We start from the raw sequence: 57,671 nt of genomic DNA, 5'->3' as shown, positions 1-57,671 counted from the left end.
GTCGCGTTTTCAAAGTCTGAAACCATGAGTTGAGAACCGCCGTTGAAGCCGAACCAACCAAACCACAAGATGAATGTACCTAATGTGGCTAATGGCATGTTTGAACCAGGGATTGGGTAGATTTCACCATTTTTACCGTATTTACCTCGACGAGCACCGAGTAGCAATACGCCAGCAAGCGCAGCCGAAGCACCAGCCATATGTACGATACCTGAACCTGCGAAATCACTGAAGCCTGCTTCTGATAGGAAGCCACCACCCCATGTCCAGTAACCTTCCATTGGGTAAATAAACGCTGTTAGTACAACAGAGAAGATAAGGAATGACCAAAGCTTCATACGCTCAGCCACCGCGCCCGAAACGACCGACATAGCCGTTGCAACGAACACTACTTGGAAGAAGAAGTCAGATTCTAGTGAGTGGTCTGCTCCGTCACCTTGAGTACCAATTAAAGCACCAAATGAAGGTAACCAGCCACCTTCACCGTTATCTACGTACATAATGTTGTAGCCAACCACTAAGAAAGTCGTACAAGCAATGGCGTATAAACAGATGTTCTTAGTTAAAATTTCGGTGGTATTCTTTGAACGAACTAGGCCAGCTTCAAGCATTGCGAAGCCTGCTGCCATCCACATGACCAACGCACCTGAAATGAGGAAGAAAAAAGTGTCTAGTGCGTAACGTAGTTCCATTACTGTTGTCGAAAGTTCCATATTAAAGTCTCCAGTCCTTGTAATTCTTTAAAGTGCTTCAGCATCCATTTCACCAGTACGAATACGTACGGCTTGGCTTAAGTCATATACAAAAATTTTGCCATCGCCGATTTTTCCGGTGTGTGCCGCTTGGCTAATCGCTTCAACAACTCGATCAACATTTTCAGCTTGGGTAGCAATCTCTAGCTTCACTTTTGGTAGGAAATCCACTTGGTACTCCGCACCACGATACAATTCAGTGTGTCCCTTCTGACGACCAAAACCTTTCACTTCAGAAACTGTCATACCTTCAATACCCACATCAGAGAGCGCTTCACGTACATCGTCTAATTTGAATGGCTTAACAATGGCATTTATTAATTTCATATTCGTTCCTTAAATTCTTCACTTAATCCGTTAATTCTCTTATTACAATCCAAGTAGCGTGCCAGAAAGTTAAGTTGCTGATTTTAAATAAAATTAAGATTATAAACCCGTATAAACGAAAAAGGCCGCACCAATATGGTGCGGCCTTTTCACTATCTTAATGCGTAGCGCTATTGTTGCTCCAGTTTTGGGCAACCGAGCCTTCAAAGCTCTAAATGACTCAAGAATAAGGGTTAACTGGAGATTAGAAAGTTAGATCTTAATAGCCTAAAAAGTCCATCCAGCGTTCGATAAGTCGCTCGAAATCATCGATTCCACAACTTGCTTGGCTTTCACAGTTATAGAAGTCGAATTCACTGCCTTCTTCCATCTCTTGCTCATGCGCTAATACGTTTTCTTGGATCGTTACGTCATCTTCATTAATAGCAAGGCTGATCTCTTTGCCAAGCAGCGTCACTTCATTACTCAGATCCTGTCGAGATTGTTCAATCAACGCCATCACATGATCCAGTTTCTGCTTATCTTTCCCGATCTCTTCTTGAAGCCAGCGGCCAACAATCTCATGGCCCATGCTGCATTTCACATAGTATTCACCCATTAGAGTGTTTCTAGTAAATTCGAATTCCATAAGGCTCCAAAGCTCTAATAAAAAGAGGATTCAATAAAGAAGGTGTAGCAAAAATGAGGCGAGAGTATATAGCTAAGTCTACGAGAGATCGAGTGTGTTTAATGCTGCACTAAACCACCAATAAAAAATCAGCAAGAACAAATCACCAAGAACAAGCCACTAGCAACGCGCACAAACAAAAACGCCCTCTCACATAGAGAAGGCGTTGTATTAGCAGCGAGTACGTTACTGCAATGCAGTAGCTACTGACTGATTATCTATAAAGCGCTTATGCAGGCTCTTGGAAGATAACAGTGTCTGCTTTTTCCGTGTACTGACCCATTTTATGGAAGTTCAGGTAACGGTATGTATCAGCAGCGGTTGCATTAATCTTCTCAGCATACGCTAAGTACTCTTCTTTAGTTGGGATACGGCCAAGAATCGCACCAACAGCAGAAAGCTCAGCAGAAGCTAGGTAAACGTTCGCACCATTACCCAAACGGTTCGGGAAGTTACGCGTTGACGTCGACATAACCGTCGAAGCATCAGCAACACGAGCTTGGTTACCCATACATAATGAACAACCCGGAGTTTCAATACGAACTCCAGCACGACCGAAGATGCCGTAATAGCCTTCTTCTGTCAGTTGGTCTTTATCCATCTTCGTTGGCGGAGCAACCCATAGGCGAGTATTCAAAGAGCCGTTAAACTCTTCTAACATCTTACCTGCAGCACGGAAGTGACCAATGTTGGTCATACAAGAACCGATGAACACTTCTTGAATCTCTGTCCCTTGAACATCAGAAAGAAGACGAGCATCATCTGGATCGTTTGGCGCACATAGGATTGGTTGGTCAATATCAGCAAGATCAATCTCGATAACATGCGCGTATTCCGCATCTGAATCAGCAGATAGCAACTCAGGGTTCGCTACCCACTCTTCCATTGCCGTGATACGACGCTCAATCGTACGAACATCACCGTAGCCTTCAGCAATCATCCACTTAAGCATAACGATATTCGAGTTCAAGTACTCATCGATAGACTCTTGAGATAGCTTAACAGTACAACCTGCAGCAGAACGCTCAGCAGATGCATCAGAAAGCTCAAATGCTTGCTCTACAGATAGGTGCTCAACACCTTCAATTTCTAGTACACGACCAGAAAATTCGTTGATCTTACCTGCTTTCTCTACTGTCAGTAGACCTTGCTTGATACCGTAAAGAGGGATCGCATGTACTAGGTCACGTAGCGTGATACCTGGCTGCATTTCACCTTTGAAGCGAACCAAGATAGATTCAGGCATATCAAGAGGCATAACACCTGTTGCCGCAGCAAATGCGACCAAGCCAGAGCCCGCTGGGAATGAAATACCTAGAGGGAAACGAGTATGCGAATCACCACCTGTACCTACAGTGTCAGGAAGAAGCATACGGTTTAGCCATGAGTGAATAACACCATCACCCGGACGAAGTGAAACACCCGCACGGTTCATGATGAAATCAGGTAGCGTATGGTGAGTGTTTACATCAACTGGTTTAGGGTATGCAGATGTGTGACAGAAAGACTGCATTACAAGGTCTGCAGAGAAACCAAGACACGCTAGATCTTTAAGTTCATCACGAGTCATAGGACCCGTAGTATCTTGAGAACCCACTGTCGTCATTTTAGGTTCACAGTACTGACCAGCACGTACACCTTCAACACCACACGCTTTACCTACCATCTTCTGAGCTAATGTATAGCCTTTATCAGAAGCAGAAGGGTCGATTGGTTTAGCAAACAGCTCCGTTTCAGCTAAACCTAGAGCATCACGAGCACGGCCAGTTAAACCACGACCAATGATCAATGGAATACGACCACCAGCACGCACTTCATCTAGAAGCACCTTGCCTAGCTCAAAACTTGAGATATCTGCGCCGTCTTTGCGAACAACACCTTCATAAGGGAAGATATCAATGACATCGCCCATGTTCATGTCTTGTACGTTTAGTTCAATTGGCAGTGCACCAGAATCTTCCATTGTGTTATAGAAGATTGGCGCGATTTTACCACCTAGACAAACACCGCCCGTGCGCTTGTTTGGTACGAATGGGATATCTTCACCCATAAACCAAAGCACTGAGTTAGTTGCCGACTTACGTGAAGAACCTGTACCAACAACATCACCAACGTAAGCCAGTGGAATGCCGTCTTTTTGCATTTCTTCAATTTGATCAATTGGACCAACATTGCCCTGCTCATCAGGAATGATACCTTCACGTTCCATTTTCAGCATCGCTTTAGCGTGTACTGGAATATCAGGACGTGACCAAGCATCAGGCGCTGGAGATAGGTCATCGGTGTTTGTTTCACCTGTAACCTTGAATACTTTAACGGTAATTTTTTCCGCTACTTTATCTTTGGACGTAAACCATTCGGCATCAGCCCAAGATTGAAGAACTTGCTGGGCAGAAGCATTACCTGCTTTCGCTTTCTCTTCTACATCATAGAAAGCATCGAACATAAGCAGAGTATGAGACAGAGCTTTAACAGCGATAGGTGCAAGCTCAGCATCGTCCAGTAGAGATACTAGAGATTCGATATTGTAGCCACCTTGCATAGTGCCAAGCAGCTCTGCCGATTTTGCTTTGCTTACTAGTGGAGAGGCTACTTCACCTTTCGTAATAGCCGTTAAAAAGCCTGCTTTGACATAAGCGGCTTCATCAACGCCTGGTGGAATGCGGTTTTCTAGTAGGTCAAGAAGATACTCTTCTTCACCTTGAGGTGGGTTCTTTAGAAGTTCAACTAGGCCAGCGACTTGCTCAGCATCTAGTGGTCTTGGAACAACTCCCTCGGCAGCACGTTCTTCGACGTGTTTACGGTAGGCTTCAAGCACGACTTTTTTCCTCTCATTGCGGTTCACTTCTTACCTTCATAATTATTAGTAAAATAAAGAAGTGAACATCCTTGGAAACTTGGCTCTCCATTGCCATTTTTGTCATTCAATTTGTATTGATGAGCGGCGTCATAGAGGCCAAACTGTGGGCGGTAGAATAGCAAATTTAACGTTAAATTAAAATCTTATCATTTTGACCAACATAGCAAGTTAAGACGAAAGTCCTACGATTTTTGCCTATTTAGTCGGAAAAAGAGCTATCCCACGCATGTTTATTTGTAAGACGTTCCGATAATTAAGTAGACCGAGTCATAATTATCTTCGGTTCTACCATAAGCCAAAATAATCGGCCCTAATGGGGAGTCGACTCCCGCAAAGACCGAGCCAGCGGTGAACATTGGCGCTTCGTCAATGCTCAGATCATTGTTTGACCATACACCACCATGCTCAATGGATGCACCCACGTAGAATGGCGATTTAAAGAGGCCGAAGTCATTTTCAAACCACTTATAACGATAGATCAAACTCGTATAGGCTAAGTTCTGACCTATCATGCTGTTTCTTGGAATACCGGACAAGTTAAGGAAGCCACCGAGTTCTTTAGGGTCGATAGGAAACACCGAGTTTTTACTTTCTACAATGCCGTAATCCAACTTTGCGACTAAAGTATGCTTCTCAATACTTTGTGCCGCCATAAAATTAGCTGAAAACTCATAGACGGTATCGCTTTCTGTCGTCAACGCCGTATCAGAAATCGATGTATCTGAATCAAATTCATCATGGGTAATCAGGTATTCCAGGTCAACAAAGTAACCTTCCGTCGGCAAGCTAAAATTATCTAGGGTATCTAATCGATAACTCATAAAAGCACCGGAACGTTGATAAGAGCCACCACCAAGTGAAGGCAAAGATGCAACTTCAATCTCACCATCCGTATATCGAAGACCTACTTTCAACTCTTGCCATAGCGTTGGCTGATAACCTAATGCTAACTCGCTAATAAATTCTTTATACGTCATCGGCAAATAATCTTGAGTTACTTCAAGACCCGGCTCTTCGATATCGTCAATATTTGCAGGCAGGTTTCGTTTTTGATTGCTATAAACAAGCGATGCCGATGTAAACAACTTGTGACTTGAGAAAAAAGGAGAAAACAGCTCTGCCTCGATGAGCTTATCTGTACCCATTTCTACATTCGTTCTTAGCTCCGCACCGTGTGAATTAATATCAGTAAAGTTCGCAGACATCCCTATTGAATATTGGCTCTCGGTAGCAAAATCATCTTCAAGATAAAATCGAAAATTAAGGTAATTAGGCCCCCATGATTTTTCATTCACATCAACCTGCAGTTGATCTTCACCATCGACATTTTCAAACTCATAGGTAATCAATTCAAAACGATCTAATGCGTAGAGATCTTTAACCTGAGATTCAATTTCACTGGTTTTAAGGATTTTTCCAGAATCGAGGCGCAAACGATTTTCAATCAATTTATCGGAATAGTGGCTGTTATTGTTGATAACAACCTTATCAACCACGGTTTGATCACCGTGTTTCAGTTGTTTTCGAGCTTGTTGTTTGTGTTCAATATACTTCTGATAATCCGCATTAGAGAGTGATAGCTTAGAAAGCTCAGAGCTGTACTCGTGCGCTGCATCATAACCCGCTTGATAAGCGCCCGGCATTTTATCAAATTCAGTGGTGTCCATTTGCCCAACATCAGGGCGTAGGAACACATCGTCGTCCGTTAATGTCTCGGCTTGCTCTTGAGTGCTACGACGAACAAGGTAATTGGAAAGTTGATCAGCTGCAGATAGAAAGGTCGTGAAGTCTTCTTTGTCTTTGTAGTTCGAACTGATATCGACCGCAATAACGATATCGGCTCCCATCGCTCTAGCAACATCAACCGGCATGTTATTAGTGACACCACCATCGACCAGCATTCGCCCATCGACTTCATAAGGTGGCAAAGCGCCGGGTACAGACATACTCGCCATCATTGCATCAACAAGGTGACCATGGTCGATAACGACTTCTTCGAGTTTGATAATGTCTGTGGCAACCGAACGGTAAGGAATTGCAAGATGATCAAAGGAATCAAATGGAGATAAATTACCCGTAGTTTCACGCAAAATACGCAACATATTCTGACCTTGAACTACACCTTTCCTTGCTTTGATTTCGCCCCAACCTAAACCGAGATCGGTGTTCAGTTGGTAACGGTCTTCATACTCTTTGTCACGCACTCGGCGATCACTACGGTTAACACGATCACGGTAACCTCGATTCCAATCAACCGTATATATAAAGCTTTCAATCTCATCGGCACTCATCCCTGTCGCATAAAGCCCACCAACGTAAGAACCCATGCTAGTACCGGTGATGTAATCGACCGGAATTTGCATCTCTTCTAAAGCTTTAAGTACACCGATATGAGCTGCACCTTTGGCACCACCACCAGCAAGAACGACAGCTACGGTAGGTCTTTTATGAGCGTGTTCAGCTTGCTGAGATTGATCAACCAGTGTCACGGTAGATGCAAACAGCTGAAAACTGATCACTGTACCGACAATACCTAAGCCGCTCACTATCCAACGAGAAATCATTCTTTAAACTATCCTTGTCATTCTTTTCTGTTACGACTTTACCACTGAAAAAGCTTTTTTAGCCACTGTTTTGGTTGACTTTCACAGCCCTTTTTAATATTTCCACTCTCATCCCATACGGGTAATTTAACGGCACCATCGCAGTCTAACTCTAAAGCCCCTTCAGGCGTTCGAGTAAAGCTGGCTGTTACGATTCCAGTTGGCCAAGGCAACAGTAACTGCTCTGGCGTTCTATGCTTCAGATAATCGGCATAGACACGTAACGCCCCACTAGAGCCGGTTAATTTGGTCGGCTTATTATCATCACGCCCTAGCCAGATGGTTGTCACTTCACGCCCATCTACGCCAACAAACCAACTGTCTCGGCTATCATTACTGGTACCTGTCTTTCCGGCTAATCCTGCCCATGCAAATTGACCTTGTAAGAAACGTCCCGTACCTTCCGACACACCACGTTTCATTGCATAAGTTGTCAACCAAGCTGCTTGCTGGTCAACGCTTTGTGATACACGAGGAATCGACTGATACAGAACCTCCCCCTCATTATCGATAACCGAACGAAGCGCGGACAAAGGTGCGATACGGCCAGAGTTGGTAATGGTTTGGTACATCTGAGCGACCTGAAACGGTGTCAGTGAGAATGAACCCAAAAACATCGACGGTACCGGGCGAATCTCATTTTTATCAACCCCTAGCTTTCCTATCGTATCCGAAACGCTATCAATGCCTAACTGCATCCCTAAACGAACGGTGGGGACGTTATAAGACTTAGAAAGCGCCACATACAAGGGGACATCTCCGCGGAACTTGCGGTCAAAGTTTCTCGGGCTCCACACACTGCCTTTACTGCCTTTCAAACTCAGTGGTGTATCCATCAAAGTTGTCGCCAGTGTGTATTTCTGGGGTTGTTCTAATGCTGTTAAGTAAATCGCTGGTTTAACCAAAGAGCCAATAGGACGACTGGCATTCAAGGCTCGATTAAAGCCGTCGTAGCCAGTGCGTTTACCACCGACCATCGCACGAATTTCACCAGTATTTCTATCCACGGCAATCGCGGCCGCTTCGAGCTTGTTGCCTGCTGTTTTCGATAAATCAGGTACCTTGCGAGCAATCGACTTCTCTAGCTTATCTTGAGAAACAGGATCTAGAGAAGTAAAAACTCGAATGCCTTTCTGCGCTTCAAATCGGTCGCCTACATACTTCTTAAGCTCAATGTTTACTTGCTGGAAATAAGCTGGCTGACGGCTAGCTATTCGTGGGTTGTCTTGAATATCCAAATCACGACTCGCCGCTTCTTCGTATTGTCGCGAAGTTAATATGTCTTGCTGCATCAACAAGCGAAGAACCAGGTCTCGTCGGGTCTTAGCACGTTCAGGGTAACGAACGGGGTTGTAATACGAAGGTCCTTTGACCATACCGACAAGCAGTGCGAGCTGATCGATACGGAGTTCTTGAATCGGTTGACCGAAGTACAAGCGAGACGCTAAACCGAAGCCATGAATCGCTTGCCCACCATTTTGCCCAAGATATACCTCGTTTAAGTAAGCTTCTAAGATACGGTCTTTGCTGTAACGATGATCCAAGATAAGCGCAATATAGGCTTCACGAACCTTACGCCACAATGTACGTTCACTGGATAGGAACAGGTTCTTCGCCAATTGTTGAGTCAGCGTACTACCCCCTTGCACCGTTCGCCCGGCTTTAACGTTAACGACCATTGCACGAGCAATCGCTAATGGTGATACCCCATCGTGCTGATAGAAATTTCGGTCTTCGGTTGCCAATAAGGCATCAACCATCACTTCTGGGAACTGATTACGTTTTAAGAACAGACGCTGCTCATCGTTACTTTTCTCAAGCATACCAAGCATTTTAGGTTCAACACGCAGGTAACCCATATCGCCTTTCTTCTCTAACGACTGAATTCGAGTTAGCTCATTCCCGTTGAAATGCAGCATCACATGACGATCTGCTTCCGGCCCATCGACAAACTCAAACGGACGACGAATCATTTCAATCTTAGTGGATGAAGAAGAGTATTCGCCAGGGTGACGGGGAGCATTCACCTTGCGATAATTAAGTACATCCAGCTCATTCTTAACCTGTACCAAGCTCACCTGAGTTCCTGGAGAGAGATCCAGCACGCGTGCATAAACCACGGTTGGCAAATCAAACAGCTGACCTTCAAAACGCTGCTTGACCACAGAGTCGAGATAAATACCGACGAACAACAGCAATGCGGCAAGTGCCAAGCCTGCTTTCCAAGAAATGCCCCACAGGATCTTCAACCAACCTCTCTTGCCAGACGGCTTAGCCTTGGGTTTGGTCTTTTTCGTTGCTGCTCTTGGCTTTCTAGGCTTGGCTTTGCTCGCTGGTGACTTCTTTGCTGGCGCTTTTTTAGGTGGTGCCTTTTTTGGCGTTAACATTTTGGTCATCATCGATTCAACTGTCGTTTGGTTTTAGTGGTTGCTACATGGTTAGCAGGATCATCTGGCCAAGGATGTTTTGGGTAACGGCCTTTCATCTCTTTTTGTACTTCTTTGTATGCGCCAGCCCAAAAGCCAGCTAAATCTTGAGTAATTTGTAGTGGTCGCTGAGCTGGAGAAAGTAGCTCAAGCACCACTTTTTTACGCCCTTGCGCGATCAATGGCGAGTCTTGTTCACCAAAAACTTCCTGCATTCGTACTGAAATCACTGGCTCAGACTGATACTGGTAGCGAATTGCTTTTTTACTGCCCGTCGGCATTAAATAGTCCGTAGGTAACCATTGATCAATTTCTTGATTCAAAGGCCAGCCAAGATACGCCGACAAAGCTTGCTCAATCGATACATTCGACAGCCCTTTAGCAGACTTAATGCCATGTAAATACGGCGATAACCACTCATCAAGATGTCCAACTAAACTCGCTTCATCCATCGCTGGCCAATCATGTTCAGGCATCCAACGTTCTGCACAACGTACACGCTCAACGAGCTGTTTAGCCGAAGGCGTCCAATGTAAGCGATCCAGTCCGCATCGAGCGATATAATTGAGTAGCGCTTTGCTCGCCTGATTCACATCTGGTTCAGGTAAAGCTTTGGTGCTAATAATCAGTTTCCCCAGAGACACTCGCTGCTCGGCAACTAAACGGCCACGCTTTTCATCCCAATCGGCGTAATCTGAACGCACAAACAGTTTGGGGAATTCAGCTTCTAGCTGCGCAATATCAACCGCAGTGGCTAAGAAAATCTGACTGGCTCGCCCTGTGCTCCGCATCAAATCAATCACTACGATATAGTCATTGTTCGCCAATGGGTCATCATCACGAACCTCAGCACCGTGGCCGTTAGCAAGAAGGAAAGCACTGCTGGCTGCACCTCTCACTTGTGCAATTCGGTCTGGGAATGCAAAACAAAGCACTAATGGTAGCAATGATTCGTCAAGTTGTGACAAATCTAAGTGATGTTTGAGTTTGCTGGCGAGACTTTTCGCTCGCTGCATCACAACGCTATTTTTTGAATGTTTTCTTTGCTTCAGTCGATGCAACGAATGTTGAATATCCGTCACGTTACGTTCTGGCTCTTCAAGCAAAGCGGCGGTAACAATCGCGACATTCAGTAGTTCTTGGCTACTTTGCTGCGCTTTAACCAACATACTAGCGATGCGAGGTTCAAGACCTAACCGCTGAGCCTGCTTGCCTAATGCCGTAAATTGTCCATTACCATCTAACAATTCCAAGTTTTGTAAGAGTTGCTTAGCTTGCTCTGTTGAAGCTTTCGGTGGGACGTCTAACCATTGCAATTCATCAGCACTTGCCGCACCCCATTGCGTCAATTCAGACACTAACGAAGATAAATCAGAATGAAGAATTTCAGGTTCAGGCACCGCTGGTTGTTGCATGAGTTGTGTTTCACTATACAAACGAACACACAGGCCCTCTTCAATTCGTCCTGCTCGCCCTGCCCTTTGTTCAGCAGAAGACTGCGAGATTTTCACTTGCTCAAGCTTAGTGATACCCGTTTTCAAATCAAACTTTGCTACTCGTTCTAACCCTGAATCGACGACTAATCGAATGCCTTCAATCGTCAAAGAGGTTTCCGCAATGTTGGTTGCCAACACCACTTTTCGACGCCCTTTCTCTGATGGCGCGATCGCTTTTTGTTGTTGAGGAAAGCTGAGTTGACCGTACAAAGGACATACATCAATATCACCGGCAATCTGCCCAAGTTGTGATTCCACTTGTTTTATCGCCGAGACACCCGGCAAAAAAGCCAAAAGTGAGCCTGACTGTTTCTCCATCAAAGAACGAATCACGCTTGCCATCTTAGGGGCTAAATATTCATTCGAGCCTAATGGTTGATAACGGAAGTCGACCGGGAAAGTTCGCCCTTGAGATTCAACATACTTGGCATCAGACAACAAAGATTGCAGCGCTTGTTGATCTAACGTCGCCGACATCACCACCACTTTTAGATCATCACGCAGTGCTTCTTGGATCTCGAGACTAAAAGCGAGGGCGGTATCTGCATGGATACTGCGCTCATGAAACTCATCAAAGATCACCATATCAACCCCAATCAATTCAGGGTCGGTTTGGATCATTCTCGTCATAATCCCTTCGGTTACGATTTCCAAGCGCGTCGCACTGCTGGTTTTAGATTCACCACGAACTCTAAAACCTATGCTCTCTCCCACTTTTTCTCCCAATTGGCTGGCTAAATAAGTTGCAATATTCCTTGCCGCCAAACGCCTCGGTTCAAGCATGATGATTTTGCCTTGAACGGCATTGGTTTTAACGAGCTGTAAGGGGAAGAATGTTGACTTACCCGCACCGGGAGCGGCCTTTAGAATAAGTTGAGTATGCGTTTTTATACCAGCGAGCAGATCTGGCATCACAGCTTCTATGGGCAGTTGTGGCAATGGGAGAACCTTGTGGTGTAATGTTGGCAACATTGTACATAAAAACCTACCTGTCTTAATAAGTAATATGCACTTCAATCCTCCATTAGAGCCAGCGACTCTTATTAAACGCTATAAACGCTTTCTCACTGACATCCAACTTCCAGACGGCAGCGAACGTACTATTCATTGCGCTAACACTGGAGCGATGACGGGATGTGCGACTCCTGGCAATACGGTGTGGTACTCAACCTCAGATAATGCAAAAAGAAAATATCCAAATAGCTGGGAGATCTCAGAAACAGACAAAGGTCACCGTATTTGTGTAAATACTGCGCGAGCAAACCAGTTGGCAGTGGAAGCAATTGAAAATAATACTATAGTTGAACTCTTAGGCTATAACGCGTTACGAACCGAAGTGAAATATGGCAGTGAGAATAGTCGAATTGATATTCTGCTTGAAGATAACGAAAAGCCGCCTTGTTATATCGAAGTAAAAAGCGTCACTTTGCTCGACGAACAACAAATGTCAACTAAACAACAAGCGTCAACCAGAGGACAAGGTTTTTTCCCTGATGCAGTCACAACTAGAGGCCAGAAACATCTGCGTGAACTCACAGAAATGGTCGAATCTGGAAATAGAGCCGTACTTTTATTCACTGTTTTGCATTCAGGTATTGAAAAAGTGTCTGCGGCACACCATATAGACGCCAAATATTCGTTATTACTAAAACAAGCACAAGACGCTGGGGTTGAAGTGCTTTGCTATAAAGCAGAGCTCAGCAGTACTCAAATACAACTAAAACAAGCCGTTGAATTTATCAATAGCTAAGCAAAAATGCTGAACTATTCACATTCATTGCAAGTTTGAACAAGAGTATTTGCCACCATTCGTTCTTTCTGCTATAGATACCCGCCTTAAAATTAGCTGCTTTGCAGTTGACTAGGTGTAAATAGGAGATGCTGTATGCCAGAATCTAAGAAAAAAGCGCTAGGCATCCTAGCCATCGCAGGTGTTGAACCGTACCAAGCAAAACCAGGTGAAGAATACATGTCACCTGAGCAAACGGAACATTTTACAAAAATTTTAGCAGCTTGGCGCAACCAGCTCAGGGAAGAAGTTGATCGTACTGTGCACCACATGCAGGACGAAGCAGCAAATTTCCCAGACCCAGTTGACCGTGCTTCTCAAGAAGAAGAATTCAGCCTAGAGTTACGTAACCGTGACCGTGAACGCCGTCTTATCAAGAAAATTGAGAAGACGCTAGACAAGATCGAAGAAGACGATTTCGGCTTCTGTGACTCTTGTGGTGTCGAGATTGGCATTCGTCGTCTTGAAGCTCGTCCAACTGCTGACCTTTGTATTGACTGTAAAACACTTGCAGAGATCAAAGAAAAACAGATGCAAGGTTAATTCTTGCGGATGTAAAGAAAGGGAGCTTTGGCTCCCTTTTTTGTTTGTTATCCAAGTTGGATATTTCAAGATTTTGATAGCAAATCAACAGCTTTAGCTTGTTTTTACGTATAAATACGATGACAAAACGAACCAAAGCAATAGATAAACGTCTTAAGAATCGGCTACTGCGGTACCATCAAGATTAGGTTTTTCACTTATGAATTATATCGGGCGCTTTGCACCATCACCGTCAGGTCCTCTTCATTTTGGATCACTTGTCGCAGCTCTTGGTAGCTACTTTCAAGCGAAATCTAACCAAGGACAATGGTTAGTTCGTATGGAAGACCTCGATCCACCAAGAGAAATGGCCGGCGCTGCAGACCTCATTCTTAAGACGCTTGAGGCTTACCATCTATTTTGGGATGGTAAAGTCGTCTATCAAAGTCAACGCCATGACCTGTACCAAGCTCAAATTGATCAATGGGTCGCTGACAAGCAAGCCTATTACTGTCAATGCACCCGCAAGCAGATAAAGTCTCTGGGTGGGTTTTATAATGGTCACTGCCGAAACGCTGGTTTGATTGATTCAGGTGAACAAGCGGTGCGCTTGCGCATGGATTTTCCAGTAGAGTCCTTTGACGATGTTCGTCACGGCACGATTCAAATCCCTAAAGCACTGGCTGAAGAAGATTTTATTATCAAACGCAGAGATGGATTGTTTGCCTATAACTTGGCCGTTGTCCTTGATGACATCGAGCAAGGAGTAACAGAAGTCGTAAGAGGCGCTGACCTGATAGAACCTACAGGTCGACAAATCAGTTTGTATAAGACACTCAAACAAAAAACCGTGAGTTACTTGCACTTACCATTGGCAACCGATGGCTTGGGGAATAAACTGTCAAAACAGAACCATGCCGCCGCGATAGATCTCGACAACCCAAAACCAACGCTGCTCGACGCTATGCGATTCTTAGGTTTTGATATCCCACATGCCCTCAATGAGGCTTCAATGGGTGAGATTTTGTTGTGGGGAAGTCAGCAATGGAACGTCAGCCAGTTACCTGATAGTTTACAGAAAGAGCACAGCGATTAGCTCAAAACTAACGGCAAATAGCAAAAACGACACATAAAAATGCCATAACCAGTAACAGTGGTTAAGCAGACTATGTTCTCAAATGGCTCGCGCTAAGCTATCATTAGCCGCAATTAAACTCTGCACTACCACTTTGGACTAAGAGAAAAACAAAGTTGGCGATACCTACTTTGTTCTAAACTAATGAATACAAACGACAATACCCCAAGCGAACAACGCGGATTCCACGAACTAGCTCTGAATATTTATACTCGTCAAGAGCACAATATTTCACGCAAGCAGATCAGCGACAATGCACTAAAAGTGCTATATCGCCTGAATGGTGCGGGTTTTGACGCATTTCTAGTCGGTGGTGGTGTTCGCGATATCTTATTAGGCTCACAGCCAAAAGATTTTGATATTGCGACCAACGCAACACCAGAACAAATCAAAAACCTCTTCAGAAACTGTCGCCTTATCGGTCGCCGTTTCCGCTTAGCACATATCATGTTTGGTCGTGACATCATTGAAGTGGCGACTTTCCGTGGCCACCACCAAGAGCCATCGAAAAACGTTTCTGCGCAATCTGATGAAGGCATGCTGCTACGCGATAACGTGTACGGCAATGTTGATGAAGATGCAGAGCGTCGTGACTTCACTATTAATGCGATGTACTACAACATTGCAGACTACAGCATTCACGATTACGCGGGTGGTGTGGAAGATTTAGAAGACAAGCTGATCCGCTTAATTGGCGATCCAGAAACTCGCTACCGTGAAGATCCGGTACGTATGCTTCGCGCAATGCGCTTCGCCGCTAAACTGGATTTCGATATTGAAGAAGACACGGCAGACCCTATCGAAGAGCTGGCACACCTGCTAAAAGATATCCCAGCAGCGCGCCTTTACGAAGAGTCTCTGAAATTACTTCAATCAGGTCACGGTTTAGAAACCTATCACCTAATGCGTGAATACAATCTGTTCCAACAGATGTTCCCTGCAATTGCAGAGCACTTCACTGAAGGTTACGACTCTCATACAGAGCAGATGCTTGACTTAGTACTCGACTCAACCGATCTTCGCATCGAAGATGGCAAGCGAGTAAACCCTGCATTTATGTTTGCAGCCATTCTTTGGTACCCAATGAACAAGCTTGCAGACAAGCTTGTCGCTGAACAAGGTATGGCGCATTACGATGCGATCATGGAAGCGAGCAACATCATTCTTGATCAGCAGGTTAAGTCTATTGCTATTCCTCGTCGTCACACAGCAACCGTTCGTGAAGTTTGGCAACTGCAATTGCGACTGCCTCGTCGTAACGGTAAACGTGCCGTTCGTCTTATGGAGCTGAATAAGTTCCGTGCAGGTTACGACTTCCTAGAAATGCGTGGCGAGATTGAGGGTGGCGAAACCAAAGAACTAGCAAAATGGTGGGAGCGTTATCAGACCGCGGGTCGCAACATGCGCCAAGCGATGGCTAACGACGTTGCTGCACCATCAAAGTCTGGCCATCGTCGCCGTAAGACTTACCGAAACAAAAAGAGTAAGCAGTCCGAATGATAACGGCTTATATTGCGGTCGGCAGTAACCTTGCCGACCCAGTTAGCCAAACAAATTTGGCTATCGAAACGCTAAAAAGCTTACCGCGATCAACGTTTGTTGCGACCTCTCAGCTATATAGTAGCACTCCAATGGGTCCGCAAAACCAACCTGACTACATCAATGCGGTAGTAGCAATCCAAACCGAATTAACGCCAATTGAACTACTTGATTGCACTCAAAAAATCGAGCTAGAACAAGGGCGCGTCCGTAAAGACGAGCGTTGGGGGCCAAGAACCTTGGATCTCGACATTGTGTTATACGGCAATGAGGTGATCGATTCAGAGCGCTTAATCGTTCCTCATTACGGAATGAAAGAACGAGAGTTTGTACTTTACCCGCTTGCTGAAATCGCACCAAGTTTACAACTCCCTGATGGGACTGAGCTGACAGAACTACTCAAAATAGTTGATAAGAACGGGCTCAATGTTTGGCAACAATAGCCAAGCGCATTAAGGAAAACCAATGAAAAAAGTAACCATTAACGACCTGATCAAATGCAAACGTGAAGGCCGTAAATTCGCGACTTCGACAGCTTATGATGCGAGCTTTGCTCAATTATTCGAAAGCCAAGAAATGCCAGTTCTGCTTGTCGGTGATTCACTGGGTATGGTTCTACAAGGCCATAATGATACATTACCAGTAACCGTTGAAGACATTGCTTACCATACTCGCTCAGTGCGTGCTGGTAGCCCAAACTGTCTTCTTATGGCTGACATGCCTTTCATGAGCTACGCAACGCCAGAGCAAGCCTGTGAGAACGCAGCAATCTTGATGCGTGCCGGTGCGAACATGGTAAAAATCGAAGGCGGAAGCTGGTTGGTTGATACTGTGAAGATGCTAACAGAACGTGCAGTACCAGTATGTGCTCACTTAGGCTTAACGCCTCAATCTGTGAATATTTTTGGTGGTTACAAAGTACAAGGTCGTGATGACGAGCAAGCCGACAAAATGGTTGCTGACGCTTTAGCACTGCAAAACGCAGGTGCTCAAATCGTTCTCCTTGAATGTGTGCCAGCTTCATTGGCAAAAAGAATTACAGAAGCTTGTGACGTACCGGTTATCGGCATCGGTGCAGGTAATGTTACCGACGGTCAGATCTTGGTTATGCATGACATGTTTGGTATTTCTGCGAACTACATGCCGAAATTCTCTAAGAATTTCCTAGCTGAAACAGGTGATATGCGTAAAGCCGTCGCTCTATACAAAGAAGAAGTAGAGAGCGCACGTTTCCCTGATGATGCTCATACAATCGCTTAGGAGTAACTATGCAAACTTTTGCTGAAATAGCGGCTCTTCGTGAGCAGATTAAACAGTTTAAGCGTGATGGACGTACGGTTGCTTTTGTCCCGACGATGGGAAACCTGCATGAAGGTCACCTGACTCTGGTCAAGAAAGCTCGTGAACTGGCTGATATTGTTGTGGTAAGCATCTTTGTTAACCCAATGCAGTTTGATCGTACCGATGACCTGAACAACTACCCTCGTACGTTAGAAGCTGATTTAAGTAAGTTAACAGCCGAAGGTGTTGAGCTCGTGTTTACACCGACACCAGAAGTCATGTACCCAGATGGATTAGATAAACAGACGTTTGTTGAAGTTCCAGGCATATCTCACATGCTTGAAGGCGCGTCTCGTCCGGGTCACTTCCGTGGCGTATCAACGATTGTCACTAAACTGTTTAATATCGTTCAGCCAAATTTTGCATGCTTCGGCGAGAAAGATTTCCAACAACTTGCTGTTATTCGCCAGATGACAACAGATTTAGCGTTAGACATTGAAGTTGTAGGCGTAGCGACCGTTCGTGAAATGGACGGCTTGGCAATGAGCTCTCGCAATAGCAACCTGACGATTGACGAGCGTCAACGAGCTCCAGTTTTAGCGCGTACTATGCGTTGGATCAGCAGCGCTATTCGTGGTGGTCGTGATGATTACGCGTCAGTAATTGAAGATGCGACAGACCAGCTACGCGCAGCTGACTTGCAACCAGATGAGATCTTTATCTGTGATGCGAAAACGCTACAAGCAATCACTTCAGAAACGACTCAAGCTGTGATTCTGATGTCAGCTTTCCTAGGTAAGACGCGTCTTATCGATAACCAAGTTCTAGATCTGGTTACGGAAACTAAAGAAGAAGTGAAAGAAGAAACGGCGGAGTAATCAGCCTCTAGCTTGAACGCAAGACATAAAAAAGGTCGATATAATATCGACCTTTTTCTTTATCTGTCATTCCGAGCTTTATCCGCAGTACATTAACTACGTAAACCGATACCCTTTGTCACTAGGTAATGTGCGACGCCATACAGCGCTACGATAAACACACCCAATACACCAAACGACGTGGCAATACCGACATCAGACACACCTAAGAAGCCATATCTGAACGCGTTTACCATATAAACGATAGGGTTCAACTTCGATACCGTCTGCCAAACTTCAGGTAGCAGACTGATTGAGTAGAACACACCACCAAGATACGTCAACGGCGTTAAAATGAAGGTCGGGATAATAGAGATATCATCAAACGTACGTGCAAATACCGCGTTAATTAGACCGCCCAATGAAAATACAACTGAAGTCAGAAACACAGTCGCAATAATCACGCCCCAATGATCAACTTGCAGATCGACAAAGAAAAGCGATACGAATGTGACTATCGTACCCACTAACAAGCCACGCACCACACCTCCCATTACGAAACCAGCGATAATCACATAGTTAGGAACAGGTGCAACAAGTAGCTCTTCAATATTCTTTTGGAATTTGGCACTAAAGAACGACGAAGCAACATTGGAATATGAGTTGGTGATCACCGACATCATGATCAGCCCGGGAACAATATATTCCATGTAGCTAAAACCGTTCATTTCACCAATACGCGCACCAATAAGGTTGCCAAAAATGATGAAATACAGCGTCATGGTAATCGCAGGCGGTACCAACGTTTGCACCCAGATACGCGTGAAGCGATTGATCTCTTTGGTTAACAAACTGCAGAAAGCTGTCCAATATAGGCTGTACATATTATTTACTCCCCTCACGGACGATACTCACAAATAGCTCTTCTAAACGGTTTGCTTTGTTACGCATAGAGAGGACTTTCACTTGTTGCTCACTCAATTGAGCGAAGATGGTATTCAAACCTAAGTTCTTATCGATTTCGATTTCTAACGAGCCATTGACCATCACTTGGCTATTCACGCCTTCAAGTTTAGGTTCAGTCGCCCCTTCTTCAAGATCAAGAATAAAGGTCTCAGCACTCAACTTACCCAGCAGCGACTTCATTGTGGTGTTCTCAATCAACTCACCACGATTGATGATACCAATGTTGCGACACAGCATTTCTGCTTCTTCTAGGTAGTGCGTCGTCAAGATAATGGTAATGCCCTGTTTCTCATTGATCTCTTTTAGGAATTCCCACATAGAACGGCGCAATTCAATATCAACACCCGCCGTTGGTTCATCAAGGATCAGCAAATGAGGCTCATGCATCAGTGCACGCGCGATCATCAAACGGCGCTTCATACCACCAGATAAGTTACGTGCGCGTTCGCCACGCTTTTCCCACAAATCGAGCTGAGATAAGTATTTTTTCGCTCGCTCTTTCGCAAGAGCTTTTGGCACGCCGTAATAACCCGCCTGTTGCAGCACGATCTGCTCAACGGTTTCGAACGGGTTAAAGTTAAACTCTTGAGGCACTAGACCTAAGTTCTGTTTCGCCAACTCTAGATCGGTATCAATGTCGTAGCCGAACACTTTAACCTTGCCTGAAGTTTTGTTAACCAGCGAAGAGATAACACCAATGGTGGTTGATTTGCCTGCGCCATTTGGACCAAGCAGTGCGTAAAAATCGCCTTTTTCTACTTGTAAACTAACGCCTTTAAGAGCCTCAAAGCCCCCAGCATAAGTTTTTCTTAATTGTTCAATTTCTAATGCATACATAGAGATAGACTGCCATTTGCTATAGATAAGATGTTGATGACCGAGCTTGAGGAAGAGAGTAATGCTTAAAACGAGCTAGCAGAAAACTAACCCAAACTTGTTTACTCGGCCATTTTGCAGACAAGTCTATCGTTGATTGACGATTAATACAAATATCGAGTGAGAGTTTCTTTCGAAAACGAACAAGAATATTAGCTACGTGAAGACCAATTCAGTGTTCAGTAAACATAAAAATGCCGTTAAGTTATTCACTTAACGGCATTAATCATCAATACTAGATATGGTGTCTACCACTAATTCATGTCAGTTTATTACTGAAAATTAGACTGACTCAAATTGATGTTCATCTCTATCAACGTAGCTTGTTGCTGCTGTCAGGGCCTCATATCTAAATCGATAGGTGTTGGATTCCGGCACAAGATCAAGCACGTGGAATTTCTCTAGCTGCTGACGAGTATTCTCATTCGGACACAGTAGGTACACTTCACATTCTGCATCCAACGCATCTTTAATCGCATTTTCTAGTGCTAGGCCAACAGTGACATCAATCATAGGTACATCTGTTAGATCTAGAATCATCGCTTCGTAATCAGAGATACTAGAGTGCTGACGTGAAATTGCCTTTGAAACACTGAATATCATCGGCCCAGAGAGGTAGAAGAACAACACCTTACCATTGGCACTATCCAGTAGCTGACGTTCGCTATCGGTTAGTGGGATATCATCTTCATCATCACCATCACTGATCGCCTTAACTTGTCTGGCTTGTTCTCGGCTCAATCTTTCAATTATCAGGATGTTCGAGATAAAAACACCCAGTCCGACAGCAATAATCAAATCAACAAATACCGTCAGAAACATCACGCCGTACATTACGCCCATGCCGGCATAACTTACTTTGTGTGCTCGCTGGATAAAGCTCCAATCAAGAATATTGAAACCAACATACATCGCAATGCCAGCTAATACCGCCATAGGGATCGGTTCGGTTAAGCCACCAGCAACCAATACCACCAATGCTAAAACTAAGGCTCGAATAACACCAGAAAGTGGAGAACGAGCACCCACCTGAATATTGGTTACGGTACCCATGGTTGCACCCGCACCGGGTAGAGCACCAAACAGACCAGAGATCATATTCGCGATGCCTTGGCCGCGAAGTTCTTTATCTGAATCATGCTCTTTACGAGTCAATGAATCTCCGATAACCGCAGTCAAAAGCGTATCAATACAACCAAGAGTGCCTAGCACTAAGGCATCAATAACCATGGTCGTAAACTGTTCAGCGCTAATAGTCGGTATGACAAGAGAGGGTAAGCCAGCAGGTATTTCACCGATACGGCGAATAGAATCGGTATCAAAAATAATGACTGATAAAAGGGTGACAGCAACCAAAGCAACCAGTTGAGCAGGCACATACTTACGATATTTAGCAGGAAAACCAAAAAGGATACCGAGTGTTAGTCCTCCTAAAAACAGCTCGCTTATTTTTAGATTGGCTAAAGTATCAGGCAATGCGGAAAGCGTGCCCATCACCCCACCTGATGGAGCAGCATGTCCTAACAATGGTGATAACTGCAAGATAATCAGAATAACACCGATACCTGACATAAATCCGGAGATCACGCTATATGGCATCAAAGTGACGTATTTTCCGAGCTTTAATGTACCGAGTAAGATCTGAAAAGCACCGGCCATCATTACCACGGTAAAGGTCATTGCCATTCCGGTTTCCGGATACTTGGCCACCATGCTCGTCATCACAGCTGTCATGATCACCGTCATCGGGCCGGTAGGCTCTGATATCAAGCTGTTTGAGCCACCAAATAATGCGGCAAATAGGCCAACCATAATAGCGCCCCAAAGGCCAGCTTCCGCGCCCGCACCAGAAGCAACACCAAATGCCAACGCTAAAGGCAGTGAGATGATGGCTGTGGTTACACCGCCAAACATGTCCCCTTTGAGACTGATATCTGCAAAACGACTTCCAAACAAAACACACCTTCCTGATGATGAACTGACAAACCTTATTACTTTAGCAAATGAGTTAATCAGACAGAAAGTGTTAATTCAATCACATTATTCATGACTTATAACCAGATGGTGGTTTCTGTGCTAAGTTAATGATTTTAACGACTAGAACACGTCAGATGAGTGCGTGTTGACGCAGTTTTTACGGGATTGAATTTGTAACATTGTGTATAGTTACAATTCTTAATTAAGGGATGTAAGACGCAAAATGCCAGAGATTAAACAGCTTTTTGAAAACAACTCTAAATGGTCTGAAGAAATTCGCTCTCAAAGACCTGAGTATTTTACAACGCTTGAAGAGGGTCAAAGCCCTGGCTTTCTATGGATAGGCTGTTCAGATAGCCGAGTGCCGGCCGAGCGTCTCACTGGTTTGTATTCTGGCGAACTGTTTGTTCATCGAAATGTGGCAAACCAAGTGGTTCATACCGATCTCAATTGCCTGTCCGTTGTGCAATACGCCGTTGACGTACTCAAAGTTAAACACATTATTGTATGCGGTCACTATGGCTGTGGTGGTGTTAATGCTGCGATTGATAATCCAAAACTTGGCCTTATCAACAACTGGCTACTCCATATTCGCGATAACTACCTTAAGTACCGTAAGCAAATTGAATCTCTACCTCGTGAACAATGGGGTGACAAGTTATGCGAAATTAACGTTGCAGAGCAAGTCTACAACCTTGGTAACTCAACCATCATGCAAACCGCATGGGAACGTGGACAAGATATTGAAATCCACGGTGTGGTTTATGGTATTGGGAATGGCAAGCTGCAAGACCTTGGCGTTCGTTGCTCAAGCAATGACACTTTAGAAAATAGCCATTTAGAAGCGCTTGAAAAAATCTTATCATCTCCAACTCTTTGTTAAAAATTGACTTCTAACCCGTTGATGTAAGAAAGAATAGATATAAGAAAGGCTCGCATTATGCGAGCCTTTTGTTTTCTTCACAGAGCCGTTATTACTCTTGAGGTACAACTTTACCGATGTACGGCAAGTGACGATATTTCTGTGCGTAATCGATACCAACACCGACTACGAACTCGTCAGGAATTTCAAAACCAATCCACTTCGTATCGACAATCACTTCACGGCGAGAAGGCTTATCTAGCAAAGTACAAATCTCGATAGATTTAGGGCCACGTAGGCTTAGAATCTCTTTCACTTTAGTCAGTGTGTTACCTGTATCGATAATATCTTCTACAAGTAGAACATCTTTACCTTGAATGTCGTCATCAAGGTCTTTCAAAATACGCACATCACGCGAACTTTCCATGCCGTTGCCGTAGCTAGATGCGGTCATGAAATCAACTTGGTGAGTTAAATCGATAGCACGAGCAAGATCCGCCATAAAGACAAAAGATCCACGTAATAAGCCAACTAGAACTAGATCTTCACTACCGTTGTAGTGTTCCGTGATCTGTTTACCTAGTTCATTCACTCGATCCTGAACTTCTTGCTCGGAGATCATGACTTCAACTGTATGCTTCATACTGCTCTCATTTTATTTGGTGATTGCGACAAGTGTAGACAGTTTGCCATTGGTGCCGCTCAATTTTGTGGGTAAGTCTAGCATTGCTCAAATACCCACACCACCTTCTGGCTCGAATTTACTCATACATTCTCAACGAAGTGTGCGCTGATGCCCTATCCAATATTCGCTTCCTTTCACATCAATCCTGATCACGCTTTATGGATCAAGTTTGATGTAACTGCCTATAAAACAAGCTCAAAGGATTGACCATTTGCATATGCACCATTACACTCATCTTGGCTTAAATAATAATAAAATCATTAATATAAAAAATTCGTTGGCAAGGAAAACAAAATGGACTCAATCTCTAAGAGACCTAGAACTAGGCTTTCACCCCTAAAAAGAAAACTGCAATTGATGGAGATCGCTCTTGAAGTCTTCTCTCGTCGAGGCATTGGCCGTGGCGGTCATGCTGACATCGCAGACATTGCTCAAGTATCGGTTGCAACGGTATTTAACTACTTCCCAACCCGAGAAGACCTGGTTGATGAAGTGCTTAATCACGTAGTTCGCCAATTCTCTAACTTCCTTTCAGACAATATCGACTTAGATATTCACGCAAAAGAGAACTTACATAATATTGCGACTGAAATGGTGACGTTAGTGGCTCACGATAGCCATTGGTTGAACGTATGGTTTGAATGGAGCGCTTCGACTCGTGATGAAGTGTGGCCTCTGTTTGTAACCACTAACCGCACTAACCAGATGTTAGTACAAAACATGTTTAGCAAAGCGATTGAACGCGGCGAAGTTTGCGACGATCACGATCCTAAACATCTAGCGAACCTATTCCACGGCATTTGCTACTCGTTGTTCATCCAAGCGAAACGTGTAGATACTCAAGAAGAACTTTCGACCTTGACGGACAGCTACTTGAACATGCTGTGCATCTATAAATAGCTTCAAGATTCGAGTAAATAATTTAAGGGTTGGCCTAATGGGTCGGCCCTTTTTTTGTGGAGTGTAGTCGCTCTTCGCATTCCGAAGCGCAGCGTACTCGTATCTCGAATGAAATGTTTCTGCTCTTTTCTTCAGGCATAAAAAAACCGCTGACGAATCAGCGGCTTTTAAAACATTAGCGAGTGGCTAAAGAAGAGTTACTTCTTCTTTTTCACTGCTTTCTTATTTGGAAGGTCAGTGATTGAGCCTTCGAATACTTCCGCAGCTAGACCAACAGACTCATGTAGAGTTGGGTGAGCGTGGATAGTCAGTGCGATATCTTCAGCATCACAACCCATTTCGATTGCTAGGCCGATTTCACCAAGAAGTTCACCACCGTTAGTACCAACAACAGCACCACCGATTACGCGATGAGTATCTTTATCGAAGATCATCTTAGTAACGCCGTCTGCACAGTCAGAAGCGATTGCACGACCAGAAGCAGCCCAAGGGAAAGATGCAACTTCGTAGTTGATGCCTTCAGCTTTCGCTTCTTTCTCAGTCTTACCTACCCAAGCGACTTCTGGCTCAGTGTACGCAATTGATGGGATTACTTTAGGGTCGAAGTAGTGCTTCTTACCAGAGATAACTTCAGCCGCTACGTGACCTTCATGCACACCTTTGTGAGCAAGCATTGGTTGACCAACAACGTCACCGATCGCGTGGATGTGAGGAACGTTAGTACGCATTTGCTTATCAACATTGATGAAACCGCGCTCATCAACTTCGATACCCGCTTTTTCAGCGTCGATAAGTGCACCGTTTGGAACACGACCGATAGCAACAAGAACAGCATCGTAACGCTCAGCTTCAGCTGGTGCTTTTTTGCCTTCCATTGAAACGTAGATACCGTCTTCTTTCGCTTCAACAGCAGTCACTTTGGTTTCAAGCATTAGCTTGAACTTGTTCTTGATACGTTTAGTGAAGACTTTAACGATGTCTTTATCCGCTGCAGGGATAACTTGATCGAACATCTCAACAACTTCAACTTTAGAACCTAGAGAGTGGTAAACCGTACCCATCTCAAGACCGATGATACCGCCGCCCATGATAAGCAGTTTTTCTGGTACTTCGTTTAGTTCTAGTGCATCCGTAGAATCCCAAATACGTGGGTCTTCATGTGGAATGAACGGAAGTTTGATTGGGCGAGAACCCGCTGCAATGATTGCATTATCAAAGTTAATTGTTGTCGTTTCTTCGCCAACAACTTCGATGCTGTTAGGACCAGTAAACTTACCGAAACCGTTAACAACAGTAACATTACGCATCTTAGCCATACCGCCAAGACCGCCAGTCAGTTGATCAACTACTTTGTCTTTCCAGATACGAACTTTGTTGATGTCCGTTTGTGGCTCGCCGAATACAACGCCGTGCTCTGCCATCGCTTTTGCTTCTTCAATTACTTTAGATACGTGAAGAAGTGCTTTTGATGGAATACAACCAACGTTTAGACATACACCACCAAGAGTGCTGTAACGTTCAACTAGTACTGTTTCTAGACCTAAATCCGCACAACGGAATGCCGCTGAGTAGCCAGCAGGACCTGAACCAAGTACAACAACTTGGGCTTTAATTTCTTTGCTCATTGTGACCTCTTGTAGTCATTATCCCTAACAGGCTGAGTAGATGTTCTTAAAATTATTGGGCTTTCAAACAGGAAACATTTTACAGAGATGTTAACAGTGTGAAAGTAGCTTTAAGTTAGCCTGTGAGCTAGACAACAATTCCCCCGCAGTTTATGAGAAATGCCGGAAACTGTTCTCTAAAAATAGTCTTTATATAAAGAATTAAGGTGACCCGAAAGTCACCTTAATAATTACTTTCTCAATTACAGTACTAGACGACGAATGTCAGATAGTGCGCTGTTTAGGAAAGTAATGAAGCGTGCACCTTCAGCACCATCGATCACGCGGTGATCGTATGATAGAGACAGTGGAAGCTGTAGACGTGGTTGGAACTCTTTACCATTCCAAACTGGCTTAATCTCAGACTTAGATACACCTAGGATACCTACTTCTGGAGCATTTACGATTGGAGTAAATGCAGTACCGCCAATACCACCAAGGCTAGAGATTGTGAAACAACCGCCTTGCATGTCTGCTGCTGTTAGCTTACCAGAACGTGCTTTCTTAGAAACAACCATTAGTTCTTCAGATAGTTCGTAAATACCTTTCTTGTTCACGTCTTTGAAGACAGGAACAACTAGGCCGTTTGGTGTATCAACAGCGATACCCACGTTTACGTACTTCTTAAGAATAATGCTTTCGCCATCGTCAGAAAGAGACGAGTTGAATGCAGGGAATGCTTCTAGCGCTTTAGCAACAGCTTTCATGATGAACACAAGTGGAGTGATCTTCATGCCAGTGTCTTTCTTCGCTTCGATTGCGTTCTGTTCTTTACGGAATGCTTCTAGCTCAGTGATGTCTGCGTTGTCCCACTGTGTAACGTGCGGGATCATTACCCAGTTACGGTGCAGGTTAGCGCCAGAGATCTTCTTAATCTTAGAAAGCTTCTGAACTTCAGTTTCGCCGAACTTGCTGAAGTCAACTTTTGGCCACGGTAGTAGACCAAGAGCAGAACCGTCGCCGCCTTTGCCAGATGCTGCAGCACCAGACTCTAGACGCTTAAGTGCATCTTTAACGTAAGACTGAACGTCTTCTTTAAGGATGCGGCTCTTACGACCAGTACCTTTAACCTTAGAAAGGTTAACGCCAAATTCGCGAGCAAGACGACGAACAACTGGAGAAGCGTGTGCGTAGTCACCGTTCTCTTGGAAGTCGCCAGTTGCTGGAGCTACTGCTTCTGCTTTAGGAGCAGGTGCTGCTGCCGAAGCTGCTGCTTGTGCTGGAGCTGAAGCCGCTACTGCTACTGGAGCTGCGCCTTCAACAACGAAAGTCATGATTGAAGAGCCTGTTGACACTTTGTCGCCAGCTGCAATCTTGATTTCTTTTACTGTACCAGCGAATGGTGCAGGCACTTCCATTGAAGCTTTGTCGCCTTCAACAGTAATTAGAGATTGCTCTTCTTCTACTGTATCGCCAACCGCTACCATGATTTCAGTAACTTCTACTTCGTCGCCACCGATATCTGGAACGTTCACTTCTTTCTCAGCAGATGCTGCTGGAGCTGCTGCAACTGGTGCCGCCACTGGAGCAGGAGCTGCTGCAACTGGAGCGCCAGAACCCGCTACTTCAAATACCATTACTAGAGAACCAGTAGAAACTGAGTCACCAGAAGCGATCTTGATTTCTTTAACGATACCTGCGAATGGTGCAGGAACTTCCATTGAAGCCTTGTCACCTTCAACAGTAAGAAGAGATTGCTCTTCTTCTACTGCGTCGCCGATAGCGACCATGATTTCAGTTACTTCAACTTCATCACCGCCGATATCAGGAACGTGAACTTCTTTAAGCTCAGCGGCCGCTGCAGGAGCAGCTGCAACTGGTGCCGCCGCTTCAACTGCTGGCGCAGCCGGTGCTGCTGCAGCACCTTCCGCTTCGAAGATCATGATAAGAGAACCAGTAGAAACAGAATCACCTTCTGAAATCTTGATTTCTTTAACGATACCCGCTTGAGACGCAGGAACTTCCATTGAAGCTTTGTCGCCTTCAACAGTGATCAGTGACTGCTCTTCTTCAACCTTGTCGCCAACGTTTACAAGAATCTCAGTTACTTCAACCTCGTCAGCACCGATGTCTGGTACATTAATTTCGATTGTCATTGTATTTACCTACCTTAATGCCAGTCTTATGCGTATTGCGGGTTAGTTTTTTCAGTGTCGATATCGAACTTAGCAATTGCTTCAGCAACAACAGACTTCTCGATATCACCACGTTTAGCCAGTTCAGTTAGAGCTGCAACTACGATGTAGCCAGCGTTAACTTCGAAGTGACGACGTAGGTTTGCACGGCTGTCAGAACGGCCGAAACCATCTGTACCAAGTACTTTGTAAGACTCAGTTGGCATGTATGCACGTACTTGCTCAGCGTAGTTCTTCATGTAGTCAGTCACTGCGATTGCAGGTTCTTTACCAAGAACAGTCGTGATGTACGGTACTTTCTCTTCAGCTTCTGGGTGAAGCATGTTGTCACGCTCTACCGCTTGGCCGTCACGAGTTAGTTCGTTGAACGACGTTACAGAGAATACGTCAGATGCTACGCCGTACTCTTCGCTTAGAATTTCAGCGGCTTTACGCGCTTCGTTCATGATAGTACCAGAGCTCATTAGTTGAACTTTGCCCTTAGCACCAGCGTGAGATTCAAGCTTGTAGATACCCTTACGAATGCCTTCTTCAGCGCCTTCTGGCATTGCTGGCATTGCGTAGTTCTCGTTCATTACTGTTAGGTAGTAGTATACGTTCTCTTGGTTCTCACCGTACATGCGACGGATGCCGTCTTGCATGATAACCGCTAGCTCGTAAGCAAACGTTGGGTCGTAAGAGATACAGTTAGGGATCGTGTTCGCTTGAATGTGCGAGTGACCATCTTCGTGCTGTAGACCTTCACCATTCAGTGTTGTACGACCTGCAGTAGCGCCTAGTAGGAAGCCACGAGCTTGTTGGTCGCCTGCTAACCAAGCCATGTCGCCAATACGTTGGAAACCGAACATTGAGTAGTAGATGTAGAACGGGATCATCGGTAGATCGTTTGTGCTGTATGAAGTTGCAGCTGCAACCCATGAAGCCATAGAACCTAGTTCGTTGATACCTTCTTGAAGAACTTGACCAGACGTTGCTTCTTTGTAGTAAGAAACGATGCCTTTATCTTCAGGTGTGTATTCTTGACCGTGTGGGTTGTAAATACCAACCTGACGGAATAGACCTTCCATACCGAATGTACGAGCTTCATCACAGATGATAGGAACAATGTTCTTACCAATGTTCTTGTCTTTAAGAAGGATGTTTAGCGTACGTACATAAGCCATAGTTGTAGAGATATCACGCTTCTGCTCACCTAGTAGAGGTGCGAATGCGTCTAGCTCAGGAACCTTGAACTCTTGAGTAAACTTAGGAAGACGTGCAGGCGTGTAACCGTGTAGAGCGTTACGACGAGCGTGCATGTATTCGTACTCAGGCGTGCCTTCTTCTAACTTCAGGTAAGGAAGTTCTGTGATTTTTTCATCAGAAAGAATGTCTTCTAGGCCTAGGCGATCACGTAGGTGTTGAACATGAGTCATGTCCATTTTCTTAACACCGTGCGCAATGTTCTTACCTTCAGCTGCATCACCCATGCCGTAACCTTTAACAGTCTTAGCTAGGATTACAGTTGGCTTACCGTTTGTTTCTTTTGCATTGTTGAATGCAGCAAACAGCTTAGAAGAATCGTGACCACCACGCTTAAGAGCGAAGATTTCGTCATCAGTCATGTCTGCAACTAATGCAGCTGTTTCTGGGTACTTACCAAAGAAATGCTCACGTACGTATGCGCCATCTTTAGATTTGAATGTCTGGTAGTCACCATCGATAGTTTCGTTCATCAGTTGAAGAAGCTTACCAGTCGTGTCTTTAGCCAGTAGTGAATCCCAGTTGCTACCCCAGATAACTTTAACAACGTTCCAACCTGCGCCTTTGAATAGGCCTTCAAGTTCTTGAATGATGCTGCCGTTACCCATTACAGGGCCGTCTAGACGCTGTAGGTTACAGTTGATTAGGAAACATAGGTTGTCTAGCTTCTCACGCGCAGCGAAAGAGATAGCACCACGTGATTCTGGCTCATCCATCTCACCGTCACCTAGGAACGCGTATACGCGTTGCGCTGAAGTTTCTTTCAGGCCACGGCCATCAAGGTACTTAAGGAAGCGCGCTTGGTAGATCGCAGAGATAGGACCAAGACCCATAGATACAGTAGGGAACTGCCAGAACTCAGGCATCAGTTTCGGGTGCGGGTAAGAAGGGATACCTTTACCATCAACTTCTTGACGGAAGTTATCTAGCTGTTCTTCAGTTAGACGACCTTCAACGAATGCACGAGAGTAGATACCTGGAGAGATGTGACCTTGGTAGTAAACTAGATCGCCACCGTCCGTCTCATTTGGAGCACGGAAGAAGTGGTTGAAACATACTTCGTAGAACGCTGCAGCTGACTGGTAAGAAGCCATGTGACCACCAAGGTCTAGGTCTTTCTTAGAAGCACGCAATACAATCATGATTGCGTTCCAGCGAATAATCGAACGAATACGACGCTCAAGAGTTACGTCACCAGGGTAAGCTGGCTCTTGTGCTGCTGGAATTGTGTTGATGTAGTTTGTGTTGATGCCTGTAGCCATATCAACACCATCTAAACGCGCTTTATCTAGAACTTGTTCTAGTAAAAACTGTGCACGTTCTACACCTTCTTCACGTACTACTGACTCAAGAGCTTCTAACCAATCTTGAGTTTCCAGAGCATCAACGTCATGCTTCATGTCAGACATGGCGATCTATCCTTTTTGTTAGTTGGATTCTACTAAACACGTAAAAAGCCGAAGTATTACGGCTATTTACCCTGTTGGATTCGACGTAAAGAACGTTCGCGGCGCGATTCTTCTTTAGTCAAATCCATCAATGTTTCTTCGATGTAAGCTAAATGAGAGTGTGACATTTCACGCGCCTGTTCTGGCTGTCCTGAAACGATCGCATCCACAATGTTAGCTCGATGTATACTCACTTTCTCCACAACGTCTTTACGACGATGCAACAGCTTTAAATTTTCTAAGACGTTTTGTTCGAGTAACGGAGCCAAGCTACGAACAATGTGCAATAACACCACATTGTGTGCTGCCTCTGTTAAAGCAATAAGAAAAGCCATCACCGCTGCAGATTCGGCTTCAATATCACCTTTATCTTGCGCACCGCGAATTTTTTCTTGGCATGCTTGAATTCGAGCAAAGTCTTCATCAGTGCCACGCAATGCCGCGAAGTAAGCCGAAATCCCTTCCATCGCATGACGCGATTCCAACAAGTCTAGTTGGGTTTCAGAATGGGAGGACAACAAATTAAGCAAAGGATCTGAAAAGCTTTTCCAGATATTTTCACTAACAAACGTACCTCCACCTTGACGGCGAGTAAGCAAGCGTTTTGCTTCTAAACGTTGTATCGCTTCTCGGATTGAAGGACGAGACACATCGAACTGTTTCGCCAGTTCGCGCTCAGGCGGCAGCTGCTGCCCTGGAGCCAGTGTTCCTTCCACTATCAACCTTTCTAACTCTTGTTCGATAACATCGGAGAGTTTTGGCTGACGAATCCTTTGATAAGCCATAGTTTGTTATTCTTCTTTTTCTTCTTCGCTGATAATTGGTAATACCAATTTTAAGTTGGGCAGAAATTAACATAATTAAAACGCCACTGTCCAGTGCAAAATTGACCTGCATCATAGAACACAGCATGAATTAACCATGATTTAACAAATGAAATTTAAAACAGCAACGAAATTGGTCTTACCATTTACAGGGGTAATACTTTTGGGGAGTATTCGTGCTAGAAAGTTTCAGGATAAAAATGGATTGTTTCAGAAAGATTAGTGCCACTTGTTTAAAAATCAAACCAAGCGCACATTTAGGATGGAAATTCTGTTCATAAGTTTTAATAAATTAGCGTTTGATAAGCTCGTCACACTCTCGATTTATTGATGCTCTCCTCTCCACCACTTTCTTTACATAGCAACAACAAAAATTCACAAATCATTATGCCAGGCATTGACTATTCAACGCCTAACAGCAGTAATGCTATCTAAAGTTGAGGCTTAGCCCTTGAGCTTTTCTTTAAATTTCTGCCAGTCGAAAACCAAGCCAGGATCGGTTTTGCGCAAAGGCGCAATATATTGGTGGCCTGTGATTCGTTCAGTGGTAATTTGAGGGAAGCTCGATACCAGTGTTTCCGTTAATTGGGTAAGCGCTTGATACTGCTGCTCGGTGTAAGCCACAAAGTCACTGCCTTCCAGTTCAATACCAATCGAATAGTCATTACACCTTTCACGGCCGGCAAAGCTGGACTGGCCAGCGTGCCAAGCTCTATCAAGGAACGAAACAAACTGCACAACCTCACCATCACGACGAATCAAGCAGTGTGCAGAAACACCCATTTGGTGAATCACCTGAAAAAATGGATGCTCTTCTGGGTCAAGTTTGCCCGTAAAAAACTGTTCGATGTAAGGCCCACCAAATTGCCCCGGAGGTAAACTAATGTTGTGAACCACCAGCAGAGAGATATCGTCGACGCTAGGTCTAACATCAAAATACGGGGAAGGAACATGCCGAGCGTTGTCATACCATCCGTTGAAGCTAATCGTCATCTTGGTCTCACTTTCTTTTCTGCTAGCACAATAAGATGTGACCTTACCCATAGAGCAGTCACGCTAGCCTCTTTAATTTGAAGTTAAGCAAGAGTATCATTCCATTCCCACTCCCTTTCAAGATTAGATTTGCGATGAAAAACACACATAACAGCCACCAACGCCTTGACTACTTAAAAGAGCAACTGCCTCTCGAGATCACTCGCTCAGTGGCTGAGACCATCAAAGAAGATCTAGGCGGAACGTTAGATCCAGCGGCTGATATTACGGCAAGTCTAATCCCAGCAGACGCAATCAACAGCGCTACCATCATTACCCGTGAACACGGTGTGTTCTGTGGTAAAGCTTGGGCTGATGAAGTGTTTAAGCAATTGGGCGGTGAAGTGACTATCGAGTGGAACGTAGAAGATGGCGACAAGGTTGAACCAAACCAAACGCTTTGTTCGTTAACAGGCCCTGCTCGAGCACTATTAACCGGTGAGCGTAATGCCATGAACTTCATTCAAACGCTATCGGGTTGTGCGACTACGACAGCCATCTACGCTGACAAAATCAAACACACAGAGTGCCGCCTGTTAGACACACGTAAAACAATTCCTGGCCTTCGCAGCGCACTAAAATACGCAGTCGCTTGTGGTGGCGGTTTCAATCACCGTATTGGCGTTTTCGATGCTTACCTAATCAAAGAAAACCACATCATCGCCTGTGGTGGGATTGAGAAAGCTATCTCGACGGCAAAAGAACTTAACCCGGGTAAACCTGTGGAAGTTGAAACGGAAAGCCTAGCAGAGCTAGAACAAGCGATCAGCGCTGGCGCAGACATCATCATGCTAGACAACTTCACTACCGACATGATGCGTGAAGCCGTGAAAATCAACGCTGGACGTACAGCTCTAGAAAATTCAGGCAATGTAACATTAGACACTATCACAGAATTCGCTGAAACGGGCGTTGATTACATCTCTGTTGGTGCACTAACTAAGCACTTAAAAGCGATGGATTTATCCATGAGATTTAAAGCGTAATTAACTGAATAGTAAATATATTTTCGTCAAAGGCATTGTTGATAACAGTGCCTTTTTTATTACCTAAACTATCAGTATTTCAATCACTTATTTAAGTTGGTCGCATAATTTTGCGCGCCATATGAAACATCACACTAATAAACACGAAACCACTCGCGGCCAAACCTGAACACCATTCCACTTCCCCATTCCGACTTCTATTCTTTCCATCAACCAGTGCTTGCGCTGAAACAAACTAAACAATGGAATAGAACAATGAATAACAAAAACAAAAGAACAAATCAGAAAGGTTTTACGTTAATTGAATTGATGATTGTGGTGGCTGTGATAGGTGTTCTAGCCACAATTGCAGTCCCCCAGTACCAAAATTACGTAAAAAAATCTGAAGCCGCATCAGGGCTTGCAACTCTACGTGCATTAGTAACAAATATAGACAATTTTCATGCTGAAAATGGTACTTTTCCAACAGATGTTGGGGATGTGGGCGGAGCTTCAGATATGAATAAATTAGGAACTATAGCTCTTACTGCCGCATCTGGTTCTACAAGTTCTCAAGCTAAGTTTACTTTTGGTGCCAATAGTACACTTGCATCTACCGAAACGATTATTCTAGAAAAAGATGGAACATCCGGGCTCTGGACTTGTACCGAAACGACTGATATCACAATCAAAAACTGTCCATAATGCTCACCAACCTCCCAACGATTCTCCGTCAGGCTAATTTACTTAGTCAGACTCAAGAACAAGCCGTTGCGGAACATGTACATGCTTCAGGTCTTTCTACGCCTGAAGCTTTACTCGTTCTAGACATCTTCACCGGCGAGAGTCTCGCAAATAACATTCAGGCCATCTTCGGCTTGCCGTTGGTACAACTTGGCAATACGGACTACGAAGCTTTATGCGAACAGTTAGGGCTTCGTGAGCTGATCACCAAGTATCGCGCCATTCCAATTTCAGTTTCTAGCTCAACTCTGACACTCGCTTCTGCCGATCCGACCGACTTACAGGCTGAAGATGACTTCCGCTTTGCGACAGGATTACAGATTGAATTGGTTGTCGCTAATTACTCTGAATTAGAAGGCGCAATACGAAAGCTGTATGGACGTTCTATTTCCGGACAAGATTCCAAGCGCAAAGAGATCACCCAAGATGAGCTCGCTAACCTTGTTGAGATATCTGATGACGAGATAACTTCGATTGAAGACCTCAGCCAAGATGACTCCCCTGTCAGTCGCTTTATCAATCAGATTCTAGTCGATGCTGCACGTAAAGGGGCATCAGACATCCACTTCGAACCTTATGAAGAAAACTACCGCGTACGCCTGCGTTGCGATGGCATTCTTGTTGAGATCCAACAGCCCGCTTCTCACTTAAGTCGTCGTCTATCGGCGCGCTTGAAGATTCTCGCCAAACTCGATATCGCCGAGCGCCGCTTACCTCAAGATGGTCGTATTAAATTACGTTTAAACGACGAACTGGCGATTGATATGCGCGTATCAACACTGCCAACATTATGGGGAGAAAAGATCGTTCTTCGCCTTCTAGACAGCAGTGCTGCCAATCTCGATATCGATAAGCTAGGTTACAGCGAGGATCAAAAAGCACTTTACCTTAATGCATTGAAACGCCCGCAAGGAATGATCTTAATGACCGGGCCAACTGGCAGCGGTAAAACGGTTTCTCTTTATACTGGCCTTCGCGTTCTTAACACTACAGAACGAAACATCTCAACAGCCGAAGATCCTGTTGAAATTAACCTGCGTGGCATCAATCAGGTACAATTGACGCCTAAGATCGGCTTTGGATTTGCTGAAGCGTTGCGATCATTTTTACGACAAGATCCTGATGTGGTGATGGTCGGAGAGATCCGTGATTTGGAAACCGCAGAGATCGCGATCAAAGCTTCACAAACTGGACACTTAGTTCTTTCAACATTGCACACTAATTCCGCCGCAGAAACCGTGACTCGCCTCTCTCATATGGGGATAGAACCTTTTAACCTCGCTTCATCATTAAGCCTGATTATCGCCCAACGACTGGCAAGACGACTGTGCAACCACTGTAAAGTAGCTGATGACTCACCTGATATATTTCTACGCCACTCTATTCCCAATAGCCAAATCATCTACAAAGCCAACTCACAAGGGTGTAATGAGTGTAATCAGGGATACTCTGGGCGAGTCGGTATTTATGAAGTCATGCCGTTTAGTGACCAGCTGAAAAGCCGCCTGATCGACAAACCGAACGCGTTAGCCATTGAAAACTTAGCGCGCCGAGAAGGCATGCGAACACTGCAAGAATCAGGACTAGATAAATTGCTGGAAGGCACCACCAGCTACCAAGAACTACAACGTGTTCTGTACCTATAATTCACGGAGCGAAAATGAGTGGTAAAAGCAAACAATCACAACTAAAAAACTACCATTGGAAGGGAATCAATAGTTCTGGCAAGAAAGTGTCTGGGCAGAGCTTAGCGCTCACCGAATTAGAAGTGCGAGAGAAGCTCAAAGAGCAGCACATTCAGATTAAGAAAATCAAAAAGAAAAGCATCTCAGCAATCACTCGTTTAACTCATCGAGTCAAAGCCCAAGACATCACTATTTTGACTCGACAATTAGCTACCATGTTGGCGACTGGTGTGCCCATCGTGCAAGCCATCAAGTTAGTGTCAGACAATCACCGCAAAGCAGAAATGAAATCGATTTTATCGCACATCTGCAAAGGCGTAGAAGCAGGGACTCCGATCTCAAAAGCCATGCGAACCGCAAGTCGTCACTTTGATGATCTGTATACCGACTTAGTTGCGACAGGCGAACTTTCCGGCAACCTTGCACAGGTCTTCGAACGTTTGGCTACCTACCGTGAAAAGAGTGAGCAACTAAAATCCAAAGTTATAAAGGCGCTCATCTATCCTGCAATGGTTGTTGCGGTCGCTCTTACCGTTTCCTACTTAATGCTGACCATGGTCATCCCGGAATTTGAATCGATGTTTTCAGGCTTCGGAGCAGACTTACCTTGGTTCACCCAGCAAGTGCTTTACCTTTCCCACTGGATGCAGGCTTATAGTTTCTATAGTGCCATCGGTATTGGTTTATTAATTCTGTCTTTCCAACAGCTGCGTCAGCGGTCCTACTCAATTCGGCTTTCAACCAGTCGCCTTGGCTTACGTTTTCCGATATTGGGTGCTGTCATCACCAAAGCATCGATTGCAAAATTCAGCCGAACACTTTCAACCAGTTTTAGTTCTGGGATTCCTATTTTAACCAGCCTAAAAACCACAGCAAAAACCGCAGGCAATCTGCATTATGAATCGGCGATCATTGAGGTTCACCGTGAAACTGCCGCTGGCATGCCGATGTACATTGCAATGCGTAATACCAACGCCTTTCCTGAGATGGTTTTGCAGATGGTGATGATTGGCGAAGAGTCAGGAAACCTAGATGATATGCTCAATAAAGTCGCTTCCATTTACGAGTTCGAAGTAGACAACACCGTCGATAACCTAGGTAAGATTCTAGAGCCACTGATCATCGTATTTTTAGGCACCGTAGTTGGTGGACTTGTTGTCGCGATGTACTTACCGATCTTTAATCTTATGAGTGTGTTAGGATAGTTAAAAGCAACTAAACACCCATGAGCAGCCAACCTCTGCTCACCTTGATTAAGTGGTAAAGGACACTATGGAAGTATTTCACTACTATCCTTGGCTATTCCCCGTATTAGCTTTTATTTTTAGCCTTCTTATCGGCAGCTTCCTCAACGTAGTCATACACCGTTTACCTATAATGATGGAACGAGAGTGGCAACAAGAGTGCTCGGAGTATTTCTCTCAATATAAAATTCCAGCACCAGAGGGAAAGTTCAATCTCAGTATCCCTCGTTCTACCTGCCCGAAATGTAAAACCCAATTAAGAATCATCGACAATATTCCAGTATTAAGTTGGTTGTTCTTAAAGGGCAAGTGCCATAGCTGTGCTAACCCAATCAGCGCTCGTTACCCATTGGTCGAACTGCTTACGGCGATACTTTGTACCGTAGTCGCGAGCCACTTTGGTTTCAGTTACTACGCCATTGCTTTGATTTTTTTCACGTTTGCATTGATTACCGCAACCTCTATCGATCTCGATACTATGCTGTTGCCTGATCAAATTACCTTGCCTTTAGTTTGGTCCGGTATCGCGTTAGCTCTGTTTAATATCAGCCCAGTATCTCTTCAAGATTCAGTGATTGGCGCAATGGCAGGCTACCTAGCACTTTGGTCGGTTTATTGGCTGTTCAAGCTGTTAACAGGCAAAGAAGGCATGGGTTACGGTGATTTCAAGTTATTAGCTGCGCTTGGCGCGTGGCTTGGCTGGCAGCACCTACCAATGATCATTCTTTTGTCGTCACTGGTCGGCTTAGTTTTCGGATTAATTCAACTTCGCTTAAAACAACAAGGTATAGATAAAGCCTTTCCATTTGGACCTTACCTTGCAATTGCGGGTTGGGTGAGTTTGATGTGGGGTAACGACATCATGGGCTGGTATTTCACTTCTGTACTAGGAATTTAACCATGGCAATCATTATCGGATTAAGCGGTGGTATCGCCAGTGGAAAAACCACAGTTGCTAATCTCTTCAATGAGCATTTTAATATTGATATTGTCGATGCTGATATCGTTGCACGCGAAGTCGTCGCAGTAGGCAGTGACGGCTTAAAGCAGATTACCGACCATTTTGGTGAGGCTATCTTACTTGAAGATGGAGCACTCAACCGAAGTAAGCTGCGTGAGTTAATCTTCTCGGATCCCACAGAGAAACAATGGCTCAATGACCTGCTGCACCCCATGATTCGTAACAAAATTGACAGTGACCTGTCTAAAGTCACATCACCTTATGCTTTATTAGTTGCACCGCTATTGGTTGAAAATCAAATGCAAGGCATGGCCGATCGCGTATTAATCGTTGATGTGCCAAAAGAAGTGCAAATAGAGCGTACGATGAGTCGTGATAATGTTTCTAAGGAACAAGTTACATCAATTTTAAAATCACAGGCTTCAAGAGAACAACGCTTAGCAGTTGCAGATGACGTGATTAAAAACCATACTAAAAACCAAGAACTTTTGCCTCAAATCACAGATTTACATCAAAAGTATCTGGCAATCAGTACTGTAGATCGGTCAAAATAGAACAATGTTGAATGAAGGTTTGCTCGATGATCACCCATAAATTTGAACATCCTCTAAATGAGAAAACGCGCATCTACTTAAGAGTTGAATCACTCTTGAGGCAGCTGCATTTGTCTTCTACATTTTCCGATGCTCAACAGTATCAACTCTTTTTCCGTTCCATCTTTGATCTGATTGAAATCTTCGAACAGATCCAACTAAAGAGCGAACTCGCAAAAGATATTGAGAAGCAGCGTGTAACCTACAAAAGCTGGTTAGATGTTGAAGGTGTCGATCAAGAGATGCTGACTTCACTACTCAACGATATTAGCAACATCTATCGTGAACTGATGCAGGCGGAGCGTTTTGGGCAATCACTTAAAGAAGACCGCTTCTTGAGTGCCATACGTCAGCGCTTTAATTTACCAGGTGGCTCATGCTGCTTTGATTTACCCGCACTGCATTATTGGTTGCATCTTCCTCTAGATAAGAAGGTGCGAGATGCCAAAGCTTGGATGGATAGCCTACAGCCTCTGTATGAAGCGCTAACACTATGGTTAAAACTCACCAGAGAAACTGGTCACTTTAAAGAGCAAATGGCTCGCGCTGGCTTCTTCCAGAGCGATGCTGATGAAGCGAATATCCTTCGCCTTTCTATTCCAATGCAATACGGTGCCTACCCGATGATTTCGGGGCATAAAAACCGTTTTGCAGTTAAGTTCATGAGCTTTGAGACTGGACAAGCCTGCACTCAGGACATCGAATTTGAATTGGCTGTCTGCAGCTAATTAATTTCCTTTTATAGTTTGGCTTGAGCCCTCACTCGAGCCTAAACTCTTTCTTACAATACCCTCTAATTAAGAATCACTATGTCGAAAAAAATCACCATCGTTAAATGCCCTCAATGTAATGCCGACGTTGAATGGGGCGAACAAAGCCCACACCGCCCGTTTTGCAGTAAGCAATGTCAGATGATTGATTTCGGTGAATGGGCAGACGAAGAGAACAGCATTGCTGGCGCACCAGACATGTCAGATAGCGATGGTTGGTCGGAAGATCCGCACTAAGCGAGTAGCGAGTAGCGAGTAAATTTTGAAGGGTTGGCGTTTTACGTCAATCCTTTTTTATTGCATATAGCATGGTACTTAGAGATTCCCTACTCCTTCCTTCGTCAGTCTAGGGAATGACAGCACTGGTTGATTCAAAACTCCCTCAGCGGTTCGACAGCCTATCAAGGCCTGTCATTCGTCACCCTCAAGAGTGAGGGACGAGCGAGATGGGGATCTCTGGCTTTCAAAAATCCAAATAGCAGGCACAAAAAAGCGGAGCCAAATGGCTCCGCTTTTATCGATAGAATGCAAAAAGAATTACTTCTTAGTAAGCTTCTCTTTAATACGAGCTGACTTACCAGAACGCTCACGTAGGTAGTACAACTTGGCACGACGTACTGCACCACGGCGTTTAACTTCGATGCTATCAACCATTGGAGAGTGAGTTTGGAACGCACGCTCTACGCCTTCACCGTTCGAAATCTTACGAACTGTGAATGCAGAGTGTAGACCACGGTTACGAATAGCGATTACAACGCCTTCGAAAGCTTGTAGACGCTCACGGTCACCTTCTTTTACCTTAACCTGAACTACAACAGTGTCACCTGGTGCGAATTTAGGAAGGTCTGATTTTAGTTGCTCTTCTTCAAGAGCCTTGATGATGTTGCTCATTTGTATAAATTCCTAGAATAAACTGATACTAAATTTAATAGGTTACTGCTTGCTTTTCGTTACAGAGCGATGCTCTTTAATGAATTCAGCCAGTAATTGTTCCTGTTCGTCAGTCAGAGCTAGGTTTTCCAGGAGTTCTGGTCTTCTTAGCCAAGTTCGGCCCAACGATTGTTTCAACCGCCAGAGACGAATATCCTTGTGGTTTCCAGATTTCAGTACGCTAGGTACATCTTTTCCATCTAACACTTCAGGACGCGTATAATGAGGGCAATCTAGCAAACCATTGGCAAAAGAATCCTCTTCTGCTGACGCGAAATCTCCAAGTACACCCGGAACAAACCGAGAAACTGAATCAATCAACGTCATGGCTGGTAGTTCACCACCCGTCATCACAAAATCACCAATTGACCATTCTTCGTCAACTTCAGATTGAATGATACGCTCATCTACCCCTTCGTAGCGCCCACAAATTAGAACGATGTTCTCATTTGTAGCCAGCTCTTCAACACCTTGCTGGTCGAGTTTACGACCTTGAGGTGAAAGATAGATAACTTTCGTCTTACCCGGTGCTGCTTGCTTGGCAGTTTTGATAGCATCGCGCAAAGGCTGAACCATCATTAACATGCCAGGACCACCACCGTAGGGTCTGTCATCAACAGTGCGATGTTTATCATGAGTGAAATCGCGAGGATTCCATGTCTCAATAGATAAAAGACCCTTCTTAACCGCTTGACCTGTTACTCCAAAATCAGTAACAGAACGGAACATTTCAGGAAACAGGCTAATTACGCCAACCCACATGTGTTCTCTCGCTCTGTAATTTGGAGTTAGAATCCAGGATCCCAGTCAACTTCGATCCGGCGAGCTTCGCGATCAACTTTCTTGATCACTTGCTCTTCAAGGTACGGTACTAACCGTTCCTTTTGGCCAAAAGCATCTTTAAGATTTGCTTTAATTACTAGAACATCATTCGAGCCAGTTTCTAATAGGTCAGTGACCTCACCAAGGTCGTAACCTTTAGTGGTAAAAACTTGCATACCGAACAATTCGCGCCAGTAGAATTCATCTTCTGACAATTCAGGTAACGAAGCAGGGTCAATAGCAATTTCAAAGTTAGTCATCAGTTGCGCGTCTTCACGAACATCTAATCCCGCTAGCTTACATACATAACCTTGGCCATGACGTTTCCAGCTCTCAACGTTGTACTCAACCCACTTGCCCTTTTGGTTTAAATACCAAGGGCTGTAATCAAATATGCTTTCAGCATTGTCTGTGTAGGAGAACACTTTAAGCCAGCCACGAATACCATAGGTAGACCCAAGTTTACCCATGACAATTCTATTGTTTTGCTCGCTCATCGTTTCTTTACCCTTCATCGACATAAGCTATTTCTCTTTAAAAAAGAATTAAGCCGCTTTTTGAGCGTCTTTAACTAGCTTAGCTACACGATCAGATAGAGATGCGCCTTGACCAACCCAGTGGTTAACACGATCTAGGTCTAGACGTAGACCTTCTTCTTGACCTTGAGCAGTAGGGTTAAAGAAACCTACTTTCTCGATGAAACGGCCAGTTACAGAGTTACGGCTATCCGCAACTACGATTTGATAAAATGGGCGCTTCTTTGCACCGTGACGTGCCAAACGAATGGTTACCATGTCGTCCTCTTTGCTTTCTTAATAAAATAATTAACCCCAAGTATACTAAATAGCTTGGGGTCTCGTGCCAAATTAAAGCCCCGGAATTTTACTCTTATTCCGGGGCAATGCAAGGGCTTTAGCTATTTTTTCACCAACATAGCAACCGTACACTTTCTGTGACACGGCTAACACTATGAAAAGTAACGTAGCTAAAGCTTACATTTGTAGATTATCGACCAAACGGGTTAAAACCACCACCCATTCCGCCCATACCTCCACCGCCGCCCATCATGCCTTGCATGTTGCGCATCATGCCTTTCATTCCACCTTTCTGCATTTTCTTCATCATCTTCTGCATTTGGGTGAACTGTTTAAGCATGCGGTTTACATCTTGTACCTGCGTACCAGAACCTGCAGCAATACGCTTTTTGCGTGAGCCTTTGATTAGATCTGGACGCTGGCGCTCTTTCATTGTCATAGAGTTGATGATTGCTTCCATTTGCTTGAACATCTTGTCATCAACTTTATCTTTAACGTTGTCTGGTAGCTGAGACATACCTGGAAGCTTATCCATCATGCCCATCATGCCGCCCATGTTTTTCATCTGACCAAGCTGCTCACGGAAGTCTTCAAGGTCAAAGCCTTTCTTCTCTTTGAACTTCTTCGCCAGTTTCTCTGCTTTCTCGGTATCAACGTTTTTCTGTAGATCTTCAATAAGAGACAGTACATCGCCCATACCTAGGATACGAGAAGCAACACGATCTGGGTGGAATGGTTCTAGTGCGTCAGTCTTTTCACCAACACCTAAGAATTTAATCGGTTTGCCTGTGATATGACGAACAGACAGTGCAGCACCACCTCGCGCATCACCATCAACTTTCGTCAAGATAACACCGGTTAGTGGTAGCGTATCACCAAAGGCTTTAGCCGTATTCGCAGCATCTTGACCTGTCATTGCATCAACAACGAACAGAGTCTCTACTGGTTTAATGGCAGTATGAAGCTCTTTGATTTCGCCCATCATCTCTTCATCGATAGCCAAACGACCGGCAGTATCGACAATTAGCACATCGTAGAATTTCTTCTTCGCGTGGTCGATTGCAGCGTTTGCAATATCGAGAGGCTTTTGATCAGCTGAAGACGGGAAGAAGTCGACGCCAACATCACTTGCTAACGTTTCAAGTTGTTTGATCGCCGCTGGACGGTAAACGTCGGCAGACACAACCAAAACTTTCTTCTTGTCACGTTCAGTCAGAAGCTTAGATAGCTTACCTACCGATGTGGTTTTACCCGCACCTTGTAGACCTGCCATTAAAATAACGGCTGGCGGCTGTGCTGCTAGGTCAAGAGCCTCGTTAGACTCACCCATCACCGCTTCAAGTTCAGCTTGAACGATCTTAATGAATTCTTGACCCGGTGTTAGAGATTTAGAAACCTCAACACCTACAGCGCCTTCTTTTACGCGCTTAACAAAATCGCGGACAACTGGCAGTGCAACGTCGGCTTCAAGTAGCGCCATACGTACTTCACGCAGCGTCTCTTTTATATTGTCTTCGGTCAGACGACCTTTACCGCTGATGTTCTTCAGCGTTTTGGATAGACGATCCGTTAAATTATCAAACATAGTTTTCTCTTCGCTCAAAACTGCGACTATTACTGTGAGTATACATTAGCGCGGATTAGAGTCATACCCGTTGTAGAGCGTTAATCATCCACGCTTGTGATGTGAGACATTATTCACTTGGAATTGAATGAGGTTCACCATAGCCCCAAAGAGCGATGCGAGGTATAATTCGTCAATTAGTAATCATTTAAATGGATACCATGGACAGTCTTATTGCGATCGCAGCAGCCTTTCTTTATACAATGGCGATTTCCACGATCATTCCAGGTCTCGTGCACCAAACAGGAATCCGTGTAAAAACGGTGTTTATCAGCGCATTACTTGCTTTAGCTTTCCATGCTTGGTTGCTTGGCGATTTGATTTTTAATGCCAGTGGTCAAAACCTCAGTATCTTAAACGTTGCTTCATTAATCAGTTTAATCATATCTCTGGTAATGAGCGGTGCTATGCTCAAAACCCGTTTGTGGTTCATCTTGCCAGTTGTTTATAGCTTTGCTGCTCTAAATCTAATGGCTGCCACTTTTCTTTCAAGCACGTTCATCAAACATCTAGAGAATGACCCAAAGCTGCTACTGCACATCTCTTTGGCTTTGTTCTCATACGCGACACTGACTATCGGCGCGCTATACGCTCTGCAACTCGCGTGGCTAGATCACAAACTTAAAAAGAAAAAAGCGTTAGTGATAAACCCTAACCTACCTCCTTTAATGATGGTGGAAAGACAACTTTTCAAGATCATTCTGATCGGTAATGGCTTATTAACAGGTACTTTATTGACTGGCCTTATCTTCGTACAAGATATGTTTGCTCAAGGAAAAGCACACAAGGCTGTATTGTCTTTTATTGCTTGGGTTATCTACTCTATCCTTCTATGGGGTCACTATCAAAAAGGTTGGCGTGGACAAAAAGTCACTTGGTTCGCACTTGCCGGTGCCAGCATGCTCACATTAGCCTACTTCGGTAGCCGCTTCGTTCAGGAAATCATCCTGAATTAGTCTGTAAAATGAAGGCAAGGTCTCACACACCTTGCCTTTAAAATATTGAGTCCGTTAGATTCAATTGACATCTCGACCATGTTCGGTCATAAATTAATCAAGATACACAAATAGGAAAAGAATAGTTTTGGACGACATATCAACGGGTATCTTATTTGCGCTACTCGCGTGTCTCATTGTAATTTCTGGTTATTTCTCAGGTTCTGAAACGGGCATGATGTCCTTGAACCGCTACCGTTTAAAGCACTTGGCCAATACGGGTCATAAAGGTGCCAAACGCGTAGAAAAACTTCTGAACCGCCCAGACAGATTGATCGGCCTTATTCTCATCGGCAACAATCTCGTCAACATTCTTGCGTCTGCGATCGCGACTATTCTTGGTATGCGCATCTACGGGGATATCGGCGTAGCGATTGCTACCGGTGTCCTGACTCTCGTGATCCTCGTGTTTGCCGAAGTAACCCCAAAAACTATCGCTTCTCTGTTTCCAGAACGTGTCTCTTACGCCAGTAGTATCCTTTTGATGATACTGATGAAGGTACTGTCACCATTGGTGATATTGGTGAACTTCATTACCAACGGTTTTATTCGTATCTTAGGTGTCAAAGCCAGCCACGATGCGACCGACCACTTAAGCTCTGAAGAGCTCAGAACCGTGGTAAATGAAGCGGGAAGCCTGATACCTCAGCGCCACCAAGATATGTTGGTTTCTATTTTAGATTTAGAGCACGTGACCGTAAACGATATCATGGTGCCTCGAAATGAAATCACTGGCATCGACATCAATGATGACTGGAAATCTATCGTTCGCCAATTAACTCACTCGCCTCACGGTCGTATTGTGTTGTATCGTGACCAGATAGATGAAGTGGTTGGCATGCTTAGGTTACGAGAAGCTTACCGCTTGATGCTTGAAAAGAACGAATTCAATAAAGAGACACTATTGCGTGCAGCAGATGAGATCTACTTTATTCCTGAAGCGACACCACTCAACATTCAACTGCTTAAATTTCAGCGTAATAAACAACGTATCGGATTGATTGTGGATGAGTATGGCGATATCAACGGCTTGGTTACCCTTGAAGATATTCTAGAAGAAATCGTTGGTGAGTTTACGACCTCAATTGCACCAAGCTTATCTGAAGAGATCACACCGCAAAGCGATGGCAGCTTCTTGATTGAAGGCAGCGCCAATATCCGTGACATAAACAAAGGCTTGCAGTGGACACTACCTACAAATGGCCCAAGAACACTTAATGGTTTAATACTGGAACACCTTGAAGACATTCCTGAGAGTCACCTGAGTGTTCAGGTTGCGAGTCATCCAATGGAGATTGTTGAACTCGAAGAGAACCGTATCAAGCTCGTTCGCGTGTTCCCACAGATCGTTAACGGATAAAAGTGGTTTGCAGGACTGGGATAATAAGTGAGTAATCACAAACTCACATGCGACAACTGCCTAGATCTAAAATACGTTGACGAAAAAGGCCCGGTTCATTGAACCGGGCCTTTTTAATACCTAACTCGCTCTATCTCTAGAATGAAATGTATCTAGAGTGAAGCGCATCTAAAATGAAATGCGTCTAAAGTGAAGAAAAGTGATTAATCGATTTTAAGCTCTTGAAGCATCGACTCTGGCAATGCCAGTTCATCATTTTTGTTTACAGAGATACCAGCAGCAATGATCGCGTTGGCGATATCTTTCGCTTCATCCAAAGAGTGCATTGCCGCAGTACCACATTGATACTCGTTCAGCTCAGGGATCTTATTTTGATTCTCAACTTTCAGCACATCTTGCATTGCAGCCAACCAACCGTCTGCCACTTGCTGCTCTGAAGGCGTACCAATTAGGCTCATGTAGAAACCAGTACGACAGCCCATCGGTGAAATATCGATGATCTCTACATCCGAACCGTTCAATTGATTACGCATAAATCCTGCGTATAGGTGCTCTAGAGTATGGATACCTTTCTCAGATAGGATATCTTTGTTTGGCGCAGTAAAACGCAGGTCAAACACAGTGATGGTATCCCCTTTTGGGGTTTGCATTGTTTTAGCTACACGAACTGCAGGTGCGTTCATGCGCGTGTGATCAACAGTGAAACTATCTAATAAAGGCATTGCTATTCTCCATGACGGTTGGCTTTAGAAAAACCAACTTCTATTGTCTTCTAGTTCTTTACGACACTGTTTAAGCTGCCATCCATAATCTTTTGCTTGCTGTTCGACTTTGCGCGCCACCTTAATCAATGATGGTTTGCTATTGTATGACTTGCGCTTATAACCACCACGACCTTCATGATAAGCCAAATATTGGTTATACGGATCCCATAGTGAGATACCAAGCTGACGGCGCGTCTCGCTGGTGTACCAACCGATGAACATCAATGCATCATCAAAGTTAGTTCTTGAGCCACCGTTACTCGTCGCCTTTTGGAAGTCTTCCCAAGCAGGGTCTTGAGCTTGTGCATAACCGTAAGCACTACTCACGCGTCCCCACGGAATAAAGCCAAGAATGTAATCTTTAGGCGGGCGCGCATCATGACGATAGCTACTCTCTTGTTTCACAAAAGCCATCGCTACGTTGATCGGCGTACCCCACTCTTCTTGCATATCGAGAGCATCTTCATACCACGACGGGTGTTCTCTGAAGATGCTACACAAGTTATCTTGCTGCTTTGGCGGTGGCGTTGCACATCCAACCAACAGGCTAGAGACAACACCAACAGTCACAACAGGCAACCATTTTCCACTTACGCGTTTAGGCTGGCCTAATAAGGCTTGCTTCCTTTCCACCAAAGTCTCGCTATGCTTTTAAATACGAAAAATAATCCGTTAAGAAGCTGTCAAAATCTTGAGTGCTTGCTTCTTCACTTTGTTGCTGAGCAATCACAGAGCGTTGAACTTCCGCTTCCATCAACTCAGCTGAGTAAACTTTATATTGGTGCGCTTTGTGTTGCTGAGCGTAGGTTTTTCCTAACGCACAACCCACTTTACCCAAGCCACCTAATTTCTTGGTCTCTTCTAACAACTGGCCAGAAATGGTCAGCTCTGGGTTATCAATCCAAGCTTCAAGCGTATCGCATGTTTCTTGGTATGCACGACCACCTTGCTCAGCATCCATCAACTCAGCGATAGCACGAAGATCTTTGAATACACGTTTAGCCCAGTCTTGCAGAGACAGTCTCTCACCATCACAACCAATCTTGAGCTCTAAACCAACCTGACGACCTTCTAAGATCACCTTATTCCAGTTATCGCGCCAGCATTCAAGCTCGCAGTTATCCATCTCAGCAGAGTCAGATAGAACACTCCAAGTTAAGAATAGATCGAGGAAGCGAACTTGTTGCTCATTGATACCAATTGAGCTGAATGGGTTTACGTCTAAAGAACGAACCTCGATGTACTCGACACCAGCACGAGCCAGTGCTTCCGATGGTTTCTCACCACTTTTAGCAACACGCTTAGGACGAATTGGCGCATAAAGCTCATTCTCAATCTGCAGGACGTTGCTATTTAACTGACGGTACTCACCATCAACCTTAGTGCCAATCTCAGCAAACTCTTCTGATGGTGTACGAATCGCTTGATTCAAGCCTTCAAGGTACTGGTCTAGGCTATTAAAACCAATTTTCAATACACTTTGAGCACTGTTGGTGTAGCCCAGATCGCTCAGGCGGAGTGCCGTTGCTTTTGGTAAGTACAGTGTCTCGCCAATCTTTTCAAAAGGCAGTTTCGTCTCTCTTCCTTTGATGAAAGAAGGACAGAGTGCAGGTGAAGCACCGAAGAAATAAGGAATTAACCAACCAAAACGGTAGTAGTTACGAATCAAACCAAAGTAAGCATCGGACTTAGACTCACAACGCGCTTCTTCTGTTTGCTCTCCAAATAGGCTATCCCAAAAACTATCAGGGAAAGAGAAATTGAAGTGAACACCTGAAATGATCTGCATCAGGCTACCGTAGCGACGCTTTAGGCCTTCACGATATAGAGTCTTCATCTTGCCGTTGTTAGAAGTGCCATATTGCGCTAGCTGAATGTAATCTTCGCTGCCTACGTAACAAGGCATAGAAAGCGGCCACATTTTTTCGCCGTCTAACTTGGTTTGTGTGAAGTGATGGATATCAGACAGCTGATTCAAAAGAGTCGGAACGTCGTTAGAAACAGGCGTAATAAACTCCAATAGCGACTCGGAAAAATCGGTCGTTACCAATCCGTTCATCAACGCAGATCCCAAAGCCTTTGGGTGCGGCCCTGTAGCAAGATGCCCATCTTCCGTGTAGCGTAACGTTTCCCTTTCAACACCACGACCAAATTGAGAGAAGGTCTTAGGGTTGGTTGCAACTTGCTTTAGTCGCGCAGCAAAATCAGTCAAAATTCAGTTCACTTATCTTATATTGTTCTGATTAGAACTATCATAAATTAGGTTGGGGGAGAAAAATAGAGTCTTTTCCCTCCCCCTTTAATGTGTACTCTAACGAATGATTTCAAGCTCTTCTATTGGAATATCTAACTTTTCTAGTTGAGGACGAAGCGAAGCCGCGTCGCCAACAACTATTATTTGATAATCATTCGGGTCAAACCATTTCTTAGATAGCTTGTTTAACGTCTCTTTTGAGACCGTTTCAACTATCTGATTACGTTGTTGCAGGTAATCTTCGTCAAGGCTCAGCGCAACAATATTACTCAACAACCCAGCCTTTTGACTTGGTGTTTCGTATTTAAGCGCATCTTGTTGACCGACGGCAAGGCGCATAAATTTCACCTCTTCGTCTGTTAATCCACTCTGACTAAATTCATTTAGCTCAGCAATAAACTCTTGAATCGATGGAACCGTCGCATTGGCTCTCACTTGAGCACTAAATACTACCGCACCAGTTTCACGTGTACTCGCGAAGTAACCGCTCGCACCGTAAGTGTAGGCTTTGTCCTCACGTAGATTCTGGTTGATACGGCTATTGAAGTTACCGGCTAAATTGAAGTTAGCCAACTGGCTCAAATACAACTCACCCGTCGCATCAAAAGGTAGACCTTTACGCACCAAACGAACAATACTTTGTGGCGCACCCGGCTTATCGACTAAATACAGATGTTGTCCTGAAAGCTCTTTGATGATCTGCGGACGCGTAAGTGGTGCCGCATCGCCTTGCCACTGTTCAAAGAATTGTAGCTGTTTCCCCACCTCTTTCTTCGAGATGTCTCCCACAACAACAATATTGGCACCTTCTGGTGTGTAGTGTTGTGCATAGAATTGTTTCACATCGTCTAAGGTTAGCTCCGATAGAGACGCCTTGGTGCCATCGCTTGCTCGAGCAAAAATGCTGTCGCCAAATAGCACTTCACGGGTTGCTTGAGAAGCCATCCAGCTTGGCTGTTGGTGTTGATAGACAACGCCTTCAAGCATCTGCTTCTTAACACGTTCAAAGTCTTGCTCATCAAACTTAGGCTCAAACAGAACCTCTTGTACGATCGCTAAGGTTTGAGGCAGGTTTTTCTCTAGCGTTGAAACCGAGATATCCGTGGTATAACTGCCTGCGCCAATGCTAACGCTACTGCCAAGCTTATCTAAGGTCGCCTGTAGTTCTTCAACCGTTCGTTTAGTCGATCCCTCTTCCATCATCGAAGCCGTTAGATTCGCTAAGCCTTCTTGCCCTTTACGAACATAGCGTTCGCCTGCAGGCAGTTGAATTTGCAGCTGTACTGTTGGCGTTTCACGGGTCACGGTACCAATCAAATCAGTGCCATTCGCAAAATGCATGCGGTACAACTCAGGCATGGTCGCTTCAACACCAAAGTTCACTTCTGGCATCACGCTGCGATCAAATGTGTTTGGCGCCTTTCTGAAATCCAGTTGGTCTTCCGTCACCTTGCTGTATTCAGGAAGGGTACGTGCAGGTGTGGTAAAGGTAGCCTCACTAACCGCTAAATCGAGTTTTTTCTTAGGAACCACACTCAACGTAACCTTGTACTTACCTTCGATGAAATCTTGGTATGCCTTGCTTACGCTTTCTGGAGTAACCGCTCGAATTTGATCGAGTTGTGATTCAATGCGATCCGGTTGGCCGTAGAAGGTTTGGTTAGACGCGAGCTGTGAAACCTTGCCTTTAACACTTTGCAGTGCAAAAACTGCATCCGCTTCTGCCATACCAGTGATCTGATCTAAACGCTCTTGTTCAACGCCCTCTTTCGAGAATTGATCTAAGGTATCCATCAGCTCTTTATTTAAAACCGTCAAATCCCCTTTTTCACCTGAATTACCCATAGCATACACATACATGGTACATGCAAGCTCAGCACAATCATGGAAAGAACCCGCGCTCACTGCTTTTTGTGTCTTAACTAAATTTTGATATAGGTAACTGTTGGTACCAGAACCTAAAACGTTAGACAGTGCATTTAACGAAGCTTGTGTTTCTTCACCACGATAAGTCGTTGGCCAACCGACTAGAACCATCGGCTGACGAATATTATCTTTTAAGGTGATGTACTTGTCCTCAGTCAGCACTGCAGGTTGTTTCTCAGCAGCCTTAACTTCAGGACCTTGAGGGATTGGGCCAAAGTACTTGTTAACCCACTCTAGTGTGTCATCAACATCGATATCACCACCGATAGTCAACACCGCATTATTTGGGCCATACCAGCGTAGGAAGAAGGCTTTAAGATCATTCACATCTACACGGTCTAAGTCTTCCACATAACCAATTGGTTGCCACGAGTAAGGGTGACCTTCTGGATACAGTGCTTCACCCATGCGTTCCCACATCAAGCCGTAAGGGCGGTTTTCGTAGCTTTGCGCTCGCTCATTCTTAACCGTGCCTCTTTGCACCTCAAATTTCTTTTGAGAAACTGCATCTAACAAGAAACCCATTCTGTCCGATTCTAACCACAACATTTTTTCGAGTTGGTTAGAAGGAACGGTTTCAAAGTAATTAGTTCGGTCACGGTTGGTGGTGCCATTTAACGAACCACCCGCTTCGGTGATGATCTTGAAGTGCTGTTGATCACCGACGTTCTCAGAGCCTTGGAACATCATGTGTTCAAAGAAGTGAGCAAAGCCTGATTTGCCAATCTGTTCACGAGCAGAACCCACATGATAGGTCACATCAACATGAACAAGTGGATCAGAATTATCAGGAGAAAGAATAACGGTCAAGCCGTTTTCAAGCTGATACTTCGCATAAGGAATCACCACTTTATCTTTAGAAGGGTTAACCTCTTCTAACAGAGTGACGCCTTCCGGTAACGAGGAAAAGAAGGGTGTTGAGCTAGGTACATTGTAAGAACAGCCAGCAATGGCGATAAGAGAAAATGTACCAAGTAAAACCTTTTTCATAGGTTCTCCTTAGAAAAAACCGAAGTAGATAGCAGCAAGTAAGCTGTAGCGAGCGGCTTTGCCAATCGCTATCAAAATAACGCTAGGGATAAATTTCATTCTCAGCCAACCCGCAGCCAGACATAAAGGATCACCAATGATGGGTACCCAACTGAATAACAATGTCCAGTAACCATAACGGCTCAGCCAAGCCATAGCCTTATGACCATGCTTTTCAGATTGAGTTCGATTAGGCAACCATAAACCAATCCAATAATTGGTCAGGCCGCCTAAGGTATTGCCAAGTGTCGCCAGCAGAATAATCGATGATGTTGAGAACTGCTCTAAGCTCAAGGCTGCCACGAGGCTTGCTTCTGAACCGCCGGGCAATAACGTGGCACTCAAGAAGCCACTAATAAAGAGTACCCACAGCGCCGAGTCAGAGAACCACAGCGCTATGTTTTCAAATAGAGAATTAAAAAACTCTAGCACTGCATATCAACCTTCTTGCATTTTAAGTAGTACCTTGCCTCTGGTATGCCCAGTTTCTACTTGTAGATGCGCCGACTGTGCTTCATCTAACGGGTAGATACTTTGAATTTCTGTTTTGAGCAATCCGACACTGACCATATACAGCATAGTGTCCATTTGCTCTGGGTTTGGCTCAACCAGCATACCTGATGCAGTAAAGCCTAATAATGTCGCTTTCTCACAGATCAATTCTGCAGATAGAGTCGGAACGGTCACGACTCTCGCGCCATCTTTCAAACACTTCAATGCATCGAGAGCCGTATCGCCACCCACTAAGTCAATCAACACATCAACATCAGAAACTCTTTCCGATGCTGGTGCAAATTTATAGTTAATCGCATGAGCGCCTAGCGTTGCCAAGTAATCAAGATTGACTTCACTACAAGTTGTATAAACCTCGGCTTTTGCTGCTACTGCAATTTGAACCGCAAGATGACCAACGCCGCCCGCGCCCGCTAAGATAAGCACGCGATCGCCTTCTTTCACTTCGGCTTTGTTTAATGCTTGTGCTGCTGTTTGGCTAGCGAGTGGTAGTGTGGCCGCCGCTTCTAAGGTGACAGAATCAGGAACCATGCTTAATGCAGCTTCTGGAACACATACATATTGGCTGTAACCACCACCTTGTAGTGGAAAACCAATAAAGCCTGCCACGTTATCACCAACCGTAAAACGCTCAGCTTGTTCACCCAGCGTGACAATCTGCCCTGAAATATCGTACCCAGGCACCCAAGGTAGGTTGTCTTTGTTCTGTGCTGCAGCCCAACCAAGACCAGCACGGGTTTTAACATCAATCGGATTAATGCCCGAAAAGGAAACTTTGACCAACACTTCCCCAGCCTTAGGCTTAGGAATCGCACGGGTTTGAATACTTAAGTTTTCGACACCGCCGAATTGAGTAATCGCAATCTGTTTATTTTCCATTTTCACATTTCCTTGATTGATAAAAGCCCTAATGAGCAAGCACCCTAACTGATAAAAAGAAAGGGATGCGAAAGCATCCCTTTGACTATAAACCATTTAATAAGGCTAAGTTAACCGCTCATTCGTAAATTGACGACCAATTAACGTAACGATACATGACCCAACAAATCCTCTAACCCACGAGAGCTAATAGAATACCCGCCGCAACCGCACTACCAAGTACACCAGCTACGTTGGGACCCATCGCATGCATCAACAAGAAGTTCTGAGGGTTTGCCTCAAGACCAACCTTGTTCACAACACGGGCCGCCATAGGAACCGCTGATACACCAGCCGCGCCAATCAGTGGGTTGATGTCCTCTTTCGAGAAGCGGTTCAACACCTTAGCCATCAATACACCACCCGCCGTACCAATGCTGAACGCGACTGCACCTAAACCTAAAATACCTAGGGTTTCTAAGTTCAAGAATTGATCGGCTTGCAGCTTAGAGCCCACACCAAGACCTAAGAAGATCGTCACAATATTGATCAGCTCGTTTTGCGCTGTCTTTGACAGTCGATCAACTACGCCAGCTTCACGCATTAAGTTACCCAAACAGAACATGCCGACTAGAGGTGTCGCTGAAGGTAGGAACAAGATAGTCATCAATAGCACAGCTAGAGGGAATAAAATCTTCTCTGCTTTACCGACGTGACGTAACTGCGCCATCTTAATCTTACGCTCTTCAGGAGTCGTTAACGCTTTCATGATTGGTGGCTGAATAATCGGAACCAAAGCCATGTAGCTATAAGCTGCTACCGCAATCGCACCGAGTAAATCAGGAGATAACTTACTTGCCAAGAAGATCGCGGTTGGGCCATCGGCACCACCAATAATCGCAATTGACGAAGCATCTGCCATTGAGAATTCCATACCTGGAACATAGTTCAGTAAGATCGCACCAAATAGCGTTGCGAAGATACCAAACTGAGCCGCAGCCCCCAGCCACAAAGTTTTAGGGTTCGCAATCAACGCACCAAAGTCCGTCATTGCACCAACACCCATAAAGATCAGTAGCGGGAAAACACCTGTCTCAATACCTATGTAATACACGTAATAAAGCAAACCACCGGGATCGGTAAATCCTGCATTTGGAATATTCGCCAACACAGCACCAAAACCAATCGGTAATAGCAGTAATGGTTCAAACCCTTTGCGAATTGCCAAAAACAACAGTAAGCAACCAACCAGCATCATACAGATCTGGCCGAACTCAAAGTTAGCAATCCCTGTTTCAGACCATAAGGTCATCAATCCTTCCATGGTACTCCCTTACGCTAAGCTTAGTAGTGGAGCGCCTACAGTAACTGCATCGCCTTCTTTAACATTCAATTCCTGAACGATACCACCACGAGCAGCACGAACTTCCGTTTCCATTTTCATCGCTTCCAAGATAAGTAACACATCACCTTCAGCCACTTCAGCACCTGGCTGAACGATAACTTTGAAGATGTTGCCTGCTAATGGAGCTGGAACCGCTTCTGCATCAGAAGCTGCTGCTTGAGCCACTTGTACTGGTTTAGCGGATGGAGATACTGATGTAAGTTCGCCTTGCGGGCCAACTTCAACATCATAAACTTGACCATCAACCTTCACGCTGTAGCTTTCAATACCGCTAGCAGCTTGTACTGGTGCTGCTGTAACTGGCGCCGCGGTTTCTAACGTTGGTGCAGGTTCAAATGCTTCAGGGTTACGACGGTTCTTAAGGAACTTAAGACCCACTTGTGGAAATAGTGCGTATGTCAGCACATCATCAACGGTATCTTCAGCGAGTGAAATGCCATCTGATTTCGCTTTTTCTAAAAGGTCTGTCGTTAACGTATCCATTTCAGACTTAAGTAAATCAGCAGGACGACACGTGATTGGCTCAGCACCATTTAACACTTTTGCTTGTAGTTCAGCATCAACCTCAGCAGGAGCTTGACCGTATTCACCTTTCAGTAAACCCGCAGTCTCTTTAGTGATGCTCTTGTAGCGCTCACCCGTTAGAACGTTGATAACAGCTTGAGTACCAACAATCTGAGAAGTAGGTGTTACCAAAGGAATGTAACCCAACTCTTTACGTACGCGAGGGATCTCTTCGAGCACTTCGTCCATACGGTCGGCTGCGCCCTGTTCTTTAAGCTGACCTTCCATGTTGGTTAACATGCCGCCAGGAACCTGAGCAATCAAGATACGTGAATCAACACCTTTTAGCTGACCTTCCCATTTCGCGTACTTTTTACGTACGTCACGGAAGTAAGCCGCGATAGGTTCGATCTGATCAAGCTTAAGGTTGGTATCACGCTCTGTACCTTCTAGCATCGCAACAACCGTTTCGGTTGGCGTGTGACCGTAAGTACAGCTCATTGAAGAAATAGCGGTGTCCAGAATATCGATACCCGCTTCAACGGCTTTAACCGCTGTTGCTGTCGATAGACCTGTTGTCGCGTGGCTATGTAATGCTAGAGGAACGTCACACGATGCTTTGATGCGTGTAATCAGTTCTTCCGCTTCATAGGGTTTCAATAAACCTGACATATCTTTGATACATAGAGAGTGACAACCTAGGTCCTCTAGGCGCTTAGCCAAATCAACCCAAGTATCTGAGTTGTGAACCGGACTGGTTGTGTAAGACAACGTACCTTGAGCGTGACCACCAACATCAATCGTTGCTTTCACTGCTGTTTCAAAGTTACGTACGTCATTCATCGCATCAAAAATACGAAATACGTCCATGCCGTTCTTATGGGCACGTTCAACAAATTTCTCTACTACATCATCCGCGTAGTGACGGTAACCCAATAAATTTTGACCACGCAGTAGCATCTGCATTGGTGTGTTTGGCATCGCTTTTTTCAGCTCACGCAAACGCTCCCACGGATCTTCGCCTAGAAAACGGATACACGAATCAAACGTTGCGCCGCCCCAAGTCTCCAAAGACCAGTAACCGACTTTATCCAGTTCTGCCGCAATTGGCAGCATATCTTCGATACGCATACGAGTAGCAAATAGTGACTGGTGCGCGTCACGAAGTACCACATCTGTGATAGCTAGTGGTTTAGACATGCTCATAAACTCCTTTTTAATCCTTTAAATGCTACTTAGCAGTAGACACACGGTATTGATGAACCGCGGCCGAAATTGCTGCCACTACCTGTGGACTAACAGCTGAAGGGTTTGATTGTGATTTTTGAATTTTTTTAGGTGCTGCGATCGGCTCTGGTACTTCTTCTGGTACCAGTTTTGACATCAACCGAACGAGGTAAACTAGAATAGTTAGGAAAATAAAGACAACGGACATCCCCGTTATCATTAGAGTCGCCGCATCTCCTAGCAGGCTTCCAATATTAGTCATGTTGCTTCCTTTCTTCGTCATCCTGACATAGGTGCAGGATTTCAGCGAATAGTGATCCCGACCTATGGATTATCTCGATTGGTAAAAGTTTGTCAATTTTGTTTAAGGTTCAGTTACGGATAACGCACACATAAGGTTAATTATTCGCCTATCAGATCACATAAATCTGTCAAATACGTCATTTATAGATATTTAAACTGTGACTTAAACGGGGCTTTTCTTGGAAATGATATGAGAAAGGTGGAATAACAAAGAAGCAATCAAGAATTACTTTAAATACAACAAGTTAAATAATGACAAAATTTAACATTGTCGCAACAAATTTACAGCAGACATAAAAAAAAACCTCGTATAAACGAGGCTTTTTTTAATAAGGTGGTGCGCCCTGGAGGATTCGAACCTCCGACCGCCTGGTTCGTAGCCAGGTACTCTATCCAGCTGAGCTAAGGGCGCAACGGTTTCGATATTAAGCTGTTAGTTAAGGCAATAAGCAGTTAAGGCTATAAAACAAAACTAACATTCAACATCAGGATCTGTGAAAACCCTAAATAGTGGT

49 protein-coding genes and 1 tRNA gene (1 of these 50 running past the window's edge) are annotated in these 57,671 nt (G+C 44.6%); 19 read left to right on the top strand and 31 right to left on the bottom strand.

Features of this window, described 5'->3' with window-relative positions:
- The 7 genes from BCU75_RS22420 to hrpB all read right to left on the bottom strand — a co-directional run.
- On the bottom strand, positions 1-713 hold the 5' portion of the coding sequence (locus BCU75_RS22420; protein WP_102475143.1) for an ammonium transporter. 517 nt of this gene lie to the left of the window's left edge; 713 of the gene's 1,230 nt are visible here — the first part of the coding sequence; the start codon lies at positions 711-713; the stop codon falls past the left edge of the window.
- 27 nt (positions 714-740) lie between these two features.
- A complete protein-coding gene (gene glnK / locus BCU75_RS22415) occupies positions 741-1,079 on the bottom strand; it encodes a P-II family nitrogen regulator (protein WP_004738200.1) in 339 nt (112 codons plus the stop codon).
- 259 nt (positions 1,080-1,338) lie between these two features.
- Positions 1,339-1,707: a YacL family protein gene (locus tag BCU75_RS22410; protein ID WP_017088701.1), complete on the bottom strand. Its 369-nt coding sequence runs from the start codon at positions 1,705-1,707 to the stop codon at positions 1,339-1,341.
- Positions 1,708-1,975: 268 nt separating this feature from the next.
- The gene (gene acnB, locus BCU75_RS22405; RefSeq protein WP_102475142.1) at positions 1,976-4,564 is read right to left on the bottom strand and encodes a bifunctional aconitate hydratase 2/2-methylisocitrate dehydratase; all 2,589 of its coding nucleotides are present in this window, start codon (positions 4,562-4,564) and stop codon (positions 1,976-1,978) included.
- A 272-nt stretch (positions 4,565-4,836) separates the two neighbouring features.
- Positions 4,837-7,170: a patatin-like phospholipase family protein gene (locus BCU75_RS22400; protein WP_102475141.1), complete on the bottom strand. Its 2,334-nt coding sequence runs from the start codon at positions 7,168-7,170 to the stop codon at positions 4,837-4,839.
- A gap of 38 nt (positions 7,171-7,208) precedes the next feature.
- Complete coding sequence (gene mrcB / locus BCU75_RS22395; RefSeq protein WP_102475140.1) at positions 7,209-9,608, bottom strand: penicillin-binding protein 1B; 2,400 nt, start codon at positions 9,606-9,608, stop codon at positions 7,209-7,211.
- On the bottom strand, positions 9,605-12,103 hold the full coding sequence (gene hrpB, locus BCU75_RS22390; RefSeq protein ID WP_102475139.1) for an ATP-dependent helicase HrpB: 2,499 nt from the start codon (positions 12,101-12,103) through the stop codon (positions 9,605-9,607). The genes mrcB and hrpB overlap by 4 nt, the downstream gene beginning before the upstream one ends.
- Positions 12,104-12,137: 34 nt before the next feature.
- Between hrpB and sfsA the strand changes: the two genes are divergently transcribed.
- The 7 genes from sfsA (at position 12,138) to panC (ending at position 18,275) form a co-directional block, all read left to right on the top strand.
- Positions 12,138-12,881, top strand: coding sequence for a DNA/RNA nuclease SfsA (sfsA, locus tag BCU75_RS22385; RefSeq protein WP_076678235.1), 744 nt, complete (start codon positions 12,138-12,140; stop codon positions 12,879-12,881).
- 135 nt (positions 12,882-13,016) lie between these two features.
- A complete protein-coding gene (dksA, locus tag BCU75_RS22380; protein WP_017073117.1) occupies positions 13,017-13,463 on the top strand; it encodes an RNA polymerase-binding protein DksA in 447 nt (148 codons plus the stop codon).
- 199 nt (positions 13,464-13,662) lie between these two features.
- The gene (gene gluQRS, locus BCU75_RS22375; protein WP_102475138.1) at positions 13,663-14,538 is read left to right on the top strand and encodes a tRNA glutamyl-Q(34) synthetase GluQRS; all 876 of its coding nucleotides are present in this window, start codon (positions 13,663-13,665) and stop codon (positions 14,536-14,538) included.
- A 183-nt stretch (positions 14,539-14,721) separates the two neighbouring features.
- Positions 14,722-16,077 carry a polynucleotide adenylyltransferase PcnB gene (gene pcnB / locus BCU75_RS22370; RefSeq protein WP_004735460.1) on the top strand — a complete coding sequence of 452 codons (1,356 nt, stop codon included), beginning with the start codon at positions 14,722-14,724 and terminating at the stop codon, positions 16,075-16,077.
- Positions 16,074-16,559 (top strand): 2-amino-4-hydroxy-6-hydroxymethyldihydropteridine diphosphokinase, encoded by a 486-nt coding sequence (folK, locus tag BCU75_RS22365; protein ID WP_102475137.1) that lies wholly within the window; start codon positions 16,074-16,076, stop codon positions 16,557-16,559. The genes pcnB and folK overlap by 4 nt, the downstream gene beginning before the upstream one ends.
- A 22-nt stretch (positions 16,560-16,581) precedes the next feature.
- Positions 16,582-17,376, top strand: coding sequence for a 3-methyl-2-oxobutanoate hydroxymethyltransferase (panB, locus tag BCU75_RS22360; protein ID WP_102467121.1), 795 nt, complete (start codon positions 16,582-16,584; stop codon positions 17,374-17,376).
- An 8-nt stretch (positions 17,377-17,384) separates the two neighbouring features.
- Positions 17,385-18,275 (top strand): pantoate--beta-alanine ligase, encoded by an 891-nt coding sequence (gene panC, locus BCU75_RS22355; RefSeq protein ID WP_076678238.1) that lies wholly within the window; start codon positions 17,385-17,387, stop codon positions 18,273-18,275.
- Positions 18,276-18,367: 92 nt separating this feature from the next.
- Here panC and BCU75_RS22350 read toward each other — a convergent pair whose 3' ends face one another.
- The 3 genes from BCU75_RS22350 to BCU75_RS22340 form a co-directional block, all read right to left on the bottom strand.
- Positions 18,368-19,138 carry an ABC transporter permease gene (locus tag BCU75_RS22350; RefSeq protein WP_076678239.1) on the bottom strand — a complete coding sequence of 257 codons (771 nt, stop codon included), beginning with the start codon at positions 19,136-19,138 and terminating at the stop codon, positions 18,368-18,370.
- A gap of 1 nt (position 19,139) precedes the next feature.
- Positions 19,140-20,057, bottom strand: a complete 918-nt coding sequence (locus tag BCU75_RS22345; protein ID WP_102475136.1) for an ABC transporter ATP-binding protein — start codon at positions 20,055-20,057, stop codon at positions 19,140-19,142.
- 321 nt (positions 20,058-20,378) lie between these two features.
- The gene (locus BCU75_RS22340; RefSeq protein ID WP_198593447.1) at positions 20,379-22,010 is read right to left on the bottom strand and encodes a SulP family inorganic anion transporter; all 1,632 of its coding nucleotides are present in this window, start codon (positions 22,008-22,010) and stop codon (positions 20,379-20,381) included.
- 286 nt (positions 22,011-22,296) lie between these two features.
- Between BCU75_RS22340 and can the strand changes: the two genes are divergently transcribed.
- Complete coding sequence (gene can / locus BCU75_RS22335) at positions 22,297-22,956, top strand: carbonate dehydratase (protein WP_076678242.1); 660 nt, start codon at positions 22,297-22,299, stop codon at positions 22,954-22,956.
- Between the two features lie 91 nt (positions 22,957-23,047).
- On the opposite strand, the gene hpt is transcribed toward can, so the two are convergent.
- The gene (hpt, locus tag BCU75_RS22330) at positions 23,048-23,578 is read right to left on the bottom strand and encodes a hypoxanthine phosphoribosyltransferase (RefSeq protein ID WP_010435974.1); all 531 of its coding nucleotides are present in this window, start codon (positions 23,576-23,578) and stop codon (positions 23,048-23,050) included.
- 336 nt (positions 23,579-23,914) lie between these two features.
- Between hpt and BCU75_RS22325 the strand changes: the two genes are divergently transcribed.
- Positions 23,915-24,520 (top strand): LuxR/HapR/OpaR family quorum-sensing transcriptional regulator, encoded by a 606-nt coding sequence (locus BCU75_RS22325; protein WP_076672252.1) that lies wholly within the window; start codon positions 23,915-23,917, stop codon positions 24,518-24,520.
- 197 nt (positions 24,521-24,717) lie between these two features.
- Here the strand turns inward: BCU75_RS22325 and lpdA are convergent, their stop codons facing one another.
- The 5 genes from lpdA to ampD all read right to left on the bottom strand — a co-directional run bounded on the left by lpdA (position 24,718) and on the right by ampD (position 32,877).
- Positions 24,718-26,145, bottom strand: a complete 1,428-nt coding sequence (lpdA, locus tag BCU75_RS22320) for a dihydrolipoyl dehydrogenase (RefSeq protein WP_076678243.1) — start codon at positions 26,143-26,145, stop codon at positions 24,718-24,720.
- Positions 26,146-26,387: 242 nt separating this feature from the next.
- The gene (gene aceF, locus BCU75_RS22315; RefSeq protein ID WP_102475134.1) at positions 26,388-28,280 is read right to left on the bottom strand and encodes a pyruvate dehydrogenase complex dihydrolipoyllysine-residue acetyltransferase; all 1,893 of its coding nucleotides are present in this window, start codon (positions 28,278-28,280) and stop codon (positions 26,388-26,390) included.
- 26 nt (positions 28,281-28,306) lie between these two features.
- On the bottom strand, positions 28,307-30,970 hold the full coding sequence (aceE, locus tag BCU75_RS22310) for a pyruvate dehydrogenase (acetyl-transferring), homodimeric type (protein WP_076678245.1): 2,664 nt from the start codon (positions 30,968-30,970) through the stop codon (positions 28,307-28,309).
- Positions 30,971-31,032: 62 nt separating this feature from the next.
- The gene (gene pdhR, locus BCU75_RS22305; RefSeq protein WP_009847596.1) at positions 31,033-31,794 is read right to left on the bottom strand and encodes a pyruvate dehydrogenase complex transcriptional repressor PdhR; all 762 of its coding nucleotides are present in this window, start codon (positions 31,792-31,794) and stop codon (positions 31,033-31,035) included.
- A gap of 483 nt (positions 31,795-32,277) precedes the next feature.
- A complete protein-coding gene (gene ampD / locus BCU75_RS22295; protein ID WP_017087406.1) occupies positions 32,278-32,877 on the bottom strand; it encodes a 1,6-anhydro-N-acetylmuramyl-L-alanine amidase AmpD in 600 nt (199 codons plus the stop codon).
- A gap of 83 nt (positions 32,878-32,960) precedes the next feature.
- On the opposite strand from ampD, the gene nadC reads away from it, so the two are divergent.
- The 8 genes from nadC to yacG all read left to right on the top strand — a co-directional run bounded on the left by nadC (position 32,961) and on the right by yacG (position 40,064).
- Positions 32,961-33,851 (top strand): carboxylating nicotinate-nucleotide diphosphorylase, encoded by an 891-nt coding sequence (gene nadC / locus BCU75_RS22290; RefSeq protein WP_102475133.1) that lies wholly within the window; start codon positions 32,961-32,963, stop codon positions 33,849-33,851.
- 255 nt (positions 33,852-34,106) lie between these two features.
- Entirely contained in the window at positions 34,107-34,535 is a 429-nt protein-coding gene (locus BCU75_RS22285; RefSeq protein WP_102475132.1) for a type IV pilin protein, read from the top strand.
- Positions 34,535-36,220, top strand: a complete 1,686-nt coding sequence (pilB, locus tag BCU75_RS22280) for a type IV-A pilus assembly ATPase PilB (protein WP_102475131.1) — start codon at positions 34,535-34,537, stop codon at positions 36,218-36,220. The genes BCU75_RS22285 and pilB overlap by 1 nt, the downstream gene beginning before the upstream one ends.
- A 14-nt stretch (positions 36,221-36,234) precedes the next feature.
- Positions 36,235-37,464, top strand: coding sequence for a type II secretion system F family protein (locus BCU75_RS22275; RefSeq protein WP_102475130.1), 1,230 nt, complete (start codon positions 36,235-36,237; stop codon positions 37,462-37,464).
- A 67-nt stretch (positions 37,465-37,531) separates the two neighbouring features.
- On the top strand, positions 37,532-38,401 hold the full coding sequence (locus BCU75_RS22270; protein WP_102475129.1) for a prepilin peptidase: 870 nt from the start codon (positions 37,532-37,534) through the stop codon (positions 38,399-38,401).
- A gap of 2 nt (positions 38,402-38,403) precedes the next feature.
- The gene (coaE, locus tag BCU75_RS22265; RefSeq protein ID WP_102475128.1) at positions 38,404-39,018 is read left to right on the top strand and encodes a dephospho-CoA kinase; all 615 of its coding nucleotides are present in this window, start codon (positions 38,404-38,406) and stop codon (positions 39,016-39,018) included.
- A 26-nt stretch (positions 39,019-39,044) separates the two neighbouring features.
- On the top strand, positions 39,045-39,785 hold the full coding sequence (zapD, locus tag BCU75_RS22260; protein WP_102475127.1) for a cell division protein ZapD: 741 nt from the start codon (positions 39,045-39,047) through the stop codon (positions 39,783-39,785).
- An 81-nt stretch (positions 39,786-39,866) separates the two neighbouring features.
- Entirely contained in the window at positions 39,867-40,064 is a 198-nt protein-coding gene (gene yacG, locus BCU75_RS22255; protein ID WP_004735515.1) for a DNA gyrase inhibitor YacG, read from the top strand.
- A gap of 300 nt (positions 40,065-40,364) precedes the next feature.
- On the opposite strand, the gene rplS is transcribed toward yacG, so the two are convergent.
- From rplS to ffh, 5 genes are all read right to left on the bottom strand, one after another.
- Positions 40,365-40,718, bottom strand: a complete 354-nt coding sequence (gene rplS / locus BCU75_RS22250; RefSeq protein WP_004735514.1) for a 50S ribosomal protein L19 — start codon at positions 40,716-40,718, stop codon at positions 40,365-40,367.
- A gap of 42 nt (positions 40,719-40,760) precedes the next feature.
- Positions 40,761-41,519, bottom strand: coding sequence for a tRNA (guanosine(37)-N1)-methyltransferase TrmD (gene trmD / locus BCU75_RS22245; protein ID WP_102475126.1), 759 nt, complete (start codon positions 41,517-41,519; stop codon positions 40,761-40,763).
- Positions 41,520-41,545: 26 nt separating this feature from the next.
- Positions 41,546-42,100, bottom strand: a complete 555-nt coding sequence (gene rimM, locus BCU75_RS22240) for a ribosome maturation factor RimM (protein ID WP_102475125.1) — start codon at positions 42,098-42,100, stop codon at positions 41,546-41,548.
- Between the two features lie 24 nt (positions 42,101-42,124).
- Complete coding sequence (gene rpsP, locus BCU75_RS22235; protein WP_004735508.1) at positions 42,125-42,373, bottom strand: 30S ribosomal protein S16; 249 nt, start codon at positions 42,371-42,373, stop codon at positions 42,125-42,127.
- Between the two features lie 211 nt (positions 42,374-42,584).
- Positions 42,585-43,979 carry a signal recognition particle protein gene (gene ffh, locus BCU75_RS22230; protein WP_004735506.1) on the bottom strand — a complete coding sequence of 465 codons (1,395 nt, stop codon included), beginning with the start codon at positions 43,977-43,979 and terminating at the stop codon, positions 42,585-42,587.
- Positions 43,980-44,179: 200 nt separating this feature from the next.
- Between ffh and BCU75_RS22225 the strand changes: the two genes are divergently transcribed.
- The gene (locus tag BCU75_RS22225) at positions 44,180-44,974 is read left to right on the top strand and encodes a cytochrome C assembly family protein (RefSeq protein WP_017079954.1); all 795 of its coding nucleotides are present in this window, start codon (positions 44,180-44,182) and stop codon (positions 44,972-44,974) included.
- 127 nt (positions 44,975-45,101) lie between these two features.
- Positions 45,102-46,373 carry an HlyC/CorC family transporter gene (locus BCU75_RS22220; RefSeq protein ID WP_102475124.1) on the top strand — a complete coding sequence of 424 codons (1,272 nt, stop codon included), beginning with the start codon at positions 45,102-45,104 and terminating at the stop codon, positions 46,371-46,373.
- A 203-nt stretch (positions 46,374-46,576) separates the two neighbouring features.
- On the opposite strand, the gene luxS is transcribed toward BCU75_RS22220, so the two are convergent.
- The 10 genes from luxS to BCU75_RS22170 all read right to left on the bottom strand — a co-directional run bounded on the left by luxS (position 46,577) and on the right by BCU75_RS22170 (position 57,568).
- Positions 46,577-47,095, bottom strand: coding sequence for an S-ribosylhomocysteine lyase (gene luxS, locus BCU75_RS22215; protein WP_017079953.1), 519 nt, complete (start codon positions 47,093-47,095; stop codon positions 46,577-46,579).
- 24 nt (positions 47,096-47,119) lie between these two features.
- Positions 47,120-47,770, bottom strand: a complete 651-nt coding sequence (locus tag BCU75_RS22210) for a hypothetical protein (protein ID WP_102475123.1) — start codon at positions 47,768-47,770, stop codon at positions 47,120-47,122.
- 10 nt (positions 47,771-47,780) lie between these two features.
- Positions 47,781-49,349, bottom strand: a complete 1,569-nt coding sequence (gene gshA / locus BCU75_RS22205) for a glutamate--cysteine ligase (RefSeq protein ID WP_102475122.1) — start codon at positions 49,347-49,349, stop codon at positions 47,781-47,783.
- A gap of 99 nt (positions 49,350-49,448) precedes the next feature.
- Complete coding sequence (locus BCU75_RS22200; RefSeq protein WP_102475121.1) at positions 49,449-52,307, bottom strand: M16 family metallopeptidase; 2,859 nt, start codon at positions 52,305-52,307, stop codon at positions 49,449-49,451.
- A 9-nt stretch (positions 52,308-52,316) separates the two neighbouring features.
- The gene (locus BCU75_RS22195) at positions 52,317-52,778 is read right to left on the bottom strand and encodes a YqaA family protein (RefSeq protein ID WP_102475120.1); all 462 of its coding nucleotides are present in this window, start codon (positions 52,776-52,778) and stop codon (positions 52,317-52,319) included.
- A 6-nt stretch (positions 52,779-52,784) separates the two neighbouring features.
- Positions 52,785-53,738 carry an NADP-dependent oxidoreductase gene (locus tag BCU75_RS22190; protein WP_102475119.1) on the bottom strand — a complete coding sequence of 318 codons (954 nt, stop codon included), beginning with the start codon at positions 53,736-53,738 and terminating at the stop codon, positions 52,785-52,787.
- Between the two features lie 172 nt (positions 53,739-53,910).
- Positions 53,911-55,041 (bottom strand): sodium ion-translocating decarboxylase subunit beta, encoded by a 1,131-nt coding sequence (locus BCU75_RS22185; RefSeq protein ID WP_102475118.1) that lies wholly within the window; start codon positions 55,039-55,041, stop codon positions 53,911-53,913.
- Positions 55,042-55,050: 9 nt separating this feature from the next.
- Positions 55,051-56,826, bottom strand: a complete 1,776-nt coding sequence (gene oadA, locus BCU75_RS22180) for a sodium-extruding oxaloacetate decarboxylase subunit alpha (RefSeq protein WP_102475117.1) — start codon at positions 56,824-56,826, stop codon at positions 55,051-55,053.
- Between the two features lie 31 nt (positions 56,827-56,857).
- On the bottom strand, positions 56,858-57,115 hold the full coding sequence (locus tag BCU75_RS22175) for an oxaloacetate decarboxylase subunit gamma (RefSeq protein ID WP_076679280.1): 258 nt from the start codon (positions 57,113-57,115) through the stop codon (positions 56,858-56,860).
- Between the two features lie 376 nt (positions 57,116-57,491).
- Positions 57,492-57,568 (bottom strand) — tRNA-Arg (locus tag BCU75_RS22170).
- Positions 57,569-57,671 lie beyond the last annotated feature (103 nt).

It is taken from the genome of Vibrio splendidus, assembly GCF_002873455.1.
GTDB classification, from domain to species: Bacteria; Pseudomonadota; Gammaproteobacteria; order Enterobacterales; family Vibrionaceae; genus Vibrio; species Vibrio splendidus_J.
The sequence above is the reverse complement of the archived record's forward strand: the minus strand, read 5'-3'. Positions and strand labels throughout refer to the sequence as shown.

Coding starts and splice junctions, on each gene's coding strand:
- rpsP (WP_004735508.1), bottom strand. CDS start 42,373: ATGGTAACCATTCGTTTGGCACGTCACGGTGCAAAGAAGCGCCCATTT.
- ffh (WP_004735506.1), bottom strand. CDS start 43,979: ATGTTTGATAATTTAACGGATCGTCTATCCAAAACGCTGAAGAACATC.
- BCU75_RS22340 (WP_198593447.1), bottom strand. CDS start 22,010: ATGTTTGGCGGTGTAACCACAGCCATCATCTCACTGCCTTTAGCGTTG.
- hpt (WP_010435974.1), bottom strand. CDS start 23,578: ATGAAGCATACAGTTGAAGTCATGATCTCCGAGCAAGAAGTTCAGGAT.
- pcnB (WP_004735460.1), top strand. CDS start 14,722: ATGAATACAAACGACAATACCCCAAGCGAACAACGCGGATTCCACGAA.
- BCU75_RS22275 (WP_102475130.1), top strand. CDS start 36,235: ATGAGTGGTAAAAGCAAACAATCACAACTAAAAAACTACCATTGGAAG.
- BCU75_RS22350 (WP_076678239.1), bottom strand. CDS start 19,138: ATGTACAGCCTATATTGGACAGCTTTCTGCAGTTTGTTAACCAAAGAG.
- can (WP_076678242.1), top strand. CDS start 22,297: ATGCCAGAGATTAAACAGCTTTTTGAAAACAACTCTAAATGGTCTGAA.
- BCU75_RS22190 (WP_102475119.1), bottom strand. CDS start 53,738: ATGGAAAATAAACAGATTGCGATTACTCAATTCGGCGGTGTCGAAAAC.
- yacG (WP_004735515.1), top strand. CDS start 39,867: ATGTCGAAAAAAATCACCATCGTTAAATGCCCTCAATGTAATGCCGAC.
- BCU75_RS22285 (WP_102475132.1), top strand. CDS start 34,107: ATGAATAACAAAAACAAAAGAACAAATCAGAAAGGTTTTACGTTAATT.
- rplS (WP_004735514.1), bottom strand. CDS start 40,718: ATGAGCAACATCATCAAGGCTCTTGAAGAAGAGCAACTAAAATCAGAC.
- BCU75_RS22325 (WP_076672252.1), top strand. CDS start 23,915: ATGGACTCAATCTCTAAGAGACCTAGAACTAGGCTTTCACCCCTAAAA.
- zapD (WP_102475127.1), top strand. CDS start 39,045: ATGATCACCCATAAATTTGAACATCCTCTAAATGAGAAAACGCGCATC.
- coaE (WP_102475128.1), top strand. CDS start 38,404: ATGGCAATCATTATCGGATTAAGCGGTGGTATCGCCAGTGGAAAAACC.
- gluQRS (WP_102475138.1), top strand. CDS start 13,663: ATGAATTATATCGGGCGCTTTGCACCATCACCGTCAGGTCCTCTTCAT.
- glnK (WP_004738200.1), bottom strand. CDS start 1,079: ATGAAATTAATAAATGCCATTGTTAAGCCATTCAAATTAGACGATGTA.
- lpdA (WP_076678243.1), bottom strand. CDS start 26,145: ATGAGCAAAGAAATTAAAGCCCAAGTTGTTGTACTTGGTTCAGGTCCT.
- BCU75_RS22200 (WP_102475121.1), bottom strand. CDS start 52,307: ATGAAAAAGGTTTTACTTGGTACATTTTCTCTTATCGCCATTGCTGGC.
- dksA (WP_017073117.1), top strand. CDS start 13,017: ATGCCAGAATCTAAGAAAAAAGCGCTAGGCATCCTAGCCATCGCAGGT.
- aceF (WP_102475134.1), bottom strand. CDS start 28,280: ATGACAATCGAAATTAATGTACCAGACATCGGTGCTGACGAGGTTGAA.
- BCU75_RS22345 (WP_102475136.1), bottom strand. CDS start 20,057: ATGTATGCATTAGAAATTGAACAATTAAGAAAAACTTATGCTGGGGGC.
- BCU75_RS22410 (WP_017088701.1), bottom strand. CDS start 1,707: ATGGAATTCGAATTTACTAGAAACACTCTAATGGGTGAATACTATGTG.
- BCU75_RS22175 (WP_076679280.1), bottom strand. CDS start 57,115: ATGACTAATATTGGAAGCCTGCTAGGAGATGCGGCGACTCTAATGATA.
- trmD (WP_102475126.1), bottom strand. CDS start 41,519: ATGTGGGTTGGCGTAATTAGCCTGTTTCCTGAAATGTTCCGTTCTGTT.
- panC (WP_076678238.1), top strand. CDS start 17,385: ATGCAAACTTTTGCTGAAATAGCGGCTCTTCGTGAGCAGATTAAACAG.
- folK (WP_102475137.1), top strand. CDS start 16,074: ATGATAACGGCTTATATTGCGGTCGGCAGTAACCTTGCCGACCCAGTT.
- oadA (WP_102475117.1), bottom strand. CDS start 56,826: ATGTCTAAACCACTAGCTATCACAGATGTGGTACTTCGTGACGCGCAC.
- panB (WP_102467121.1), top strand. CDS start 16,582: ATGAAAAAAGTAACCATTAACGACCTGATCAAATGCAAACGTGAAGGC.
- BCU75_RS22270 (WP_102475129.1), top strand. CDS start 37,532: ATGGAAGTATTTCACTACTATCCTTGGCTATTCCCCGTATTAGCTTTT.
- BCU75_RS22400 (WP_102475141.1), bottom strand. CDS start 7,170: ATGATTTCTCGTTGGATAGTGAGCGGCTTAGGTATTGTCGGTACAGTG.
- luxS (WP_017079953.1), bottom strand. CDS start 47,095: ATGCCTTTATTAGATAGTTTCACTGTTGATCACACGCGCATGAACGCA.
- BCU75_RS22185 (WP_102475118.1), bottom strand. CDS start 55,041: ATGGAAGGATTGATGACCTTATGGTCTGAAACAGGGATTGCTAACTTT.
- pilB (WP_102475131.1), top strand. CDS start 34,535: ATGCTCACCAACCTCCCAACGATTCTCCGTCAGGCTAATTTACTTAGT.
- hrpB (WP_102475139.1), bottom strand. CDS start 12,103: ATGTTGCCAACATTACACCACAAGGTTCTCCCATTGCCACAACTGCCC.
- aceE (WP_076678245.1), bottom strand. CDS start 30,970: ATGTCTGACATGAAGCATGACGTTGATGCTCTGGAAACTCAAGATTGG.
- ampD (WP_017087406.1), bottom strand. CDS start 32,877: ATGGGTAAGGTCACATCTTATTGTGCTAGCAGAAAAGAAAGTGAGACC.
- nadC (WP_102475133.1), top strand. CDS start 32,961: ATGAAAAACACACATAACAGCCACCAACGCCTTGACTACTTAAAAGAG.
- BCU75_RS22225 (WP_017079954.1), top strand. CDS start 44,180: ATGGACAGTCTTATTGCGATCGCAGCAGCCTTTCTTTATACAATGGCG.
- sfsA (WP_076678235.1), top strand. CDS start 12,138: ATGCACTTCAATCCTCCATTAGAGCCAGCGACTCTTATTAAACGCTAT.
- pdhR (WP_009847596.1), bottom strand. CDS start 31,794: ATGGCTTATCAAAGGATTCGTCAGCCAAAACTCTCCGATGTTATCGAA.
- mrcB (WP_102475140.1), bottom strand. CDS start 9,608: ATGATGACCAAAATGTTAACGCCAAAAAAGGCACCACCTAAAAAAGCG.
- rimM (WP_102475125.1), bottom strand. CDS start 42,100: ATGTCGATGAAGGGTAAAGAAACGATGAGCGAGCAAAACAATAGAATT.